Below are 54,705 nucleotides of genomic sequence, written 5' to 3' on the forward strand. Positions count from 1 at the left end.
ACCGGGGGCCAACCATGGGCAAACTGTTTTCCTACCGCAACCGGCCTGTGCATCTGGGGCCCTATCCAATGGAAACCCTGACGCGCCAGGCGGCGCCCGCGGACCTGAACGCGCTCCCGGCGCCGGCCCAGATCAGCTTCCGCCGCCCCGATGCGCCGCTGTCCCTCGTTAATGCGATGCGCGACTATCAGGCGGTGCTGGACGCCACCCGCGAAGGGCTGGTCAAGAAAGAACGCGCAGAGATCCCTGCCAGCCCGCAGGAGCGCACCGACCACCTGAAGGCCTTCGGCTATTTCTGCGACGCCTCCCTGGCGGGCGCCTGCGCAGTACCTTCCGGCGCCTGGCTGGAGACGCCGCTGGTGAACGCGGATGTGGCGGCGCTGGCCGAAACCCTGCGCACCAAACAGACCAAGACCTTTGCCTCCGGCATCGACGTGGTAATGGCAAACCTGCGCGAGGCGATGCAGGCCCCGCCCGCGGACTGCCGCCACCACAGCCACGCGCTGGTCTATGTCTACGAATTCCCCCGCGACCCCGAAGCAGGGGAAGACGGCACCGACTGGCTGGCGGGCGCGCAGGAGCAGCGCGCCTGCCTGCGGGCAGCGGAGACGGTGGTGACGCTGGCCAATTACATCCGGCTGCTGGGATGGGAGGCCCGCGCCCATACCGGTGCCGCCACCGATGTGCATCTGGGCCGGCTGGCGGTGCAGGCGGGCCTTGCCACCTATGAAGACGGCGTCCTCATCAATCCTTTCCTGGGCAGCCGCTTTGGCATCGCTGCCGTCACCACCACGCTGGAACTGGCCGCCGATCTGCCGCTGGCGCCGGGCCAGGCACCGGGCCTGAAATACCGTCTGGGCCTTGGCGCCCACGCCAAAAGCGCCGCCAGCCGCGATCCCTACGCCAAGCGCCGTTTCATGGACGGCCCGCATCCGTTCGAGACGCTGAAACGGGTGGAGGATCCCACCACCTATATCGACGAGGTGAACGTTGCGCGCGTCCCGAAACGCGCCGACATGTTCGCGCGCTCCCTGTTCGGCGACCTCGGCAAAGGCCCGCAGGAGGCCGCCAAGAACGGCAACTACGTCCGCAAATCCTCCTCCGCCTTTGCCTTCCGGTCTTCGCTTGCCGCCTTCGTGCTGCTGCAGGACGGCGAGCCCGCGCCGCAAGTGGACCCCAGCACCGCTGACGCCGCCCGCAATGCCGCGAATATCAAGGCCGCGGCCTATTTCCTCGGCTGCGACGCGGTCGGCATTTCGCGCTGCCCGGACTGGGCATATTACTCCCACGATGCGGCGGGCGACCCCTTGGCGCCTTACCATGAAAACGCCATCAGCGTCATCATCGACCAGGGCCACGAAACGATGGAGGGCGCCTCCGGCGACGACTGGATCGCCTGCGCCCAGTCGATGCGCGCCTACCTCCGGTTCTCGCTCCTCGGCGGGGTGATTGCGCAGCAGATCCGAAATCTCGGCTATACCGCCCGGGTGCATTCGGTGATGGACGGCGAGGTGCTGCAGCCGCCCCTGCTGCTGCTCTCCGGCCTGGGCGAGGTTTCCCGCATCGGCGAGGTGATCCTCAACCCCTTCCTCGGACCCCGGCTGAAGTCCGGCGCAGTCACCACCAACCTGCCGATGACCCGCGACAAGCCGGTCGACTTCGGCTTGCAGCGCTTCTGCGAGGCCTGCAACAAATGCGCCCGCGAATGCCCCTCCGGCGCCATCACCGCCGGACCCAAGCTGATGTTCAACGGCTACGAGATCTGGAAATCCGACAGCCAGAAATGCACCACCTACCGCGTCACCGTCCCCGGCGGCGCCATGTGCGGCCGCTGCATGAAGACCTGCCCCTGGAACCTTGAAGGGCTCTTTGCCGAGGCGCCGTTCCGCTGGGCCGCGATGAACCTGCCGGGCAGCGCGCCGCTCTTGGCGAAACTCGACGACGCGCTGGGCCATGGCGAGGTCAATACAGCCAAGAAATGGTGGTGGGATCTGGAGATGGCGGAGGAGGGGCCCTATGCCCCTTCACGGCATCCCGTCAACGCCCGCAAGCTGTCCAAGGATCTGGACCTGAAGTACGAGGATCAGACCCTGGCCGTCTACCCGGCGCCGCTGGCGCCGCCGCCCTACACCTGGCCCGCGCCGATGGACCGGGAGGCTGGGATCACCGCCTATCAGGCAATGATCCCCGCGGCTGAACACAAACGCCGCCGCGCCCAGGGCCTGCCGCCGGAGCATGTCTATACCGCCGACAAGGGCAACGCACCTGTCATGCGGGTGCGCCTGTCGAAGGTCGAACATATGACGGATGCCGTCACCAAGTACGAGTTCTCCCTGCCGGACGGCTCGCCCTTGCCCGCAGCCACCGCAGGCGCCCATATCGACGTGGTGGTCGTGCCGGAGTTCTTCCGCCAGTACTCGCTGTCCGGCGACCCGGCGGACCGCTCGAAATACCAGATCGCGGTGCTGCGCGAGGACGCGGGCCGCGGCGGCTCCAAGCTGATGCACCGGATATTTGAGGAAGGCCGGATGGTGTTCATCTCCAAACCTATCAACCACTTCCCGCTGCAGGAGGATGCCGCCAAATCCTACCTGATGGGCGGCGGCATCGGGGTGACGCCGATGATCGCCATGGCCCACCGCTTGCACGCCCTGGGCCGGGAGTTCGAGTTCCGCTATTCCTGTTCAAGAAAGGCAAAGGCCGGGTTTCTGGACGACCTGAAACACGTTCCCTGGGCAGACAAGGTGCATCTGCATTTCTCTGATCAGGGCACCCGTGCAGACCTGAATGACGTTTTGAAGTTCGCCCCGGGCAGCCACGTCTACACCTGCGGGCCGGAGGCTTATATGCAAGCGGTGCTGGCGGCGGCTGAGGCCAACGGCTTCCCCGAAGACACCCGCCATATGGAATACTTCTCGGTTCCTGAACAGCCCGAATACGAAAACCATCCCTTCACCTTGCGGCTGACGAAATCGGGCCGCGACATTCTGGTGCCGGCAGAAAAATCCGCCACCGAGGCGCTGGCCGAGAGCGGCATCCATGTGGATGTGAAATGCTCTGACGGGATCTGCGGCGTTTGCAAATGCGGGCTGGTTTCAGGCGCCGCCGAACACCGCGATTTCGTGCTGTCGAACAAGCAGCGCGAAGGCGCGATCATCCTCTGCCAGTCCCGTGCGCAAGCGCCGGGCGGGGTGCTGGAAATCGACCTTTAGGCAGGCCGCTCAGGCGGCCGGGCTGAGGGCGGCACAATTTTCTTGAACAAGAAAATTGCCAAAAGCTTTTTTTGAAAACTTTTGCGCGCGGGGCGGCGGCAGCGTTTGGTCCAGTTGCCGTCGCAGCCGGATCGGCACAGGCTCCCGCTAACCGCGGGCGTTCCGGATTCTGCCCTCAGGCGGTTTTCTCCTCTGCCCCCGCCGCGGCATCAAACTCTGCCCGCGCTGCGTCAATCGCCGGCAGATGCTCCAGCGCCCACAGCCCCAGCGCCCGAACCGGCTCGCGGAATGACTCGCCCAGCGGCGTCAGCGCATATTCCACCTTGGGCGGAATTGTCGGGTGATAGGTGCGGCTCACCAGCCCGTCCCGCTCCAGCTCGCGCAGGGTCAGGCTCAGCATCCGCTGGGAGATGCCCAGATGCCGCTTCAGCTCATTGAATCGCAGCACACCGTACTGCGCCAGCGAGATCACGATCAGCACGCTCCAGCGGTCACCGACCCGCGACAGCACCTCGTTGATGCGGCCGCATTCCGGGCATTGTCCTTCTGCCATTGAGGTTTCCTCCGTGTAACCGGGGCTCAGAAATGTGCCTTCTTGCGCCCTTTCCGGTGCCGCTTATATATCGGGTTACAAATTTATACCACCCTATGCAAAAGACCCCGAAAGGACAGGACATGAGCAAGAGCACCCTGATCGAGAAGCTGAACTGGCGCTATGCGACCAAGAAGATGGACCCCGCCAAATCCGTGCCGCAGGAAAAGGTCGACCAGATCATCGAGGCGATCCGCATGGCGCCGACCTCGTCCGGCACCCAGCCCTTTGAAGTCTTTGTCATCACCAACCCGGAAATCCGCGCGCAGATCCGTCCGCACGCCTGGGACCAGGCCCAGATCACCGACGGCTCGCACCTGCTGGTCTTCGCCGCCTGGGACAACTACTCCGAAGACCGCATCGACTCGGTCACCCGCCAGATGACCGAAGAACGCGGCGAAATCCCGATGCTGAATCAGTATTACGACAATCTGAAGGCCACCTACCTGCCGCGCGAGGCGCGCACCAACCACGACCACGCCGCCCGCCAGGCCTATATCGCACTGGGCTTTGCACTGGCCGCCGCCGCCGAGCTTGAGGTCGACAGCACCCCGATGGAAGGCTTCACGCCCGAGAAGATCGACGAAATCCTGGGCCTCAAGGACAAGGGCCTGCGCTCTGTCCTGCTGTTGCCGCTGGGCTACCGCGCCGAAGAAGGCGACTGGCTCTTGCCGATGAAGAAAGTCCGCAAGTCCCGCGACACCATCGTGACCGAAATCGCCTGAGAGGGCTGATCCCCCGGCAGCAGGCGGCTCTTGCCGCGTCCGCTGCCGGGGTCTCCGCAGGTAAAATCTGCCTGCGGAGGCTATTCATGTATTCCATCTGCATTATACTGGCCGGCAGGCACCCTTTTCGGCCACGGGGCATATCCGCTGGGCCTGGTGCTGTCAGTTGAGATTTTGCAAGGGGTGCCAGTTTCCATGTTTACCGCTGATTTTTCCGCGAGTGACCTGGATCCCGCTTTGAAACCCGTTCTTATGCTTTGGCAGAACGCCTCGGAGGCGGGTGCTTTCCCGCGGCTCGCCGAACTGAGCCTGCCGTATTTCAGCACAACGGCCAATATCCTGGCGGTCTTTGAAATCGAGCGGACCGGGAGCGGGGAGCTGTCTGATTTCAAGGCGCTTTATGTGCGCAGCAAGATCATCAATACCCTGAGCGCCAAAGTCGCCGGCACCCGCCTGTCTGAACGTCCGGGCTTCGGGCCCGGGTCCATGATCTGGACCTGTTTTGCGGAAGTGGCCGCCAATCCCCGGCCGCTGCTGGTCTCGCTGCCCTATGTCGGCCCGCTGCCGGAATACCGCAGCTCCACCGAAATCATGCTCCCCCTGCTGGGAGAGGGATCGTCGGTCGACTATGTGATGACGGGCGTTGTTCTGCTGGAGCAGGAATACCTGCGCCCGGATCAGGCCTGAAGCGGTCCCGGCGCGCGAACGGCGGGGCAGGGGGCTGCACAAATGGCGTCTTCGCCTTGCCCAGCAGGGCTTTCCCCTTGCACAGACCGGGGAATCCGCCTATACGCGCGCTGTCAATACAAGGGCGGTCAACGTCCGGGTGGCATATCTGAGCAGGGCTGAGGAACACCTCGGCCCTTTGTGTTTGTTTGATCAGATGTGCTCCGGACCACGTTCTGTAGGGCTAACCAAGACCGGCGGAGACAACCGCCCGGCCAGAAAACCGTTAGTAAAGGAAACCTGAGACCTCATGGCTCAAAACGCATCTATGGAGGAATTCGAAGCCCTCCTGAACGAAAGCTTCGAAATGGACACCCCGGACGAAGGTTCGGTTGTCAAAGGCAAAGTGCTGGCAATCGAAGCCGGCCAGGCCATCATCGACGTCGGCTACAAGATGGAAGGCCGCGTTGATCTGAAAGAATTCGCAAACCCCGGCGAAGCTCCCGAAATCTCCGTTGGCGACGAAGTCGAAGTCTACCTGCGCTCGGCCGAGAACGCCCGTGGCGAAGCCGTCATCTCCCGCGAGATGGCCCGCCGCGAAGAAGCCTGGGACCGCCTGGAAAAAGCCTACGCAGACGATCAGCGCGTCGAAGGCGCGATCTTCGGCCGCGTCAAGGGCGGCTTCACTGTCGACCTGGGCGGCGCTGTTGCGTTCCTGCCCGGCTCGCAGGTTGACGTGCGCCCCGTGCGCGACGCAGGCCCGCTGATGGGTCTGAAGCAGCCGTTCCAGATCCTGAAGATGGACCGCCGCCGCGGCAACATCGTGGTTTCGCGCCGTGCGATCCTCGAAGAGTCCCGCGCCGAGCAGCGTGCCGAAGTCATCGGCAACCTGTCCGAAGGCCAGGCAGTCGACGGTGTCGTCAAGAACATCACCGAATACGGTGCGTTTGTTGACCTGGGCGGCGTGGACGGCCTGCTGCACGTCACCGACATGGCATGGCGCCGTGTGAACCACCCCTCCGAGATCCTGTCGATCGGCGAAACCGTCAAGGTTCAGGTCATCAAGATCAACAAAGAGACCCACCGCATCTCCCTGGGCATGAAGCAGCTGCAGGAAGATCCGTGGGATCTGGTTGGCGCCAAGTACCCGCTGAACTCCGTTCACAAGGGCCGCGTCACCAACATTACCGATTACGGTGCATTTGTTGAGCTTGAGCCGGGCGTCGAAGGTCTGGTTCACGTTTCCGAAATGTCCTGGACCAAGAAAAATGTCCACCCGGGCAAAATCGTCTCCACTTCCCAGGAAGTCGACGTCATGGTTCTGGAAATCGACGGTGCCAAGCGCCGCGTGTCCCTGGGCCTCAAGCAGACCATGCGCAACCCGTGGGAAGTCTTTGCCGAGACTCACCCGGAAGGCACCCAGGTCGAAGGCGAAGTCAAGAACATCACCGAATTCGGTCTGTTCATTGGCCTCGACGGCGACATCGACGGCATGGTTCACCTCTCCGACCTGTCCTGGGACGAGCGCGGTGAAGACGCGATCCAGAACTACCGCAAAGGCGACGTGGTTCAGGCCGTTGTCTCCGAAGTGGACGTCGACAAAGAGCGTATCTCGCTGTCGATCAAAGCTCTGGGCGGCGACAAGTTCGCCGAAGCCGTGGGCGGCGTGAAGCGCGGCTCCGTGATCACCGTCGAAGTGACCGCGATCGAAGACGGCGGCATCGAAGTGGAATACGAAGGCATGAAGTCCTTCATCCGCCGCTCCGACCTGGCCCGCGACCGTGCCGACCAGCGCCCCGAGCGTTTCTCGGTTGGCGACAAGGTCGACGTGCGCGTCACCAACGTCGATTCCAAGACCCGCCGCCTGGGCCTGTCCATCAAGGCGCGCGAGATCGCGGAAGAGAAAGAAGCAGTGGAACAGTATGGCTCCTCGGATTCCGGCGCATCGCTGGGCGACATCCTGGGCGCCGCACTGAAGTCGGGCGACTAAGACCCGGCCTCACGGCTCTGAACTGGAAAGCCCCGCAGGCAACTGCGGGGCTTTTTCCGTTCCGGCACCTGCCGCTTCAACGCCTGACCGGCCCTTGGCGCCGGCCCTGGCGGCCGGGGCAAAACCGCACCGGCGCGGCATCTCCGCACCGGCCCTTCCTTCCCTTCATCATTTGTTAGAGGCGCATGATGATTATGCAAACCAATGGCATTTGCATCAAATCGGGAAGACTAAAAGTTGACTGAAAGACACTCGGCTGAACCTGCGCAAAATTTTCACGGCGACGGCGCCCAGAACGCGGACACATTGGTCCAGCTCGCAAAAAACCAAAACCTGGACGATGGCGGTCTCCGGACCTCGCAGATCCTTGGCGACGCCCTCGCACTGGACCCGCAGCACCACGAGGCGCAGGTGCTGCAGGAGCGGCTGCACCAGATGTTCGTGCCCCGCTGGCATTTCCCGATGCTTGCCGACACCGCGCGCAACCGTGCCTACGCCCAGGCCATCGCGGCCAAGGTGCAGCCGGGGGATGTGGTGCTGGACATCGGCTGCGGTGCCGGTCTGACGGCCATGCTGGCGGCACGCGCCGGCGCGAAACACGTCTACACCTGCGAACAGCAGCCGCTGATCGCCCAGGCCGCAACCCGTGTCATCGCGGAAAACGGTCTCAGCGACCGGATCACCGTGATCCCGAAATGGTCGCACGAAATCACCGTGGGCACGGATATTCCGGAACGGGCGGACGTGGTGATCTCTGAAATTGTCGACACCGTCCTGCTGGGCGAGGGCGCGCTTGCGACGCTTACCCATGCCATGTCGGCGCTGGCCAAGCCAAACGCGCGCGCGGTGCCGGAATGGGGAACACTGAAAGCGCAGCTGGTGGAAAGCAGCGGCCTGCTGGACCAGTGGCGCCCGCACCAGGCGGAAGGCTTCGACCTGAGCGCCTTCCATCGCTTTGCCCGCGTCGCGCAGCTGACGCCGGGCGAATTTGCGGCCTGCGGCCTGCGGTCCCTGGGCCCGGCGGCAGAGCTGTTCCAGTTCGACTTCACCAGGCCGGACCTGACCCCGGAGCGCACCGCAACGGACCTTACGTGTGCCGCTGCGGGCACCATCCATGCGGTCCTCGTCAGTTTTGAACTGCAGCTGGCGCCCGGTATCCAGGTGGCAAACGGAATGGACGCCGGCGGGCATTGGGGGCGAACGGCGTTCCTGCTGGACCGTGCCGAGGCCGCAGCGCCGGGGGACCGCCTTCCGGTCACCGCGCAGCATGACACCTCGCATCTGAGCGTCTCCGCAAACGGCCCGCTGATCCCTGCCGGGGAGGCCGCTGCTGCCACCGTGTGGCTGAACCCGGCGTGGCGCCTGCGCCGCCCGGTCCGGGACGGCGGCGACCGGACAGCCCCGCCCCCCGCCGCATGGAGCCCCGCAGACACCGGCGGCGCAGGCCTTCCGGGCCAGCCCTGCCACTAGGCCGCCTCCGGGGCGGGCTGAGCGGCCCCGAATCATCCACGGCTGCGGCGGCATCCGGACCACGGATGCCGCATTGCAGCGCCGCGCGGCGGTGCCTGATCCGGCCCCGGCAGGCTGAAAAGCGGGTGAACTCTTGCCGGATTTCCCGTCCCGCATGCGTCATTTTGTTCCCCCACGCGGGAATTTTTCCTATACTCTCAGAACAATAGCCAAAACATTACGGCATCCTGGGAGGAAAAAAGATCATGATCCGCTCTGAGTTGATTCAGAAGATTGCAGACGAAAACCCGCACCTGTATCAGCGGGATGTGGAGAGGATCGTGAACACGGTGTTTGAGGAAGTGACCAACGCGATGGCCCGCGGCGACCGGGTGGAGCTGCGCGGTTTCGGCGCGTTCTCGGTCAAGAAGCGGGACTCGCGGGTCGGCCGCAATCCCCGCACCGGTGAGACCGTCCATGTCGAGGAAAAACATGTGCCGTTCTTCAAGACGGGTAAGCTCTTGAGGGACCGCCTGAACGGGAAAGCCTGATGCGTTACATTCGCTATGCGATTCTGGGGTCTCTGGCCGTCGTGCTGGTGTCGGTGAGCCTTGCAAACCGGAGTTTTGTTGAGCTTAAACTGATGCCCGAGGCGCTGGGTGAGCTGTTCGGCTTCAACCCCGGCATCTCGCTGCCGCTGTTCGCGGTGGTTCTGGGCGGAGTCGGCGCCGGTCTGGTGCTTGGCTTCTTGTGGGAATGGATCCGCGAGCACAAGCACCGGCGCGAGGCGGCTGAAAAGGCCCGCGAAGCCCGCAAGCTGAACCGCGAAGTGAAACGGCTGAAAAAGCAGAAGCACGAAGGCAAGGACGAAGTCCTGGCGCTTCTCGAAGACGCAAGCTGAGCCAGTCATGACGGACATCCGGGTCAAGATCTGCGGGCTCAGCACCCCGCAGGATGTGGCTGCCGCTGCCGCGGCGGGCGCAGCCTATGCCGGGTTTGTGTTTTTCCCCAAGTCGCCCCGCAACGTCAGCATCGAACAGGCCGCTGCGCTGGCCGTCGAGGTGCCCGTTGGACTGTGCAAGGTGGCGCTGACGGTGAATGCTACTGACGCCGAACTGGACGCCATAACTGCGGCAGTGCCGCTCGACATGCTTCAGCTGCACGGCAAGGAAAGCCCGGAGCGGGTGGCTGAGGTGCGCGCCCGCTACGGCCTGCCGGTGATGAAGGCGGTGGGCATCGCCGATGCCTCCGACCTGCCGCAGATTGCTGAGTATGAGCAGGTGGCGGACCAGCTGCTGATCGACGCCAAGCCGCCCAAGGAGGCTGAGCTGCCCGGCGGCAACGGCCTCGCCTTCGACTGGCGCCTGCTGGCGGGGCGCAAATACTGGCAGAAACCCTGGATGCTGGCCGGCGGCCTCACGCCGGACAACGTGGCTGAGGCGATCCGCATGACCGGCGCCCGGCAGGTCGATGTCTCCTCGGGCGTCGAAAGCGCACCGGGTGAAAAGGATGCCCCGCTGATCGAAAGCTTTACCAGTGCCGCCCGCGCCGCCCGCGGCTGACGGCCCGCGCCGCCGCGGCTTTTGCGGGGGCTGCAAGGGCGGATATTGAGTATTTAGGGAAAGATGAAACACCGGGCCCGCGGCTTCATCTTTCCTGAAATACTCACTGCGCAACCGCTGCCCGGCAGCGCACCGTTCAGGGTGTTGCACCCTCTGCGGACGCCGTCCTCACGTGATCTTAGGCGTCAGATGCCATGATCCCTCCTGATCGCGGTCACCGCCGGGCCTGACACCCCCGGCACTTTGGAACAGGGCCCTTTGGCAAGGGCACGCAGAGACAACGTTCAGCGTGCGGGAGGAACCTCCCGTCCCGCCTCCGCCTCTTGGCGGCGCCGCCATCCCTAACCTGTTGACCAGCAGGACCGGCAGCAAACCACAGCAATACACAGCTAAGACCGGCAGGGCAGGGCCCTAAGCCGGACCAAGCGGCTTGCGCAGAGCCCCCTTTACCAAGGCCCCGCCGCGCTATAGTCATTGCGGGCGCTGCGAAAGTGAGGGAACACCTATGGCCGACGATCTTTTCAACAGCTTCATGAACGGTCCGGACGAAAACGGCCGTTTTGGCATCTTTGGCGGGCGGTTTGTGTCCGAAACCCTGATGCCGCTGATCCTGAGCCTTGAGGAAGAATACAACAAGGCCAAGGACGATCCCTCCTTCTGGGCCGAGATGGACGATCTGTGGAAGCATTATGTGGGCCGCCCCAGCCCGCTGTACCATGCCGAGCGTCTGACCGAGGAACTGGGCGGCGCCAAGATCTATATGAAGCGCGACGAGCTGAACCACACCGGCGCGCATAAGGTGAACAACGTGCTGGGCCAGATCCTGCTGGCGCGGCGCATGGGCAAGACCCGCATCATCGCCGAAACCGGCGCGGGCCAGCATGGCGTGGCCACCGCCACCGTCTGCGCCAAGTTCGGGCTGAAATGCATCGTCTACATGGGCGCCCACGACGTGAAACGCCAGGCGCCGAACGTGTTCCGGATGCGTCTGCTGGGCGCCGAAGTGGTGCCGGTCACCTCCGGCCGCGGCACCCTGAAGGACGCGATGAACGACGCGCTGCGCGATTGGGTGACCAATGTGCGCGACACCTTCTACTGCATCGGCACTGCGGCCGGCCCGCACCCCTACCCGGCGATGGTGCGCGATTTCCAGTCGATCATCGGCAAGGAAGTCCGCTGGCAGCTGGCCGAGCAGGAAGGCGAAGGCCGCCTGCCGGACACCGTGATTGCCGCAATCGGCGGCGGCTCCAATGCAATCGGCCTGTTCTACCCGTTCCTCGACGATTCGTCGGTGAACATCATTGGGGTCGAAGCAGGCGGCAAAGGCGTGGATGACCGGATTCAGCACTGCGCCTCACTGACCGGCGGCCGTCCCGGCGTGCTGCACGGCAACCGCACCTATCTGTTGCAGGACGCTGACGGCCAGATCCAGGAAGGCTATTCCATCTCCGCGGGCCTGGATTACCCGGGCATCGGGCCGGAGCATTCCTGGCTGCATGAGTCGGGGCGCGCGCAGTATGTCTCGATCACCGACAAGGAAGCGCTGGAGGCGTTCCAGCTCAGCTGCCGCACCGAGGGCATCATCCCGGCGCTGGAGCCCTCCCACGCGCTCGCCCATGTGACCAAGATCGCACCGGACCTGCCCAAGGACCACATCATCGTGATGAACATGTGCGGCCGCGGCGACAAGGACGTGTTCACCGTCGCCAAGCACCTTGGCTTTGACATGTCTGACACCGAAGAGGGGCGCACCTTCGAGGAATAATGCAGGCGCCGCACCGCCTGTGCATCAATCAGATGGGCTCCGGGATTTCCGGGGCCTTTCATTTTTCAGGGGCTACCGCAGCGAGCGCAGCACCTGATTGCGTTGCAGGGTTTCTTGCTCCATGCAGGACCAATAGAACATCGGCGCCGCGCTGCCGCCGGAAGCTTGCTCCGGCCCGCAGGTGGCGTCGCGCCGTTTCAGCCAGGTGCGCTGTTCGGCCAGCAGGGCCGGGCCGGTGCCGCGGGCATCTGCCGCCGGTTTTACCTGGTTCCACAGCCGGTTCAGCTCCCGGTCGGCGATCTCCCATTTCTCCATGGCACAGAAATTGGCGTCGATCTGGGTCTGCCCGTTGCAGTGGGGCTGGGCGGTTGCTGCGGCGGGGCTGAGCGCAGCCAGCAGGATCAGTATGCGCTTCATCGCGGCCTCCTTTGACGGGCGGGGCGGTTTCAGGCCGGGTCGGCGGCGTAGCTTTGCAGAATGCTCAGCGGCACGATTTCCAGCGCCCGCATATGGGTGGCTTCCAGGTGCACCTTGGGGGCGCAGCCCTCGTCCGCGGCCTGCAGGAAACGGGCCGCGCACAGGCACCAGCGGTCGCCCGGCTGCAGCCCCGCAAATCCGAACTCCGGCCGCGGGGTGGACAGGTCATTGCCGACATATTTGGAAAAGGCGAGGAACTCTGCCGTGGTCACCACGCAAACGGTGTGGCTGCCTTGGTCCTCGGCGCAGGTGTTGCAATGGCCGTCGCGGAAAAAGCCGGTCACCGGCGCGGTGGAGCAGGGCGCAAGCGGTCCGCCCAGAACGTTGATACTGTCGTCTTTTTCCATGGATCACCCGCCCTCGCTGCGTGCACATGTAACTGTAGTGCGATTGCGCCGCCCGTCCCGGGATTTCCGGCGGCAGCGGTCCCGCTTGCACAGCCTTGCCGCAGGCGGCTGCAAAAAGCAAACCGCCCGCCAGCAGGGCTGACGGGCGGTTGAAATTCCAGCGGACGCTGCAGATCAGGTGTTGAACAGGAAATGCAGCACGTCGCCGTCCTTGACGATATAGCTCTTGCCCTCGGCCCGCATCTTGCCGGCTTCCTTGGCGCCCTGCTCGCCGCCCATGGCGACAAAGTCGTCATAGGCGATGGTTTCGGCGCGGATGAAACCCTTTTCGAAATCGCCGTGAATGACGCCCGCCGCCTGCGGCGCCGCGGTGCCGGTGCGGATGGTCCAGGCGCGTGCCTCCTTGGGGCCGACGGTGAAATAGGTCTCAAGGTGCAACAGCTCGTAGCCTGCGCGGATCAGCCGGTCCAGGCCGGCCTCTTCCAGGCCCATTTCCTCCAGGAACATCTGGGCCTCATCGGCGTCCAGCTGGCTGATTTCCTCTTCGATCTGGGCCGAGATGATCACATGGCTGTTGCCCTGCGCCGCAGCCATTTCAGCCACCTTGGCGGAGTGCTCGTTGCCCTCGACCGATTCCGACTCGCCCACGTTGCAGACATAAAGCACCGGCTTGGTGGTCAAAAGCTGCAGCATCTTCCAGGCCTTGGCGTCCTCAGCGTCGACCTCGACCAGGCGGGCGGGCTTACCGTCTTCCAGCATCGCCTGCGCGGCAGCCAGCAGGCGGTCCTGCTGCTGGGCTTCCTTGTCGTTGCCCTTCAGCTTGCGCACCAGGTTGGCGCGGCGCTTCTCGATGCTTTCGAGGTCCGCCAGCATCAGCTCGGTCTCGATCACCTCGGCATCGGCCACCGGATCGACACGGCCGTCCACATGGGTCACGTCGCCGTCTTCAAAGCAGCGCAGCACATGGGCGATGGCGTCGGTTTCGCGGATGTTGGCCAGAAACTGGTTGCCCAGGCCCTCCCCCTTCGACGCGCCCTTCACCAGGCCTGCGATGTCGACAAAGGTCATCCGGGTCGGGATGATCTGTTTCGACTTGGCGATTGCCGCCAGCTTGTCCAGCCGCGCGTCCGGCACCGCCACTTCGCCCACGTTGGGTTCGATGGTGCAGAACGGAAAGTTGGCCGCCTGCGCCGAGGCGGTTTTGGTCAGCGCGTTGAACAGTGTCGACTTACCCACATTCGGCAGGCCGACGATTCCCATTTTAAAGCCCATTCCGGCCTCCTGATGCCACTTGGGAGCTGCTTCTAGGCAGCATTGGACGTGCGCGCAAGCCAAGTATGGCTGGCAAAAGCGCCACAATCGCCTTCTGTGCGGCTTTGCACAGCGGGCCCTCATATTGCTTTTTCGTGAGGTGGCTTGGAAAACCACAGCAATAAAATATCTTTAAGCAAAATAAATAATTCTGCGAGGGGCTAGAAATGAAACAGACAGCTTTGCTGGCGGCGGCACTGTCGGCTGCGGTGGCCTTGCCCGCGGCTGCCCAAGAGGTGACGCTGGGGCTGGGGTATTCCGACTATCACCGGGATGCGGCGGAAGACAGCGCGGTGTTCGCGGTGGATTACCTGCACGCGCCGTTCCACGAGCGCGGGCGGCTGTCGGCCCGCTTTGGCGCCGCGCTGGAAGTGCAGGAGGCGGGCGACGTGTTTGCCGGTGTCGGCATCAGCGGCGTGATTGATCTGAACAATGACTGGTTCATCGAGACCAGCGTGATGCCCGGAGCCTATCACGAAAGCTCTGCGGCCAACGACCTGGGGTCCACCTTTGAAATCCGCAGCCTGGTGGCGGTGGGCAAGCGGTTCCGCAACGGCAGGGCAGTGTCTCTGGCGTTCAGCCACAAATCCAACGCCTCGACCGCGGATGATAACCCCGGGGTGAATTCGCTGACCCTGCGCTGGCACATCCCGCTGGGCGGCTGAGGCACAGCGGCTGCCCGGCCGGACGGGGCCGGCGCGCGGCGCGGGATTGATTTCCCGCGCAACATTCGGCACACCGGGGCGGAAACCTGAAAGCAAGGCCCGCCCATGACCCGCATTGATGCCAAATTCGCTGAATTGAACGCCGCCGGAAAGAAAGCCTTTGTCACCTATGTGATGGCAGGGGACCCGGACTATGAGACCTCGCTGGAGGTGGTGAAGGGGCTGCCGGGCGCCGGTGTGGACATCATCGAGCTGGGCCTGCCGTTCACCGATCCGATGGCGGACGGCCCGACCATTCAGCTGGCCGGCCAGCGGGCGCTGGATGGCGGCATGACGCTGGAAAAGACGCTGCAGCTGGCGGCCGACTTCCGCAAGGAAGACGACACCACCCCGATCGTGCTGATGGGGTATTACAACCCGATCTACAACCGCGGCGTGGACAAATTCCTGGAAGACGCCAAGGCCGCGGGCATCGACGGGCTGATCGTGGTGGACCTGCCGCCGGAAGAGGACGAAGAGCTGTGCATCCCGGCGCAGAAGGCGGGGCTGAACTTTATCCGCCTGGCGACCCCGACCACCGATGATGCACGCCTGCCCAAGGTGCTGCAGAACACCTCCGGCTTTGTCTATTACGTCTCGATAACCGGCATCACCGGCGCGGCAGAGGCTGAGGCCGGCGACGTCGGCCCGGAGGTCGCCCGCATCAAGGCGGCGACCGACCTGCCGATCATCGTGGGCTTTGGCATCAACACGCCCGAGAAAGCGCAAAACATTGCCTCGATCTCTGATGGCGCGGTGGTGGGCAGTGCCATCGTCAGCCAGATCGCGTCGGGCAAGTCGCCGGAGGAGGTGCTGGCGTTTGTGAAGTCCCTCGCGGACGGCGCGCATAAGGGCTGAGTTTCAAAACACTTCGGGCGGCACCCTCTCGTGGGGAGGGCCGGGCGGTCCGAGTGCAAGATGCGGCAATAGTTGAGGAAACCGCGCCTTCGGGTGCGGTTTTTTGCATTTTTAGGGGTGCGGCAAAGGCAGCGTTGCTTTTGCCGGGCCGGATTGGTAAAAAAACTTTACCAAACGAAAGCGGGAGACAGTCCGGTGCCGGTGATCACCAATATCAACGACCTCAAGCGCATCTATGAACGCCGCGTGCCGCGGATGTTCTATGACTATGCCGAAAGCGGCAGCTGGACAGAACAGACTTTCCGCGAGAACACCTCGGACTTTGAGCAGATCCGCCTGCGTCAGCGGGTGGCGGTGGATATGACCGGACGCACCACCGCGTCCCAAATGATCGGCCAGGATGTGGCGATGCCGGTGGCGCTGGCGCCGGTGGGGCTGACGGGGATGCAGCACGCCGACGGCGAGATCAAGGCGGCCAAGGCGGCTGAGGAATTCGGGGTGCCGTTCACGCTCTCCACCATGTCGATCAACTCGATCGAGGAAGTGGCGGAGGCGACCTCCAAACCCTTCTGGTTCCAGCTTTATACGATGAAGGATGAGGATTATATCCGCCGCCTGATCCAGCGCGCCAAGGATGCCAAATGCTCCGCCCTGGTGATCACGCTGGATTTGCAGATCCTGGGCCAGCGCCACAAGGATCTGAAGAACGGCCTGTCGGCGCCGCCGAAGCTGACGCCCAGAACCATTGCCAACCTGATGACCAAATGGGCCTGGGGTATCGAGATGCTGGGCGCCAAGCGGCGTAATTTCGGCAATATCGTGGGCCACGTGCAGGGGGTCTCCGACACCTCGCAGCTGGGGGTCTGGACGGCAGAGCAGTTCGACCCGGCGCTGGACTGGGGCAAGGTCGAAAAGCTGATGGAGATGTGGGGCGGCAAGGTGATCCTGAAGGGAATCCTGGACGCCGAAGATGCCAGGATGGCGGCCAAGCTGGGGGCTGATGCCATCGTGGTCTCCAACCACGGCGGGCGGCAGCTGGACGGGGCGCTGAGCTCAATCCGGATGCTGCCGGAGATCATGGATGCCGTCGGCAATGACGTCGAGGTGCATCTGGACAGCGGTATCCGTTCCGGCCAGGACGTGCTGAAGGCGCTGGCGCTGGGGGCCAAAGGCACCATGATCGGGCGTGCCTTTGTCTATGGCCTGGGGGCCATGGGGCAGCAGGGCGTGACCGCTGCGCTGGACGTGATTCGCAAGGAGCTGGACACCACCATGGCGCTGTGCGGCGAACGCTCTGTCGATGGCCTGGGCCGCCATAATCTGTTGATCCCCGAGGATTTCGGCGGCCGCTGGCAGGAATAACGTGGTTGGACACCCGGGCAGGGGGCGTTCCGCGGGCTTTGCCCCCTTCCCAAACAGCGGCATCCGGTTTATAGGCACGGCTTCACGCGGGGTGACAGCCTTGGAGGCACCCCGATAGTCATATTGGAGAATTAAGATGGCAAAAGAGATTCCTGATCTCGTAGCCCAGGAACGTGCGGGGACAGGCAAGGGCGCCGCTCGCGCTGCGCGCCGCGCAGGCATGGTTCCGGGTGTGGTTTATGGCGGTGACGTGGATCCGGTCGCGATCCAGATCCCGTTCAACGAACTGCTGAAAAAGCTGAAAGCCGGCCAGTTCAAGTCCACTCTGTGGAACCTGAAAGTGGACGGCCACGACGACGTGCGCGTGATCTGCCGCGACGTGCAGCGCGATGTGGTCAAGGACCTGCCGACCCACTTCGACCTGATGCGCCTGCGCCGCACCTCGAAGATCAACCTGTTCATCCCGGTTGAGTTCATCAACGAGGACGAAGCGCCCGGCATCAAGAAGGGCGGCATGCTGAACGTGACGCGTCCCGAGGTTGAGCTGGTTGTGACCGCCGGCGACATCCCCGAGAAGCTGGTTGTCGACATGGCTGGCCTGAACATCGGCGACGTTGTCACCATCTCGTCGATCGAGCTGCCGAAAGGCACCAAGCCGACCATCGACCGCGACTTCGTGATCGCCAACATCGCATCCCCGGGCGGCCTGGCCGCTGCTGATGAGGACGGCGAAGAGGGCGAAGAAGTCGAAGCGACTGAAGTCGAACAATAAGAACCGCACCCAGTCGGGTATCGGTTTCGCGGGCTCCCATCCGGGGGCCCGTTTTCTTTTGTGCGGCGCGCGGTCCGCAAGTGATTGACTTTCCCAGGCGCCGCTGCCCCATTTCGGTTTGAAGAAACGGGAGCAGGGCATGGCCGATTACGATATTGCCATTGCAGGCGCAGGCGCAGTGGGCATGAGCTGCGCGCTGTGGGCGCAGATGCGCGGGCACCGGGTGCTGCTGGCGGATCCCAATCCGCCGGGGTCGGGTGCCAGCTATGGCAATGCCTGCACGCTTGCGACCTATGCCTGCCTGCCGGTGAACAGCCCCTCAGTGCTGACGGGCCTGCCCGGCCTGATGTTTTCCAAGGACAGCCCGCTGTCGCTGTCGTATGCCCATGCGCTGCGCAATCCGCGCTGGATGCTGGCCTTTCTGGCCAATTGCCGCAGCGGCCCCTCGCGCCGGATTGCAGGCCATCTGGCGGATCTGATGGCCCATGCCGATGCCGGGATCAACCCGCTGATCGAGGCCGCGGGGGCCCAGGATCTGGTGGTGGAGCGCGGCCAGCTGTCCGTCTGGTCCACGGCATCGGCGGCGGAGGCGGCCACGGCGGATCTGAAACAGCGCCGCGCGCTGGGGGTGCCCTGGCGCGAGGTCGGTCCGGACGAAGCGCTGGAGATGGAGCCGGGCCTGCGCCTGCCGGTGAAACGTGCGGTGCATTTCCATGCCGCCCGGCATTTGCGCGACCCGCTTGAGTTCATCACCCGGATGCACCGGGCCTTTACGGAGCTGGGCGGCACAACACTGCAGGCGCCGGTGGAGGCGGTGCGGGCCTCCGCTAACGGGGTCGAAGTGCGGGCAGAGGGCCAAACCCTGACGGCGGGCCGGGCGGTGATTGCCGGCGGGGCCTTCTCGAAACGCATCAAGGGGGCGGGCACGGACAAGCTGCCGCTGGGCACTGAGCGCGGCTATCACCTGATGTATGAAGGCGAGGCGCACCGGGTGACGCGGCCTGTCGGCTGGGGCGAGGCGGGATTTTACGCGGTGCCCCACGCGCAGGGCCTGCGCCTGACCGGCACGGTGGAGATTGCATCGCTGGAGGCGCCTGCGAACCGGCGCCGGCTGGCCTATATCGCCCGCAAGGGGGCAGAGATGCTGGGGCCGCTGCCTCCGCCCGGCAGCGAATGGCTGGGCTACCGCCCGACCTTGCCCGACTCGCTGCCTGTGATCGGGCCCAGCCCGCACACGGACCGGGTGCTGTATGCCTTTGGCCACCAGCACATCGGACTGACCCTGAGCGGCATCACCGGGCGGCTGATCGCGGATCTGGCGGAAGGCCGCCAGCCCAATGTCGATCTGGCGCCGTTTGCGGCAGACCGGGCCTTTGCCTGAGGGCGCGGGCCTCTGGATTCCGCGGCCCAAATAGGGCATCACTCGGTTTCCCTGAAACGCAGATTGAGCACCGCCCATGAAACTTTTTGTCGGCCTTGGCAATCCTGGCCCGAAATATGAGCGCAACCGCCATAACATCGGATTCATGGCGCTGGATCAGATTGCTGCGGACCATGGGTTCAGTCCCTGGAAGTCCAAGTTTCAGGCGCTGATCAGCGAAGGGGTCCTGGGCGGCGAAAAGGTGCTGCTCTTGAAGCCGCAGACCTTCATGAACCTGTCTGGCCAGTCGGTGGGGGAGGCGATGCGGTTCTACAAGCTGACGCCCGCCGATGTGGTTGTGCTGCATGACGAGCTGGACCTGGCGCCGGGCAAGGCGCGCATGAAGCAGGGCGGCGGCCATGCGGGCCACAACGGCCTGCGCTCCATCCATTCGCACATCGGCGCGGATTACGCGCGGGTGCGGCTGGGGATCGGCCATCCGGGCCACAAGGACGCGGTCGCGGGCTATGTGCTGCGCGACTTCCCCAAGGCGGACGAGGGCTGGCTGGATGACCTGATGCGCGGCATTTCCGACGGCGCGGCAGAGCTGGCGAAGGGCGATGGCGGCAAGTTCATGAATGCGGTTGCCCTGCGCGTGGCGCCGCCGCGCAGCTCCGCCACCAAGCCCAAGGCAGAGGCAAAGGCGGAGAAGGCAGCCAGCGAAGAGGTGGCGCCGGACACCCGCTCGCCGCTGGAAAAACTGATGGACAAGTTCAAGTAAGCCGGGAGACAGGCAGATGGTGAAACTGATTATCGACACCGACCCGGGCATCGACGATGCCATGGCGATCTTCTATGCCGCCGCGGCGCCGGACATTGACCTCTTGGGCCTGACCACGATCTTCGGCAATGTGACCACCGCGACAGCCACCCGCAACGCGCTGCGCCTCCTGGAAGCGGCCGGGCTGGATGTGCCGGTGGCCTCTGGCGCCACCGCGCCCCTGGTGCTGCCGCCATTCAAACCGTCCTCCCATGTACACGGGGACGAGGGCTTTGGCGACATCCCGGCGGCAGAGCCCAAGGGCAAACCGCTGGAGGAGGACGCCGCGGATTTCCTGTGCCGCATGGCGCGCGAGCACAAGGGGGAGCTGGTGGTCTGCCCGATCGGCCCGCTGACCAACATCGCCCTGGCCATGCAGCGCGACCCGGAATTCATTGAAAACGTCAAATCCATCGTGGTGATGGGAGGCTCGCTGGAGGAGGGCGGCAATATCACGCCCCATGCCGAGGCCAATATCTATCACGATCCGCACGCCGCGGATGTGGTCTGCCAAGGCGGGGAAAAAGTGGTGTTTGTCGGCCTGGACGTCACCCACCGCATCCTGTGCACGGCAGAGGACTTCGAGGCGATTGCGGCCAAGTCGCCTGAGCTGGGCGGCATGCTGCAGGAGATGTCGTATTTCTATCTCAAGTTCTACTTGGAGGTCGCGGGCAAGAACGGCTGCTCGCTGCATGACCCGGCGGCGGTGATCGCCTGCACCCATCCTGAGCTGTTCGGGATGCGCGATGTGCCGCTTGAAGTCTCCTGCGGGGGCGAGACCTCCGGCGCTACGCTGGCCGCGCCGGACAGCGGGCGCGACCCGGTGAAAGTCTGCATGACGGTAGAAGCTGACAGGGTGAAATCGCTGTTCCTGAAGCGGTTGACGCTGCTGCCGTAAAGCGATGACCGCAATCCCGGCTCTGCGCTTGGGGGCGTTTTTCTGCAGGTAAGCCGGTTCGGCCGTGCTCCCCGGCTGGCGGGCTGGTGCCGCGGGGATTGGAAATTGCTGCTCCCTCCACCGGGGCGGCCGGCGGCCATGCGGTGGAAGCGGCCCCGGATGCGGCCCTAGGCGCCGTTGCCGCGCGGTTTGCCGGGGAAGGCGGCTTCGGTTGACAGAAGCCTGCTGAGCGTTTCCAGAGAGCCGTCAGTGGCCAGCGAAGCGACAAGGTCCGCAACCCGCGCTTGTGTCTTGCCGATGGCATCGGCGGCGGCGTCAAGCTCATCCAGGTGCTGGCCGGCAAAGCTGCTGTCCTGGCGGCGCGAACGCTCCAGCCCTTCGGAGGCAGCATCAAAGGCTTCACGTGCTTGGGCGTAGTCCTGGGCTGCGGCGATCACGGCCCGGATGCGTTCCGTCTGCGTTTCAGGGAGGGGCGCACTGCTGGCGTTCATTTGAGCAAATCTCCAAGCGTCATCAGATAAGGCAGGGCGGCGTTACCAAGCTGCTGCCGGCGGGGCCGACGGGCCTGTTCAGGAAACCTGCGCGGCGCAGCCTGCTCCGTTGAGTGTTTGAGGTTCTGCGTGTCATCGCGGTCTCCGGCATATCGGCGCGATAGAAATATAGTTCTATCAACAAGCAGGTGTAAATCGGATTCTGAGGGCTGTATTCCAAATTGCTGCACCTCATCCTTTCGTATATCGACTTATAATTCTATTTGCAGGAACTATAGTTCTGTGTATGCTTCTGGGCATGAGTGAAAACGGTGGAAAAACACATCTGGGTGCAGATGGCGGCATTGAGCTTTGGAGGCAGCGGCTGCGTCAGGCGCTGGACATCCGGGGGCTTGACTATGACGAGGTTTCTGAAGCTGCGGGCAACAATCCGGAGTACGTCAGCAAAGTTCTGAACGGCCGCTTTAATCCTACAGTGGCCCGGATCATCCGGATCTGTGAAGTTGCCAATATCGATATGGCTTATCTGTTTTCGGATGAGCCGAATGCGGATGACCGCAGCGTGTTGGACAAGGCTGCAGACCTGACCGAAGATGACGCAAAACTAGTTAACCGTCTCATCAGCAGCGCCCGCGCGCGCTGATTCTATCCTTTCTACAATACGCTCAAACAGGTGGGTTCCTTGGCGGGGCCTTTCCTGGTTGGCCTTGGCAACCGTGCGCAACAGCACTTCGAGGGTCGCCGCGGTGATCTTCTCTCTTTGCATAGTCCAGCCCAGGTTTAAAATTTATCATTTGTGATAATCGCTTTTTGCGGTATCGTAATATTTGGTTGCATACTATGCGTGTGGATTACAATATGAGAAGTGATATTCGCGGCATTCTTTTAAGGTCATTGGATGAAATTTCCGAGAGCGGGTATTCCATCGGTGTGGGCTTCGACGGGGTCGAACCGGTCTTTGTCCACAGCACCTACGCGCAGCGCTGGGTGGACCGGTATGTCGACCAGGCCTACCTGCTGGCCGACCCGACCATTCAGTTCGGATTGAGCAGCACGGGCTGGGTCACCTGGAAGGAGCTGGAGCGGCTGTTTCCGTCTTCAAGGACGTTTTTCGAAGATGCCGCGAATTACGGGCTGGTGCACGGCAACACCCTGGCGATCAGCGCTGACGGGCGGGTGTCCGTGCTCAGCTGTTCCGGCCCGGAATGGAACAACGAGGAGCTGCGGATCGCCCGGGCAGCCCTCTATGCTTTGCACGCACTGGAATATGAGCCGTCGAATTCAATCACCCTCACGGCTCCCGTTAAAGATGTTCTGAGGATGATGTGCAACGGCTGCAAAGATCAGGAAATCGCGGAGAATTTGGGCGTCAAACTGGAAACGGTCAGAGCACGGCGGCGGACGGCGATGCAAGCGCTGGAGGCTAAAACAAGCGCTCAGCTCATATCACAAGTAATAAAATTCGGACTGATCTGACAGTTCAGGATTCCAAACGGCTGGGAGCCTTCGATCATGGCGCTGCAAAAAGGAGAGCGTCATGCATCTACATATTTTTTCTTACGAGCAGCGGTCCGGTTTCAAGGCGGCGTATCAGGGCTTTCTTGCCCTGCGCAAGCAGAAGCTGGTGGATGAACTGGGCTGGGGCCTGGACCACGACGGAACCTTCGAGCAGGACCAGTACGACCGCCCGGGAGCCGTCTATTCAATTGTCACGCAGGGCAGCCGGATCATTGCCGGGGCGCGTGCCGCGTCCTGCGGCGGCAGCGACGGCTATTGGAGCTATATGCTGAAGGATGCCAGGGACGGCAAAATCCAGGGCATACCGGGCGGCCTGCTGAGCGAGTACCCGGAGACCGGGCGGACATGGGAATGCACCCGGTTCGTCATGGACGAAACCCGGGCCGACGCCGCGCAGCCGTCCATCGAAACCAAGCTGGTGGTTGCCGGCCTGTGCCAGGCGGCCGCCAGCCTTGGTGCGTCTGAGATGATGTCGCTGTCGCCGCGCAGCCTGGGGCTGCTGCTGCGGCGGTTCGGCTACGCTGTCCGCAGGGAGGCGGCCCGCTATGTCTGCGATGACGACGGGCGGGAGTACCGGCCGTTTCTGATGGCCTGCGACCCTGCGGTGAACCAGGACCTGGCAGCCTTCTACGTTTCGCCTGTTTCCAGCTTCGGTCCGGAGCCTGCGCTGCAAGGGGCTGCGTAACGGGGCCGTCCGGAACAGGCGGCCTTGAACACAATCGGCACTGCCGGGCAAATCCCTTGTCCGGCAGCGCCGCCTTGTCCTGCCTGCCCGCCCGCGCTGCCGGGGCAGGCAGGGGCAATCCCGGCAGGGATCAGTCCGCGTCGGCGGCGCCTCCGGCCCGCAGCCGGGCGCGCCGGGCGCGGTAGCTGGGCAGAACCACCAGGATCAGGGCCAGGCCCAGCAGGCCAAGGGTCATCGGCCGCTCCAGGATGAAACCCAGCCCGTCATAGAGCTGCATCGAGCGGGCAAAGTTGTCCTCCAGCATCCGCCCCAGGATGAAGCCGATCAGCAGCGGTGCCAGCGGATAGTCCGCAAACCGCAGCACCGTTGCGCAGATGCCGAGGCCGACCAGGATCAGCAGTTCAGTGGCGTTGTTCTGGCCGATGTAGGCCCCCATCAGGGTGAAGAACAGGATGAAGGGGATCAGGTAGTTGCGCGGCACCGCCAGGACCTTGGCGATATAGGGGATCAGCGGCAGGTTCAGGATCAGCAGGATCAGGTTGCCCAAGTACATCGAGATGATTACCGCCCAGAAGATCTGCGGCTCATCCACCATCAGCCGCGGCCCGGGCGAGACGTTGAGCGCGATCAGCGCCCCCAGCAGGATCGCAGTGGTGCCGGAGCCGGGAATGCCCAGCGTCAGCAGTGGCACAAACGAGCCAGTGCAGGCGGCATTGTTGGCGCTTTCCGGTGCGGCGAGCCCTTTGACAGAGCCCTTGCCGAACTGTTCCTGCTCCTCCTTGGGGGCGATGTTGCGCTCTACCGCATAGCCGAGGAAGGAGGCGATGGTGGCACCCGCGCCCGGCAGCACGCCGATCAGGAAGCCCTGGATCGACTGGCGCCCGATCACCGGTGCGATCGCCTTGGCCTCGTCCCGGGTGATGCGCAGGTCCTTGATCTCGCTGCTGCCGCTGCCGGAGTTTGAGCGGGAGGGGTCCAGCACCAGATACATTGCCTCGGGCAGGGCGAACATCGCCATTGCCAAGGTGATGAAGCCGAAGCCCGACTGCAGGTCCATGATGCCCATGGTGAAGCGCGGCATGTTGAACAGCGCGCCTTCGCCCACTGTGGCCATGATCAGCCCCAGGAGCGTCATCAGAAGCGCCTTGCCGACCTGGCCGGAGCCGGCAAAGGCGGCAATCGCCGACAGGCCCACCACCATCAGAGCGAAGTATTCGGCCGAATGGAACAGCAGCGCCACGGTTGCCAGCGCCGGGGCGAAGATCATCAGCAGGATTGCCCCGATGGTGCCGCCCGAGAAGGACGCGATGGCCGCCACCGTCAGCGCCTTGCCGGCCTTGCCCTGGCGGGCCAGGGGGTAACCGTCGAAACTGGTCGCCACGGTGGAGGCGACGCCGGGCGCGTTGATCAGGATCGAGGAGGTGGAGCCGCCGAAGATCGCGCCGTAATAAACTCCGGCCAGCAGGATCAGCGCGGCCGAGGGGTCGCCGATGGAGATCGCCACCGGGATCATGATGGCGATGATCGACATCGGCCCCAGCCCCGGCAGCATGCCAATAAAGGTGCCGATCAGGCAGCCGCCGATGACCATCAGAAGATTGGTGAGCGAAAAGGCCGTTCCCAGCCCGACCATGATGCCTTCGAGCATGTCAGCCTCCGTTTGTCAGAATTGCGGGCCAGGGGCTCAGGAAGATGCCGAGCACTTCCTGCACCAGGTACCAGACGACGCCCGCCGCCCCGGCCGCCACCGGCAGCAGGATGTGCAGCTTGCGCTCGCCCAGCACCCAGGCGCCGGCCACCAGAAAGACTACGGTGGCTGGCAGGAAGCCCGCGGGCCGCAGCAGCAGCGCGTAGGCCGCCATCAGCCCCAAGAGCGCCAGCGCCTGGCCCAGCTTGTACTCCGTCAGGCGGCGGTAGTTGATGTCCATCGGTTTCGGGTCGTCAGCGCCCTTTTCAAAGCCCAGCAGCACGTACATGGCCGCCAGGATGGCCATCACCGACAGCACCTTGGGAAAGGTGCTGGGCCAGACCGGGTTGCGTTTCATGAAGGGCGGCAGGGCGGCATCCATGGTGAAGAAGGCCGCATAGCCGTAGGCAAGGCAGATCATCAGAATGACCAGGGCAATCCAGCGGTCGAGTGCCATGTTCTCCTCCGGTATTGTGAAAGTATTATGGGACAGGAAGGGGGCGCTGCCCCCGCCGCGCGCTGCGCGGCTCCCCCAGGATATTTGCGGCCAGAAGAAGGGCTAAAGTCCGCGCTCTGAACACGTATTGCTGCGCCGCCGGGCGCGGTAGGCAATCAGTTGACGGCTGTTTTGGGGCGGGTTTCTTCTGGCCGCAAATATCCTGGGGGTGCGGGGGCAAAGCCCCCGCGGTTGCCCAGGAATCAGAGAAAGCCGAGCTTTTTCATCAGATCGCCGATGGCCTGTTCCTGGTTCTCCAAGAAGGCGCGGAAATCATCGCCGCTGTTATGGATGTTGACCCAGCCGTTGCGGGCGCGGACCTCTTCCCATTCCGGGGTATCGTACATCTTGGCCAGTGCCTCCTGATAGGCGGACAGCTTGTCCTCGGGCAGGCCGGGGGCGGCGAAGAAGCCGCGCCAGTTGACGAAAGTGGTGTCGAGCCCCTGTTCCTTCATCGTCGGCGCGTCCGGGTAGCTGTCCACACGCTCCTCCGAGGTTACCCCGATGATCTTGACTTCGCCCGCATTGGCCAGGTCGATGGCTTCGGAGAAGCCGGTGCTGAGCGCAGCGATCTCACCGGACAGCAGCGCCGCCATGGCCTTGCCGCCGGCGTCATAGGGGATGTATTTCACCGCTGTCGGGTCCTCGCCTGCGGCCTCCATCACCATCGCCGCAACCAGGTGGTCCATGCCGCCCGGAACCGAGCCGCCGCCAACCGCGGTGCCGCGGGGGTCGGCCTTGTAGGCGGCCAGCAGATCCTCCATCGAATTGACCGGGCTGTCCTTGCCCACCACGATGGCCGCATAGTCGCCGATGGTGCCCGCCACCAGCGTCAGATCGCGGAAGTTCTGCGGAAACACACCAGTCAGCGAACGGATCACGATCGGGGTGGAGTTCACCATCAGCGTGCCGTGGTTGCTGGCGGCGTTTTCGATCAGGTAGCCGATCGCCTTGCCGCCGCCGCCGCCGGACATGTTTTCATAAGACGCCTTGCCCACCAGCCCGGCTTCGGTCAGCGCTTCGCCGGTGCCGCGGGCGGTGCCGTCCCAGCCGCCGCCTGCGCCGCCGGGGATCAGGAAGTGGATGCCGTCGACCACCTGCTCTTCGGCCCAGGACGGGGTGGCAAACGCCAGTGCTGCCGCTGTTGCCGCCAGCGCTGCGCGGCGGGTCAGGGTCCATTTGTTCATGTTGTCCTCCCATTTGACAAATCGCGGTCAAGCCGCTCATGACTGAAAGGGAGCACAGCAAGCTGACACAAACCTGTCACGGGACCGCGGGGGACCGTTTCGAAAGGAGCCGCGCCGATGCGCTTCCTGCTGGTTGAGGACAACGAAAGCCTGGCAAAGGCCATTCTGGACCGTCTGCGGCTGGATGGGCATGTTGTGGATCATGCGCCGGATGTGAGCACCGCCTCGGCGTTTTCCGGCACGACGGATTACGATTTGATATTACTGGATATTATGCTGCCGGACGGGGACGGGCGCAGCTTCCTCAAGAGCCATCGGGAGAACCGGAAGGAGACCCCGGTGATTGTTCTGACGGCCCGCTCCGAGGTGTCTGACCGGGTCGGGATGCTGGACCTTGGCGCCGACGATTACATCACCAAGCCGTTCGATTTTTCCGAGCTTGAGGCGCGCTGCCGGGCGGTGCTGCGGCGGCGCGGCGGCGGCAGTTCCAACCTGAGGCGATTCGGAAACCTGCAGTTTGACCCGATGGCGGGAACGCTGTCCGCCGGCGGCAGGACCATCACGCTGCGCAACCGGGAACTGCGGCTGCTGGAGGTGTTTCTGAATGCGCCGGACCGGATTTTTTCCAAACCGAACCTGGTCGACCGGCTGTTTTCCTATGATGAGGAGGTTTCGGAAAACGCGATCGAGGTCTATGTGGCCCGGCTGCGCAAGCATCTGGCCGGGTCCGGGGTGCAGATCACCACGGTGCGCGGCCTGGGCTACCGGCTGAGCCTGGAATGAGCGCGGCGGTCAATGTCAGCGGCTCGCTGCGCCGCCGCCTGCTGTTGCAGCTTTTGGGCAGTGCTGCGCTGCTGGCGGCGGTCCTGTTTTTCGCGGTGCTGGGGTTTGTCCGCAATGTTGCCGTGGAAAGCCACGACAGGATCCTGCTGGCCTCGGCAACCTCGATACTGGACTCCGTTTCGGTGCAATCTGGGGAGCTCACGGCCGACATCCCCTATGCCGCCCTGTCGATGCTGGGCAATGTCAGCGACGACCGGGTGTTCTACCGGATCGCAAGCCCCGCAGGGGTGCTGACCGGGTACGCTGATCTGCCTGCAGGCGGCCAGCCGGCCCAGCCGCGGCAGCCGTTGTTCGAGACCGCTGAATACAAGGACGAGACGATCCGGGCGGTGACGGTATCGCGCCGCCTGTCGGCGCAGGGCGCGCCGGTGGCGGTGCAGGTGACGGTTGCGCAGACCCGCGCCGGCCAGGCGGCCTTGCTGGCGCAGCTGTTCCGCTCCGCGCTTTTTCTGGGGGTGGGGTTCTTTGTGCTGGCCTCGGGCCTGGCGGTCTGGACCGCGCAGTCCAGCATCACCCCGCTGCGGTCGCTGACCGAAGCGATCTCGCGGCGCGGCCCCAAGGATCTGCGCCCCGTGACCCGTCCGGTGCCGGCCGAAATGTCGCCGCTGGTGTCCTCGCTCAACAGCTTCATCCGACGCCTGCAGGCCTCGCTGACCCGGTCCGAGGACTTTATCGCCGAAGCCGCGCACCGGGTGCGCACGCCGCTGGCGACGGTGCGCACCCAGGCGGAGGTCACCCTGATGCGGGTGGAGAAAGAAGACAACCGGGCCAGCCTGCGCGAAATGATCCGCGCCATTGACGAAAGCTCCCGCGCGGCCGGGCAGCTCTTGGATCATGCCATGGTGTCGTTCCGCACCGACAGCCTGGAGCAGGAAGAGGTCAACCTGACCGCGCTGGCGCGCGACCTGGCCGAGCGGCTGCAGCCGGTGGCGGAGCTTAAGGATATCGCCCTGCATTTCCAAAGCGATGGTGATGCCACCATCAAGGGCGACGCGATCCTGCTGCAAAACGCGGTCCGCAATGTTCTGGACAATGCCATCAAATACTCGGGACGGGAACGGGATGTATGGATCCGCACGGTCAGCGCTGGCAAGGAGGCCTGTATCGAAGTGGAGGATGAGGCGGGCGGCTTTGGCGGTGAAGACACCGAAGCCCTGACCCGCCGCTTCGTCCGGGGCGCCAATGCCGGGGAGACCATCGGTTCGGGGCTGGGGCTGACCATCGCCCGCGAGGTGGCGGAGGCCCACGGCGGCCGCCTGATTATCGAAAACAGCCAGACAGGAGCAGGCGCGTGCGTTACACTTTGTTTTCCGCTTTCCTGACTAGTCTGATCTTTGCCGCGGCAGCGGCCACCGGGTTCGAGGTGGAGGAACGGCACTGGATCGGCCCTGAGGACGGCACCGTCCTGCGGGTGATTTCCACCACGGACACGGCCATTCTGGCGCCTTTGATCGGCAGCTTTCTGGAAGACCGTCCGGGGGTGGCGATCGAGTACACTGTCGCCAACAGCAGCGAGGTGATGAAGGCGGTTCTGGAGGGGGAGGAGCCCTTTGACGTTGCTTTGTCCTCGGCCATGGATCTGCAGACCAAGCTGGCCAATGACGGTTTCACCCGGCCGCATCAGTCCGCATCGACCGCGCTGATCCCGGATTGGGGCGAGTGGCGCGGCCATGTGTTTGCCTTTTCCCTGGAGCCCGCGTCCATCGTCGTGTCGGCGGCAGCCTTTTCCGGCGGGGAGGTCCTGCGCACACGGCAGGACCTGATTTCGCTGCTGCGGGCGCAGCCGGAACGGTTCCGCGGCAAGGTGGGCACGTATGATGTGTCCCTCAGCGGGCTGGGGTATCTGTTTGCGACCCAGGATGCGCGCACATCGGAAACCTACTGGCGGCTTATGGAAGTCATCGGCGGTTTGGATCCGAAGCTGTTCTGCTGTTCTTCCAGCATGATCGAAAGTGTCGCGTCGGGGGAGATCCTGGTGGCCTATAACGTCCTGGGCAGCTATGCGCGGGCCCGGCGGGATCTGGCGGACAAGATCATTGTGATCGACCCGGAGGATTACACCCATCTGATGATGCGCTCTGCCGTGCTGCTGAGGGGCGGACGGCAGCCAGGGCTGGCACGGAGCTTTGCCGACCATCTGGCAACCGCGGCCTGGTTGCAGCCGCCGGCGGAAAACTACCCCTTCAGGCAGCCGCCGGTCGCCTTTGTGGACAGCGCCAGCCCGAAACGGCCGATTCAGCTGGGCCCGGGCCTGCTAGTCTATCTGGACGCCGAAAAACGCCGCCGCTTCATGGCGGAATGGTTCAGTGCGGTGCGGAAGCAATGACGCTGCTGCAGTGCCCGAGGCCAATACGGCCGTCCGGCACGGCTGTCCTGGCGTCTGGTTTCAAAGCTGGTCCAGCACCTTGCGGGCGCTGTCCAGGTATTCCTCCTGCCGCGGCTCCGGCATCCTGTCCCAGGTGCTGTAGGCCCGCTTGAGGCGCGGGTTGTTGCGCAGCTTGTCCCGGTTGCGCACCAGGAAATCCCAGTAAAGCGGGTTGAACGGGCAGGCGTCTTCGCCGGTTTTCTTTGTCACGCTGTAGCGGCAGCCTGCGCAGTGGTCGGACATCTTGTTGATGTAATTGCCGCTGGCGGCATAGGGTTTCGACCCCAGCAGGCCGCCATCGGCATACTGGCTCATGCCGATCACGTTGGGCGCCTCCACCCATTCATAGGCGTCGGCGTAGACCGCCAGATACCATTCGTGCACCTGATGCGGGTCGATGCCCGCCAGCATGGCGAAGTTTCCCGTCACCATCAGCCGCTGGATGTGATGCGCATAAGCCTCGTCGCGGGTTTGGCGGACCGCGGCCGCCACGCAGGCCATGTCCGTGTCAGCGGTCCAGTAGAAGCCGGGCAGGGGGCGGGTGGCCTCCAAGAAGTTCTGTTCGGTATAGCCCGGCATGTTGCGCCAGTAGATCCCGCGCACGTATTCGCGCCAGCCGATGATCTGGCGGATGAACCCCTCAGCCGCGTTGAGCGGGGCATCCCCCTCGTAATACGCCCGCTCCACCCGGCGGCAGACCTCCAGCGGCTCCAACAGGCCGGCATTGATATAGTGCGACAGGACGGAGTGATAGAGGAACCGTTCCCCCTCCAGCATTGCATCCTGGTAGTCGCCGAAATTCGGCAGCGCCTCCGCGGCGAAGCGCTCCAGCGCCGCCAGCGCCTCCTCGCGGGTCACCGCAAACCAGAACGGGCGCAGGGTGCCGAAGTGGTCGCCGAACTGCGCCTCCACCAGATCCAGAACCTCCTCTGTGATCTCATCCGGGCTGGTTTGCGGCGGCTCCGGCAGCGTCAGGCCGTCCTCTGCCGGCTTGCGGTTCTCGTGATCGAAGTTCCATTTGCCGCCTTCCGGCTCATCGCCGTCCATCAGCAGCCCGGTTTCGCGGCGCATCTCGCGGTAGAAATACTCCATCCGCAGCTGCTTGCGCCCCTCGGCCCATTCGCCAAACCGCTCGTGGGAGCAGAGAAACCGGCTGTCTTGCAGCATGTCCAGGGGAACATCCGACGCCTCCGCCCAGTCCTGAAGAGCCGATTTCAGCCGGTATTCGCCGGGCTCGGTCACAACCACGCGGGCCACCGGATGCGCCGCGCGCAGACGGTCGATTTCACCGGTCAGGCTGCCGGAGTTATCCGGGTCGTCCAGGCGCACGTAATGCACCTGCCAGCCGTCCTCCTTTAGCTCTTTGGCAAAGTGGCGCATTGCCGAAAACAGAAACGCGATCTTCTTCTTGTGGTGCTGGACGTAACCGGCTTCCTCCGCAACTTCCGCCATCAGGACGATGTCGCGGTCAGGGTCTGCGCGCTTGAGCGCGGCGATGTTGCGGCTGAGCTGATCGCCCAGAATGAGGATGAGGCTGCGCTCACCGGTCTGATCGTCAGAGGAGGTCATCGGGTATCACCGTCAGGGGTCAGTTGGCAGGCCGCATGGTGGCGACCAGTTCCGCAACCTTGAGGCCGAATTTGCGCATTTCGGACTTGTTCATGATCACCCCGTCAGCTGTGAGATACAGCCAGTCGGTGGCTTTAAGGGTGTGACCGCCTGCGCTTTCGGGCAGGATGATCTCGTAGCTCAGCTGCACGGTGGAGCCGGACACGATGCCCTTGGCCTCTCCGGCCAGGTCATCGGCTGTGGCGGTGAAGGTGTTGTCGGGCCCGAGGGTCAGGAACCATTTCCGGCTTTGGGTGACGCCGTTGGAATAGGTGAACTCTTCGCTCAGTGTGCCGGTATCGCCGTCCCATTCGCCCACCATTTTGGCGGTGAAGCTGTTGGCCATCTTGCCAGTTGGGCCGAAAATCACCCCCTCCGACAGGATCTCGCCGGACAGGTGCTGGGTCAGGATGAACTGCGGGCCGGTGTCCGCATAATCCTGCGGCGACTGGAAGCGGAAGCTTAACAAATAGGTTTTTGCGATCATCACAAGCACGATGATGGCAAGGGCAAGGGTCAGGAGTTTCATGCGGTTGCTCTCTCTGATGGCAGGGTCAGGGCAAAGGCGAAGGCGGCGGTTTTCAGAACGCAGGGCAGCACGGCATAGGCCAGGGCCAGCGCGCTGAGCGCCCGGGCGCTGTTGTCCGCCCCGGGCTGGAAGCCCTGCTGCTCCAGCAGCGGCAGCGCCAGGGCGGCGGCAAGGGCCAGCGCCAGCTTGCCGGCAAAGGACCAGATGCCAAAGGCGGCGGAGGCGTTGAGGCCCGCGCGGGTCAGCGCGATGCTGAACATGGCGGGCAGCAGCACCATGTCGGCGCCCAGGGTGGCGCCCGACACCGCGCAGATCACCGCAAACCCCAGCAGGCTGCCCGGTCCCAGAAAGGCTGCGCCGGCAAAGCTGGCAATGGCCAGCGGCATGGCGATAAGCAGCGTCTGTTTCGCCCCGATCCGCTGGCTGAGGCGCGCCCACAGCGGCACGCTGAGGCCGGCGCAGAGGAAAAACAGCACCAGCAGCGGCCCTGCATAGGCGGGAAGGTTCAGCCGGTCCTCGACAAAGAACAGGAACAGGGTTGAGGTCAGCGCCACCGGCAGGCTGTTGAGCACAGCCAGCGCCAGCAGGCGTACCGCGCCGGCCTGGGTCAGGGCCATCGCCGATAGCGGCTGGCCGGTGACAGCCGGGCGCTTCCACATGGGGCGGGTGGCCGCAGCGGTGAACAGGGCAAAGCCGCCGAGGGTCAGGCCAAAGGCGGCATAGCCCTGGCCCGCGGCTCCGAGCGCCACCAGAACCGCCGGCGCGATGGCGGCAAAGATCACGCCGCTGAGCATGCCCGCCTCGCGGAAGGCGGCCAGCGTCATCAGCTCGCGCGGGGTGGATTGCTTGGCCAGCGTGGCGCTGCGGCCATAGAGCAGGATCATGCCCAGGCTGTAGGCCGAAAACAGCAGCAGCAGGACCAAGACCAGCTTAGGCACCACCAGCGGGCCTGCCGTCAGGCCGAACAGCAGCGGAAATCCGACCGCCAGACCGCCCGCCGCCGCCAGCGCGAACCAAAGCTGCGCCCTGGGCCAGCGGTCGATAGCCCAGCCGATCAGCGGGTCCTGAACCAGATCGAACAGCCGGATCACCAGCAGGATGCCGCCAAGCGCCCCCAGGCCGATCCCCAAATTCACCGAGGCAAACTGCGGCAGGTGGATATAAAGCGGGATCCCCGCCGAGGCGAGCATCATCGCATAGAGGCTGACGCGCGGATACAACATCATCAGCCCAGCAGCGCGCGGGTGAACCGGGCGGAGCGGGTGTTTGTGCCGACAAAGATCGACATGAAGCCGCGCTTGATACCGGGCTGGCTCAGTGTGCAGGCGGTGCGACCATTGCGCAGGAACTTCACCCGGTCAGGCCCCTGGCTGACGGCCAGATACCGGTCGCCGGGGGAGACGGCCTGGAAACAGGCCTCAAACCGGGTGCGGGCCGGGGCGGGCTGCCCCAGCCGCCGCATTTCGCGCAGGGTGGCCTCGACCAGATCCTTCTGGCTCAGCCGGCGCTGATAGGTCAGCTCAATGCCGAAATCCTGCGACCAGTCCAAGGGTGCGGCGCCCCTGGTGAACAACCGGGCCTGATAGACCGGAAAACCAAGGAACCGGAATGTCGCAGCGCCGCGCTGTTCGGCCCCCGGCAGCAGCGACTGCACCGGGGAGGCAGCGCCTGCCGCCGGAACCGCCAGCAGGCAAAGGGCCAGCAGCAGCCTACGCATGGGCCAGCTCCACCTGCACAACATTGGTGTGGCCGATGGCAAAGGAGGCGGCACAGATCTCCAGATAGTACTGCCAGTTGCGGAAGAACGCCTCGCCATAGCCCAGTTCAGCGATCCGGCGCTTCTGCGCCGCCAGGCGCTGGGCCCAGATCCGGCAGGTGCGGGCATAATCCTGGCCGAAGGCAAAACTGTCCGCGACCTGCAGCCCGGCGGATTTTGCCTGCTGCGCGATCACTTGGTCTGACAGCAGCATACCGCCGGGAAAGACATACTGGCGGATGTAGTCGGAGGAGGTCCGGTAGGTCGGAAAGAAGTCATCCCGCACGGTGATCGCCTGCAGCAACACCCGGCCGCCCTCGGCCAGGCTGTTTTTGAGCTTGGCGAAATAGCTGGGCCAATACCGCTCGCCCACGGCCTCGATCATCTCGATGGAGACGATGCTGCTGAATTTGCCCTCGATATCGCGGTAGTCGCGCAGCTGGATGTCGGCGCGCCCGTCCAGGCGGCTTTCGGCATAGCTGTGCTGGTTGCGGGATATGGTAACACCGGTCACATCGCGGCCCTCGGCGCTGGCCTGTTCGGCAAAGCCGCCCCAGCCGCAGCCGATCTCCAGCACCTGTTCGCCATCCCCCAGCCGCGACAGGATGCGGGCGTTCTTTCGGGTCTGCGCCTGCGCCAGGTCATCGCCCTCTGTCCCGAACAGGCCGGAGGAATAGGTCATGCCGTCGTCCAGCCACAGCTGGTAGAACTCATTGCCGACATCGTAATGGGCGCGGATGTTCTTGCGCGCGCCGCGTTTGGAATTGGCCCGCAGCAGGGTGTCGACGATACGGAACTTGGCGCGGTTCAGCGGGCTGGCCTGATCGTAGCTGCCCAGGTGGTCCCGGTTGCGCATCGCCAGCTGCATCAGGGCATCGACCGACGGGGTGTCCCACAGGCCCTGCACATAGGCCTCGCCCAGTCCGACCTGGCCGTGCGCCGCCATTGCGGAAACCGCGGCCCAGTCGTTGATCTGCATTTCGGCCTCGGGGCCGCTGTCGCCGAATTCATAGCGTGCGCCATCCGGTGTGCGCAGCGTCAGCCGGCCCTCACGCAGTCGCGCGCAGGTGTCCAGGAATTCCGACTGAAGGGCTTTGTCCGTGAATGCCATGATCTGTTCCTTTGACCGGGGAGGGGGTGAGAGAATTCATCATGCGGACAATCCGCATGGCGCTGGCGATACCGTCTTCGTGAAAGCCGTGGCGGTTGTAGGCACCGGCAAACCAGGTCCGGTTCTGCCCTTGCATCGCCCGGATCTGCTGCTGCGCACGCAGCGCCGCCTTGTCGAAGACCGGGTGCGAGAATTCCACCGTGTCGTAAATCTTGTCTGCTGCAATGGGTCGGGTTGGGTTCAGGGTTACAAACAGCGGATCGCATTCGGGGATGCTTTGCAGGCGGTTCATCCAGTAGGTGACGCCGACGCCGCCGTCCTGGCTGCGGTAGGCCCAGCTGGACCAGCAGCTGCGCCGCTTGGGCATCTGGCCTTCGTCGCAATGCAGAACCGCCGTGTTCGGCTGATAGCGGATTGACCCCAGCGCTGCCGCCTCTTCCGGTGTGGCATCAGCCCCCAGAATGGCCAGCGCCTGATCGGAATGGCAGGCAAGGATGATCTCGTCGAACAGGTGCGGGTCTGCGCCCTCTGCCTGCACCGAAACACCGCCCGCCTGCCGGGTGACGTTCCGGATCGGGCTGCCGGTGCGGATCTCGCAGCCCCGCGCAACCAGCGCCGTCTCAAGCCGGCGGACATATTCGATGCTGCCGCCCTTGACGGTCCACCACTGGTGCTTGCCGGTGCCCGCCAGCAGCGCGTGGTTGCGGAAGAAGCGAACCAGCGATTTCGCCGGAAAGGCGTCGACATCGGTGACCGGGGTCGACCAGATCGCACCGCACATCGGCATCAGGTAATGGTTGCGGAACCAGCTGCCCAGGCCCAGCTCCTCCACCAGCTCGCCGATGGTTTTGTCGTCATCGGTGGCGGCGGCCTCGGCCCGTTTGCCGAAGCGCACAATGTCCGCGACCATCTTGTGAAACTGCGGCCGCACCAGGTTGCGCTTTTGCGCGGCCAGCATCCGCAGGCTGTTCAGCCCGTATTCCAGGCGGCCGTCGTCGATGCTGGCGCAAAAGCTCATCTCGCTTCTGATCACCGGCACATCCAGCTCGCGGAACAGCCGGGTAAGGTAAGGGTAGGTGGCATAGTTGAACACGATAAAACCGGTATCGACCGGCTGATCGCCGTTCTTTCCCGCCAGAACGGTGCGCGCGTGGCCGCCCAGCCGGGGGGCGGCCTCAAACAAGGTAACGTCATGTCTTTCAGACAGGTAATATGCCGCGGCCAGCCCGGAAATACCGCCTCCTACGATGGCAATCTTGCGCCGTGGCCCCTGAGTTTGATCCAGCATGCGTCGGTTTTCCCTTGCTGTTGTTTAGACCGGATACGCCGCAGGCAAGAAAGCGGATCACCGCATTCGCGATAAAACTGTGTTTGCGGGTGATCCGGGGCGGCGGCGCCTGCGTATCCGGTGCATGATTGAGCATGTTTCAGCACAGACTTTTCATGCCCGCCGCGGGCGGCTGAAGAACGCCTTCCGCTATGGCGTGGACTACATCTTGACCGATATGACCCTCGGCGCGCCGCCGCTGCTGTCGCGCAACCGCTTCAACCTGTTTTCGGTCCACGACCGCCGCCACGGCGGCCCGCGCGGCTGCGGCCGTGGCACCCTGTGGTTCCGGGAGGAGCTGGAGCGGCGCGGTTTCCCTTTGGAGGGCGCTCAGCTGCTGCTGCTGACCCAGCCGAGCTTCCTGTGGTTTCATTTCAACCCGGTGAGCTTCTGGATTGCGGTCAGGGACGGCAGCCCGCGGGCCTTTATCGCGGAGGTCAACAACACCTTCGGCCACCGCCACTGCTATTTCGCGGCGCACCCGGACTTCGGCCCGATCCGGCACAGCGATGTGATCGAGGCGGAAAAGCTGATGCATGTCTCGCCGTTTCAGCAGGTGGCCGGGCGCTACCGGTTCAATTTCGGGATGACGGACCAGGCGTTCAACATCCGGATTTCCTACACCAATGGGACTGAGGGCGTGCTGGCCACGCTGGAGGGCGTGCGCCGCCCGGTGACATCCGGCGGGTTGCTGCGGGCTGCGCTGCGCAGGCCGTTCGGGGCGGCCCGTGTCGTTGCGCTGATCTATTGGCAGGCGCTCAAGCTCTGGATCAAGCGCGCGCCGTTTTTGCGTAAGCCGCCACCGCCGGAGCCGCTGATTTCCGACAGTTCGACGTTTTCAGGAGGCGGAGCATGACAGATTTTGCAGGCAAGACCATCTGGATGGTCGGGGCCAGCCACGGGCTGGGGCGCGAGGTGGCGCGGAAGCTGGACCGGGCGGGCGCCCGGCTGGTTTTGTCGGCACGCTCCGAAGACGCGCTGGAGGAGCTGGCAAGCGAGCTGAAACAGGCGCAGGCGGTGCCGCTGGATGTGACCGATGCGGAATCTGTCGCAGAGGCTTTCCGTCGGGCCGGGCCAGTTGACGCGCTCCTTTATAACGCCGGCGCCTATGAGCCGATGCGGACCCAGGACTGGGATGCGGAGGCCGTGCTGGCGATGAGCGACGTGAACTTCACCGGAGCGCTGCGGGTTCTGGGGCATGTTGTCCCCGGGTTTGTCGAGGCGGGCCGGGGCGATATCACGCTGGTCGGATCTTTGGCCGGCTACCGGGGGCTGCCCGCCTCCATTGGCTATGGCGCCAGCAAGGCCGCGCTGATCAGCCTGGCGGAAACCATGCGGCATGATCTGAAGGACAGCGGTGTTACTGTCCGCGTGGTCAACCCGGGCTTTATCAAAACCCGGCTGACCGACAAGAACAGCTTTAAGATGCCGCAGCTGATGGAGCCTGAGGAGGCCGCCGGGCATGTGGTTTCTGCCATGCAGTCGCGCCGGTTCCGGACGGATTTCCCCCGTCCTTTCTCCTATGCGATCAAGGCGTTTGACATGCTGCCCGACTGGCTGGCCTATCGCGGGAAATAAACGAAGCTGCCGCAAGGCGGCCCCGCTTTTTATCGGCCCGCGTCAAATCCGGAACAGCGGCTGCAGCAGGCGCGGCATCAGCGCCTTGAACCGCAGCGGCGCGTCGGTGGCGGCCAGGCAGATGCAGGGATCGCCCGCATCTGCGACCGGCGTGTGCTCCAGATCTTCATCGCCGATTTCGACATCACCGACACTAAACCGCCCGGTCTCGTCGCTGAAACTGCCCTGCAGCACCAGGGTCAGCTCCAGCCCGTTGTGGCTGTGATCGGGCACAGCTTGACCGGCCGGGATGAACAGCAGCCGGGCAGAGCCGTGCTTGTCCTCGAACAGGATGTCCTGTTTCACCCCCATGCCCAGCGTCTTCCAGCGCGGCGGCCGCCCTTTCAGCGACTGCATCACTGCGCCCGGGTAAATGCCCTTGGCGTCATAAACCGGGTCCGGCACGGCAGGCGCATCCAATTCCGCCAGAACCTTGGACTTCAGCGCGGGCTCCAGCGCCACGCACTCCGCTTCCTCAAGAAGCGCACCGCCCGCGGCCTGATGCGCGCCAAGCGCGGCCTGGCAATCGCGGCAATAGGACAGGTGGCTGGCCACAACCATCGAAAAGGCATGCGGCAGGCTGCCCGAGGCATAGGCCGCGATCATCGGGTCGGGGATGTGATGTGTGATTGCAGGCATTCAACGCAATCCTTTTAGTTCCTTGCGCAGCCGCCCCAGGCCAAGGCGGATGCGCGACTTTACTGTTCCCAGAGGCAAGCCGGTCTGGGTGCTGATCTCCTGATGGGTCAAATCCCCGATATAGGCCTTTTCGATCATCTCCTTCTGATCGGGGTGCAGCTGCTGGATCGCCTGCTTCAGGTGCAAGGACTCCTGCTCCAGGGCCAGGATCTGGCTGGCGTCGGGCTCGGTTCCGGGATCCTCGCCCAGCTCATCCGGGACGGGCCGGTTTTCCTTGCGCACGATATCTATGTGGCGGTTGCGGGCGATCTGATAGATCCAGGCTGACGCCTGCGCCTTGTGCGGATCAAACATCGCCGCCTTGCGCCAGATCGTCAGCATGACGTCCTGAACGATCTCCTCGGCCAGTGCAGGCCGCGCGCCGCAACGGATGATGAACCCCTTCAGGCGCGGGGCCAGGTGATCAAACATGTCGCCGAATGCCGCGCGGTCCCGGTGGTCGCGCACAGCCAGAAGCCAGACAGTCAGCTGCGAATAGGTTTTGTCTTTTGACACTACTGCTTTGCCCTCAGGGGATGCCCGAAGCATAGCGGTATTCCCGGGCGACCTATCCAAGTTTAGTGTCAGCATAATCAGGTTACGCAGCGGTGGGAAAGTTGGATCATAGGCTGCCGCAATTTTTTGCGCGGGGCAGATGCGGCAGCGCAGGCAAGCTGATCCGTTCGACGTGCGGGCGCGTAACAGCTGCAAACAGCGTTCAGGAAAGTGACTGCTTATGCACAATATTGTTGTCAGCGGCGGGTCCGGGGCGATCGGGTCGGCCTTTGTTGACGAACTGGTCCGAAAATACCCGCACGCCCGCATCCACAGCCTGTCCCGCAGCCCGGACACCCGCGTTCCGGAGGGCGTGCAGTGGCTGCAGGTGGATTATCTGGATGAGGACAGCCTGCACGCCGCGGCGGAACAGGTCGCCAAGGAGGGCGCGGTTGATCTGATGATCGTGGCGGGAGGAATTCTGCATCAGGGGGATATGATGCCGGAGAAGTCCCTGAGAGACCTCAGCGCCGAGAAGCTGCTGGCGCTCTTTTCCGCAAATACGGTTGCCCCGGCCCTGACTGCAAAGCACTTCCTGCCTTTGCTGCCGCGTGACCGGCGGGGCGTGTTCGCGGCCCTGTCCGCACGGGTTGGCAGCATCTCCGACAACCATTTGGGCGGCTGGTACTCCTACCGGGCGTCCAAAGCTGCCCTGAACATGTTCATCCGCACTGCCGCGATAGAAATCCGCCGCCGCAACCCGCAGGCCATTGCCGCCGGGCTGCATCCCGGAACGGTGGAAAGCGGCCTGTCCCAGCCGTTCCTGCGGAACGTCGCCCCGGACAAGCGCTTCCCGCCGCAGTATGCGGTGTCCCGGATGATGGACGTGATCGCCACCCTGACACCCGCCGACAGCGGCCAGTGTTATGCCTGGGACGGCAGCCTGATCGACCCCTGATCCGCCGCAAGCGCCACAGCCGCGCCGCGGTCCGGAAAGGCCTGTTCCATGGCCTGGAACGGGGCGTGCGCTGTCAGCCCGGCCGTCAATTCGTGAAAGCTGCGCCCAAATTTCTGGCACGTAAACGCCCTCCGCCTGGCCATATGCGGCATGCGCTGGCGCAAATGCGCACTCTGGGTAAAAAACATTTCCGGAAAATAAAAAATGTCTTTGTGATGCGCCTTCTTCCCCGCATCATTCCGGTGAGACCAGATGAGTCCGCACGCCGGCTCTTATCTGGTGCGCTTGACACCGGCATGCCCCGTCTGACGCGGCTGCGCACGCCGGAAGAAAAACCGAGGCAACATACTCGGCAAAAATGGCAATGAACCGGGAGGATAATTCAAATGTCATTGGACGTGAGCACAATATTTGCTCAGCAAGTCACACTGAACTCGCTGGTGCAGAACATTCTGTACGCATCGGGGATCGTCGGGGCAATCCTGGTGGTTGTCGGGCTTCTGCTGATCGACGCAGGCACCGCGCGCCGCAGGAACCTGTTCAACTCGACCATCGAAAAGACGCTCGGCTTCTTCCTGGGGTTTGCCACCTACTATGTCATCGGGTTCGGCCTGTGGGCCGGGCAGTATTACATCATGGAAGGTGCGACCATGATGGATTCCATCAATGACTGGTGGCTGGGCGGCGCCATGACCAACGCTATGGCGCATCACACCGATCCGGGGATCTTCCCCGGTCTGAACACCTTTCAGATCTTCATCTTTTTCCTTGCGGTGTTTGCCGGGATCATCAACATCCTGCTGCACTTCGCGGTGTCGGAGCGGATGAAGGCCCCGGCCTATTTCATCACCTGCATCGTGGCCGCGGTTGTGTCCTCAGCGCTGAGCTGGGCGACCTGGGGCTCGGTCGGGCCGCTGACCAATGCCGGTTTCCACGACTTCTTTGGCGTTGGTTTCGTGTACCTGTTCCCTGCCGGCATGGCGCTGGTGTTCACGCCGAAACTGGGCGCACGCCCGGGCATGATGGAACCGCACCCGCGGATCTCGGCCTATCTGGCGCCCAGCATCGGTCTGTGCGCACCGGGCCTGCTGCTGATCTTTGCGGGCCTGCCGATGGTGATCCTGTCCTGCCTGTTCTTCTTTGACCCCGAGGCGCTGGCAGTCAGCGTCACCATGGCCGACACCAGCGTCGGCATCGCGATCAACAACTACGCCATGGTCTGGGCCGGCGGCGCGGTCACCGGCCTGCTGATTGCCTATTCAACGGGCAAATACGCCTATACCCTGCTTGGCCCGCTGGCTGGCTATGTCGCAGGGGCATCGGGCTTTGATGTCTACCTGCCCTGGCAGGCCTTCATCATCGGCCTCGCAGCGCCCTTCGTGGCCTACGCCGTCTATGAGTTCACGCTTAAGCGCGGCATCGACGAGCATAAGCTGTTCCCGCTGTTCCTGGGCTCCGGCGTCTTTGGCATGGTCATGCTGGGGCTGTTCAAGGCCGGCACCCCGCGCGGCGGCTACTTCGGGATCGAGGAAGGCGCCTATGCGTTCCAGCACGGGGAAATCTCGCTGATGATGCAGCTGGCGGGCACCGCCGTCTGCATCGGCACCGGGGTGGTCACGGCGCTGGTCCTGTCTTTCATCCTGGAGCGGACCGTGGGGCTGCGGGTGCATGAGGATGACCAGATCGAGGGCCTGGACGGCAAGATTTGGGATCTGGAGCCCGACGTGCTCACCCATGCGGACAGCGCCCAGAACGCCTGATCCCGCCTGCAACCGCAAAGGCTCCGGCATCTGCCGGGGCCTTTTTCACGGCCGGATCAGGTCGCGCCGGGCATCACAGGTGCGTCGTCAGCTTGTACCCCGGCGCAAAGTACAGTTTGGCCAGCGTGACCGGGCTGCCGCGCAGCCAGGTGATCCGTTCCGCGGTGAACACCGGGTCGCCGGCGGGCGCATCCAGAAACTCCGCCACTGCCTGATCCGCCTTGGTCGCCATGAAACTCAGTTCCAGATTGGTGAACGGCACTTTCTGCACCAGCCAATCATTCGGCCCCGACTGCGAGAAATCCGCCTCCAGGATCTCCGGCACGCTGTCCGGGATCACCCAGCGGACTTCGTACTGAAAGGGCGCATTGTCCGCATAATGCATGCATCTGATATGCAGCACTTCCTGGCCTTGGGGCAGGTCGAGCCTGGCGGACAGCCAGTCCGGCGCCGCCTTCACGCTGCGCTCGACCAGGGAATACCGGTAGCCCGCGCCGGTCCCGGCAATCTCATCCCGGACCAGGGGGATTGAGAACTGCGCCTTGCGCACCGGAGAGTTCAGCACCCGTGTGCCCGCCTTGCGCTTGCGCTCCAAAAAGCCTTCCTCGGCCAGCTCCCGCAGCGCCCGGTTCACGGTGGTGCGGGTGCTGGAAAATTCCTCCGCCAGGTCGGTCTCGCTCGGCAGCAGGCTGTCGGGCGCCCAGATCCGGTTCTGGATGCGGTCAAGAACGACCTGCTTGATATCCCGGTAGCTCATGTTCCGGCGCGGTGCTGCCATGGTGCCTCTCAAGGGTCATAAGGAAATTTAACGCCTATAAGAATACACATAATCCGCGGGCAGGAAAGCGGCATCCGGTCCCGGCGGCTTTGATACCGGGGGCCGGGCGGCGTGCTAGGCGTCAGCCGCTCAGAACCACTGCCCGGGTTCCATCAGCCCCAGATCCAGCAGCTGGCGCGAGTGCCACTCGAAAGGCGCGGAATTGTGCCAGCGGAAGGTTTGGATGTCGAAGGTGGAGCCCGGGTTGCGCTTCAGCGCCTTGGCGGTGCGGAAGGAGCAGACGGCGGCGGTCAGGTTATGATGCCAGGGGCAGGCATAGGTGTTGTATTCCTGATCGTTGAACGTGTGATCCGGCTGCAGCTTCAACCCCGGCTTGGCGCGGAACAGCGAGATCCGGTCGATCTTGCGGCTGGCCGGGGGGATATGCTCCTCGAACCGCCAGCGCACGCCGCCGAAAAAGTCCAGCTGCCGCTCGCGCGGGGCGCCGGTTGCCGGGTCCTTGCGCGCCTGGGCATAATAGCCGGACTTGTCCAGATAGGTATCGTCCAGCGACACCGCGCCGGGGCAGGCGTCCAGATCGCCCGCATACAGGTCAATCACATAGCTGAGCATCGCATCGCGCCGCTCCTCTGTGTGAAAGGCCAGCATCTCGCCGATGCTGCGGGTCTCGCAGAACGGGTAGAACAGGTATTCCGCATTGTAGCAGTAATAGAGCCAGCAGCCCGGCTGCGCCGCCGCAATGGCTGCGTTGACGGCGGCGGTCACCGCGCCCTCCGGCCCGCAGTCGAACGGCACCCGGTGCACCTTGGCGCGCACATCCTGCGGCAGGTCGAAGGCATCGGGCATCAGCGCCGCAACCGCTGTGAAGCCGCATTGCAGGTGATGGCGCAGGGTGGTGGCAATCTCTACCTCATCCTCGATGAAGACCAGCGCAACCGGGCCTTTAGCCAGCAGCACCTTGCCCTGCTTCAGGAAATCCTCCAGCGAAGAATGCATCATGCCCGTCTGCCCCTGCCTTTCTGGCCTTTGCGGCCAAAATCGGGTAATTCCCGCGTCATTGCAAGCGGCGGCATTTGCCTGTATGGCAGGCCGCTGACCCCGGATCAGGCTAAAAGGCTGAGACTCATGAGCGCCCCGAAAAAGCTGTTTATCAAGACCTATGGCTGTCAGATGAATGTCTACGACAGCGAACGCATGGCCGAAGCGCTGGGCGGCGAGGGCTATGTCGAGACCAAGTCGGCCGATGATGCCGACATGATCCTTCTGAACACCTGCCATATCCGGGAAAAGGCGGCGGAGAAGGTCTATTCCGAACTGGGCCGCTTCAAGGGGCTGAAAGCTGAGAAGCCGGATCTCAAGATCGGCGTCGCGGGCTGCGTCGCCCAGGCCGAGGGCGAGGAGATCATGCGCCGCCAGCCGCTGGTCGATCTGGTGGTCGGCCCGCAAAGCTATCACCGCCTGCCGGAGATGGAAGCCAAGGCGCGCGAGGGGGAGAAGGTGCTGGACACCGATTTCCCCGAGGAAGACAAGTTCGAGAAACTGAAAAACCGCCCCAAGGCCAAACGCGGCCCGACCGCGTTCCTGACCGTGCAGGAAGGCTGCGACAAGTTCTGCGCTTTCTGCGTGGTGCCCTATACCCGCGGTGCCGAGGTTTCGCGCCCGGCGGACCGCATCCTGCGCGAGGCACAGGACCTGGTGGAACGCGGCGTGCGCGAGATCACCCTGTTGGGGCAGAATGTGAATGCCTACCACGGCGCTGGTCCCAACGGCGACCTGACCCTGGCGCAGCTCATTTGGGAGCTGGACAAGATCGACGGGCTGGAGCGCATCCGCTTTACCACTTCGCACCCCAACGACATGCAGGACGACCTGATCGAGGCGCATGGCACCTGTGCCAAGCTGATGCCCTATCTGCACCTGCCGGTGCAGGCGGGCTCCGACAAGATCCTCAAGCGGATGAACCGCGCACACACCGCCGAAAGCTATATCCGCCTGATCGAGCGCATCCGTGCGGCGCGGCCCGACATCCTGATTTCCGGCGATTTCATAGTCGGCTTCCCGGAAGAGACCGAGGAGGACTTCCAAGCCACCATGGATCTGGTGGAAGAGGTCAAATACGGCACCGCCTATTCCTTCAAATACTCCACCCGCCCCGGCACCCCGGCAGCAGAGCGCGCGCAGGTCGACCCCGCCGCGGCGGACGACCGGCTGCAGCGGCTGCAGGCTCTGCTGACCAAACAGCAGCGCGAGGTGCAGGACAGCATGGTCGGCCGCGAGGTTGGCGTGCTGTTTGAGAAAACCGGCCGCCTGCCGGGCCAGATGGTGGGCAAGTCCGACTACCTCCACGCCGTCCACGTCGCCGATTGCAGCCGCGAGGTTGGAGAGCTGGCGCGGGTGCGGATTGTCTCCTCGGGCGCAAACTCCCTGGCGGGCGAGCTGATCGGCTAAGGCCGCTAGCACAACAGCGAATCTTTTGTGGCGGGCCGGTTTTGAAGGCCCGCCGCGGCCCTCCTGGCGCGGGCCGGGCGAATCCCTATTGCACGTCCTCCGGCAACAATCCTCTCCGCGCGCGTTCAGTGTCCGTGGCGCACAATCAACGCGCGTCAAAAAAAGAGAAATTTAACAGGTACACCGTATCAATTTCAGATAGTTCTGCTGCCATGCCTGAGCGGTGGGCACCAATGCGGCTAACACCCTGGGAAACTTAGGTGAAGGAAATCTGGTTGTGTCGAAAATCAATTTGAACAAGGTGATCGCGCTGGCTGCCGCTGCCACGGCCGCGCTCAGCATCGCCGCCGCGCCTGCCAGCGCGCAATCCCAGCAGCGGACAATAAAGGGCGAACGCTACGTGCCCACCATCTGGGTCGACCCGGACGGCTGCGAGCATTGGGTGATGGACGATGGCGCCGAGGGCTTCATGACGCCGCATGTCACCCCGGACGGCAAACCGGTCTGCCGCCGCGGCAGCATCTGCGGCGTGATGCCGACCGACCAGTTCTTCGCCACCAACAAGCATCACATCAATGCCGCAGGCCGCAAGCGCCTGGCCGAATTCTTCCGGCAGGCCAAGTCCAACGGTGCGCGGTCATTTGTGATCGCCGGCCATACCGACAGCCGCGCCTCGGACGAATACAACATCCGCCTGTCGCAGCGCCGCGCCAATGCGGTGGCACAGGTGGCGCGCTCTGCGGGCGCACGGGTCAACGACATCCGCGCCTACGGCGAGCGCGAGCCGCAGGTGCCCAACACCAGCGCCGCCAACATGGCAAAGAACCGCCGTGTCGAAATCTATTGCCTGCGCTGAGGAGAGAGTGACGATGACAGCAGTAAAAACGGCCATCCTCCTTGCCGCCGCCGCAGCAGTTTCAGCCTGTGCTACGGGCTCCGACAAAGGCACCGACGGGCATTTCGGCGATGGCAGCTCCGAGACCCTGTCCAACATGACCGCAGGCATCTGGGTTGATCCCAATGGCTGCGAGCATTGGATCATTGATGATGGCCTGGAAGGGTATGCCGACCTGCGCCGCACGCCCGATGGCAAGCCGGTCTGCAACAGCAACCTGCCGCGCAATGTGGCAACCGGGCCGTTCAAAAACGGCTCGACCCTATGGGATCCGATCTGACCGCGGCAGACATGCGCCGCCTGCAGCCGTCCCTCCCGGGGCGGCTGTTTTGTTTCAATTGAGTGAATTTCCGCTGCTCATGCTTGCGCAAACGGAACAGGGGCGGCAAACTGGAGGGGCAACGCCAGATTGAGGAGATCAGCTTGGCCATCGGTGCCCTGAATGACGCGCAAAACCAGACCGCAACCCATGAAGTGCTTCTGGAATTCCCCGACAACCGCTTGCTGATCGACCTGTGCGGCGAATATGACCGCAACCTGGCTGACATCGAACAAAAACTGGGCGTGCAGATCGTCCGCCGCGGCAACCAGCTGTCGGTGATGGGCGAAGATTCGGCCCGCGAACAGGCGGCCGGCGTGCTGACCGCCCTTTACGACCGGCTGGAAACCGGCCGCAGCGTCGAAAGCGGCGACATCGACCGCGAATTGCGCATGGGCCAGGAGGCTGACGAGGCCGAACCCGACGGCCAGCTGCAGATGTTCCGCGGCGGCCGGGTGGAGATCAAGACCCGCAAGAAACTGGTGGAGCCGCGCACCGAGGCGCAGAAGGCCTATGTGCATTCGCTGTTCGAAAACGAACTGGCCTTCGGCATCGGCCCGGCCGGCACCGGCAAGACCTATCTGGCGGTGGCGGTGGGTGTGTCCATGTTCATCACCGGCCATGTCGACCGCATCATCCTGTCCCGCCCGGCGGTGGAGGCGGGCGAGAAGCTCGGCTATCTGCCCGGCGACATGAAGGACAAGGTCGATCCCTACATGCAGCCACTCTACGACGCGCTGAACGACTTTCTGCCGGGCAAGCAACTCGCCAAGCTGATTGAGGAAAAGCGCATCGAGATTGCGCCGCTCGCCTTCATGCGCGGCCGCACGCTCTCCAACGCCTTTGTGGTGCTGGACGAGGCGCAGAACGCCACCACAATGCAGATGAAGATGTTCCTCACCCGCCTGGGCGAGGGCTCGCGCATGGTGATCACCGGCGACCGCAGCCAGGTCGACCTGCCGCGGGGCGTGCAGTCCGGGCTGGCCGACGCGGAGCGGCTGCTGAAATCCATCCCCAAGATCAGCTTCAACTACTTCACGGCCCGCGACGTGGTGCGCCACCCCCTTGTGGCGGCCATCATTGAGGCCTATGACGCAGACGCTATGCCGGCCTGATCCCGCTTTCCATTTGCCTGAAGTACCCCGGGGGCGCGGGGCCGGCCCCCGCTTCCGGATGTGATCCATGACGCTCGACATTACCATCGAAGACAGCCGCTGGCAGGACGCCGGGCTTGCGGCGCTGGCCGAAGAGGCCGTTGCAGCCGTGCTGGCCCATTTCGCGCTGGATCCGGAGATGTGCGAAATCTCGCTGCTGGCCTGCGATGACGCCGAAATCGCCGGGCTGAATGCCGAGTTCCGCGAAAAACCCGCACCGACCAACGTGCTGAGCTGGCCCGCTGAGGAGCGGGCCGCAGAGGAGGACGGCGGCACGCCGCTGCCGCCGGAGCCTGATTTCACTGGTGAAATCCCGCTGGGCGATATCGCCATTTCCTATGGCACCTGCGCCCGCGAGGCCGCAGAGGCAGGCAAGCCGCTGGCCGACCATACCCGCCATCTGATTGTTCACGGAATGTTGCATCTTTTGGGCTATGATCACATTCGTGACCGCGATGCCGCATTAATGGAAGGGATTGAGGTGCTGATACTTGGCAAAATGGGGATTGCGAACCCATATATGACTGAGGACGCCCCTTAGGCGGGGCTTTTGGATAGGACAGATGGGCGACATAGAAGGCAGTTCTAACGCGGCGCAGGGCGCGCTGCAGAACGTGAACGGCACGGCAGCAGAAGCGCCGGCCACTGAGAAAACCAGTTTCTGGGCACGGCTTTTCAGCGTGTTCAGCCCGGAGCCGCAGGCCGAAGACGAACCTGGCAGCGACCAGCCGGCCGCTGGTTCCGGGGCGCATGGCATGATCAACCTGCGCAGGCTGCGGGTGGAAGACGTCGCCATCCCCTCTGCCGAGATCGCTGCCGTGCCGGTCACCATCGGCAAGGACGATCTGGTCGGCATCTTCCGGCAAAGCGGTTTTACCCGGATCCCGGTGTACGAGGGCACGCTGGACACGCCCCTGGGCTTTGTCCACCTCAAGGATTTTTCGCTCACCCACGGCTTCAATGGCGGCAGCTCGGACTTCGACCTGCCGCGGATGCTGCGGCCGCTGCTGTTTGTGCCGCCGTCGATGCCGATCGGGGTGCTGCTGACCAAGATGCAGGCCGAACGCCGCCACATGGCGCTGGTGATCGACGAATACGGCGGCGTCGACGGGCTGGTGACCATCGAGGATCTGATCGAACAGGTGGTTGGCGAGATCGAAGATGAGCACGACGCCGATGAACTGCAGACCTGGTATCAGGAGAAGCCCGGCAGCTACATCGCCCTGGCCCGAACGCCCCTGCCGGAATTCGAGAGCGAGATCGGTCAGTCGCTGACCAGCCATGACGCGGTCGATGAAGAGGAAATCGACACCCTGGGCGGTCTGGTCTTCATGCTGTCGGGGCGGGTGCCTGCCCGCGGCGAGGTGATCGAACATCCCGAGGGCGCCGAGTTCGAGGTGATCGACGCCGACCCGCGCCGGATCAAACGGCTGCGCGTGCGGCTGCCGGACGCCGCCGCATGATCTCACTCGGGCTGCGCCGGGCTGCCCGCCAGCTCCGGCTGGCGCCGGCGGCGCTGGCTGTTGGCGGCGGCGCGCTGCTGTCGCTGTCGCTCGCACCCTGGCAACTCCTGTTCGGGCTGCCGGTGGCGCTGGCTGCTGCGGGCTGGCTGATTCTGCAAGCTGCCCCGGCCCGCACGGCGGCGCTGGCGGGCTGGCTGTTCGGGCTGGGGTATTTTGCCTTTGGCCTGTCGTGGATCATCGAACCCTTCCAAATCGACCCGGAGCGCCACGCTTGGATGGCGCCTTTTGCGCTGGTGTTCCTGGCCGCGGGCCTTGCCCTGTTCTGGGGTGCGGCCTTTGGCCTGACCGCCCGGTTCAGCCGCGGTGCCTGGCGGGTGCCGGTGCTGGTAGCCGTGTGGACGCTGGCGGAGTTCGCCCGGGCCTATCTGCTGACCGGGTTCCCCTGGGCAGCCTTCGGCCAGTTCTGGATTGATACGCCAGCCGCAAACCTGCTGCCCTGGATCGGGCCGCAGGGGCTGGGGCTGCTGACGCTGGCGGCGTTCCTGCCGCTGGCTCTGATCCGGCAAAACCCGCTTGCCGCTGCCGCGCCGCTTGCCCTGTGCGCTGCCGCGGTTTTTGCCGTTCCGGCCCCGCCGCAGGCCGCGGACACGGGCAAGACGGTGCGAATCGTGCAGCCCAACGCGCCGCAGAATCTGAAATGGCACCCGGATCACCGCTGGGAATTTGTCCGCCGCTCCGTTGCGTTTTCGGCAGGGGAGCCGCGCCCAGATCTGATCGTCTGGCCGGAAACCGCGGTGCCGCAGCTGTTGAACTACGCTGAGGACACTTTGCGGGTCATCTCCGAAAGCGCGGGCGGCGTGCCGGTTCTGCTGGGCATCCAGCGGGAGGAGGCAGGCGCCTATTACAATTCCGCGGTGCTGCTGGACGCCGACGGCATGGCCACGGCCACCTATGACAAGGCGCATCTGGTCCCGTTCGGGGAATATGTGCCGTTCGGCGACCTCATGGCTCGCTTTGGCATCTACGGCTTTGCCTCCCAGGCGGGCGCGGGCTATGCCGCCGGGCCGGGCGCGGACGTGATGGATCTGCCGGTTGGCAGCGCCCTGCCGCTGATCTGCTATGAGGCTGTTTTTCCTCAGGATGTGAACGCTGCCCGAACCCGGCCGCAGATGCTGGTGCAGATCACCAATGACGCCTGGTTCGGCACCCGGTCCGGCCCGTACCAGCATCTGGTGCAGGCCCGGATGCGGGCGCTGGAGCAGGGGCTGCCGATGATCCGCGCCGCCAACACCGGCGTCTCCGCCATGATCGCGCCGGACGGGTCGATGCTGGACAGCCTGCCGCTGGGCGATGCCGGATATATCGACGCAAGCCTGCCGGCAGCGCTGCCGCCGACGCTTTACAGCCGTACCGGCGACTGGCCGGTCCTGCTGCTGTGTCTTTTGAGCGCAGTTGCCGCAATCTTCCGCCACAGGCCCCTTGCGCTGCGGTCATAGCTGATTAACTCTATCCGAATATAGATTGACCCGCGCGGTCTTGCCGCGTAATGCGGCCCGATACCTGCCACAACGGCTTCCTGGCGTGGCGGGCTGAACCTCAATGGAGCACTCTTTCATGACCCGTATGAACTACACCTTCACTTCGGAATCGGTTTCCGAAGGCCACCCGGACAAGGTCTGCGACCGCATTTCCGATGCGGTGCTGGACGCTTTTCTGGCGGAAGAGCCCGAAGCACGTGTGGCAGCTGAGACCTTTGCCACCACGAACCGTGTTGTCATCGGGGGCGAAGTTGGCCTGTCCGATCAGGACAAGCTGCACGATTACATGGGCAAAATCGACGAGATCGCCCGCGCCTGCATCAAGGACATCGGCTACGAGCAGGAGAAATTCCACCACGAGACCGTGGAAGTGACCAACCTGCTGCACGAGCAGTCCGCCCATATCGCGCAGGGCGTCGATGCATCCGCCGGCAAGGACGAAGGCGCCGGCGACCAGGGCATCATGTTCGGGTTTGCCACCAATGAAACCGACGCGCTGATGCCGGCACCGATCCAGTATTCGCACGCGATCCTGCGCCGCCTGGCCGAGGTGCGCAAGAACGGCACCGAGCCGACGCTGGGACCTGATGCGAAATCGCAGCTGTCGGTGGTCTATGAAGGCGGCAAGCCGGTGGGCATCAGCTCTCTGGTGCTGTCGACCCAGCACCTCGACGAATCGCTGACCTCGAATGACATCCGCGCCATCGTCGAGCCCTACATCCGCGAAACCCTGCCCGAAGGCTGGCTGACCGGTGACACCGTCTGGCACGTGAACCCGACCGGCAAATTCGTGATCGGCGGCCCGGATGGCGACGCGGGCCTCACCGGCCGCAAGATCATCGTCGACACCTATGGCGGCGCAGCCCCGCACGGCGGCGGCGCGTTTTCCGGCAAGGATCCGACCAAGGTGGACCGTTCGGCCGCCTATGCCGCGCGCTATCTTGCCAAGAACGTGGTGGCCGCGGGCATGGCTGACAAATGCACCATCCAGCTGTCCTATGCGATCGGCGTGTCCAAGCCGCTGTCGATCTATGCCGACACCCACGGCACCGGCGAAGTCGAGCCCGCGGCGATCGAAAAGGCAATTGATCAGGTGATGGACCTGACCCCGCGCGGCATCCGCTCGCACCTGGGGCTGAACAAGCCGATCTTCCAGCGCACCGCAGCCTATGGCCACTTCGGCCGTGAGCCGGAGACCGATGGCGGCTTCAGCTGGGAGCGCACTGATCTGGCCGAGGCGCTGAAGAAAGCGGTCTGAGGCCAAGAGGCAGCAACAGGGGAGCGGGCCGAAGGGTCCGCTCTTTTTTCATGTCCGGGGGGCTCCCGCCCGGACCGGCGCATTCCGGGAATGCACCTCTCCCGTTGGGCCCGGCGCCGCGCGGCGGCGCGGCGCACCCTGGAGGACGAACCGCGGTCCTGTTGAGGCTGGAGCCGGACGCCGGGCTGCGCCATAGTGGCCGGGTGGAATTCATCAGCTGCCGGGGCCGCGATGCTGCGATTGACGACTGCTTTTCTTTGCCTGGTGCTGCCGGCGGCTGCGGCTGCAAAGGAGGCGCTGCCGCAGAAGTTCAGCCTGCGGGGGCAAACGCTTGTCTATGACACCGAAACGGATGTGGAAGGCGAGCCGGCTGAGATCACCGACGAGGACATTGATAAGCTTCAGGGTATTCTGGCGCAGACCCCGGAAATTACCGAATTGCAGCTCAACAGCATCGGCGGCAGCGTCTATGCCGGCGAGGAGCTTGCCGCGCTGGTGCTGGAATACGGGCTCGACACCGTGATCGACGGCGAATGCATCAGCGCCTGCGTGGATGTCTTCCTGGCGGGCAAACGGCGGCGGATGACGCTTGGCTCCCGCATCGGGTTCCATCAGCGCAACTGGCCGGCGCCTGCTGTGCATAAATTTTACCGCAGCGAGCGGCGGGTGCAGCGCTGGTCGACGCCGTTTGAGTTCGGCTCGTGGATCTATGAGGATACCCAGCGCGAAATCTATGATCACCTCAGCTATATGGTGGCGCGCGGTGTCGACCCGGGCTTTGCCATCGAAACGCTGCGCACCGATCCGGACGGAGAGTGGTATCCCAGCCGGTTGCGCCTGATCGCTGCCGGGGTTTTGCGGGAGGTTCTGCCCGGGCAGCCGCGCCAGCCGCGCTGACGCCGGCTTGACCCTGAGGCCCGGTTGCGGCAGAGGAGCGGCCAGCCTTTCAAATACTGCCTCGAACAGGAGCCCAGACGCATGTCCGGCGACCAGAAGCCCCGCGACGACCAGTCCAAGGATGCCCAGCCCGCCGCCGCCAATGCGGCAGAGAAACACGCCAGCGGCGCGCCCTGGCGCAATTTCTATGGCCGCTTCAAGGGCAAGACGCTGAAGGACAGCCAGAAGCGCTATCTGGACGAGGATCTGGCCAAGCTCAGCCCCGGCGCCGTCGGCTGGGAGGAAAACCCGGAGCGCACGCCGCTGGACCTGGACGCGCTGTTCGGCGGCAAGGATGTCTGGTTGGAGGTCGGCTTTGGCGGCGGCGAGCATCTGGTGCATCAGGCCGTCAGCAATCCGGATGTCGGCATCATCGGTGCCGAACCCTTTATCAACGGCGTGGCGATGCTGCTGGGCAAGATCCGCAACGCAGGCGCGGACAATATCGCCATCCACCCGGGCGATGCCCGCGATCTGATGGATGTGCTGCCCGCGGGGTCCATTTCGCGCGCTTTCCTGCTGTACCCGGACCCCTGGCCGAAGAAGCGCCACCACCGCCGCCGCTTTGTGACGCAGGAGCATCTGGAGCCGCTGGCCCGCTGCCTGAAGCCAGGCGCGATCTTCCGGGTGGCGACCGATATTCCGGATTACGTGCGCCAAACCCTGGAGGAGGTGCCGAAGGCGGGATTCGAATGGCTGGCCGAAGGTCCGACCGACTGGCGCCAGCCCTGGGACGACTGGATTTCCACCCGCTATGAGCAGAAAGCCCTGCGCGAGGGCCGCACCCCGCATTACCTGACCTTCCGCCGCCTGGAGCAGGGCCAATAGCGCTGGACCGGCCAGATCCAATCCGGTACCGATAGCGCAAACGAACAGACGAACGACCGACAGACGAAGGAAGCCCCATGTCCGGACACGGCACGCCCATCCCGATGACCTCGCACCGCTCTGGCCCGCTGACCGGCGTGGCAGAGGTGCCCGGCGACAAGTCGATTTCGCACCGGTCGCTGATCCTGGGCGCGCTGTCGGTGGGGGAGACCAAGATCTCCGGCCTGCTGGAAGGCGAAGACGTGCTGGACACCGCCAAGGCGATGCAGGCCTTTGGCGCCGAGGTGGTGAACCACGGCGGCGGCAACTGGTCGGTGTTCGGCGTTGGCGTCGGGGGCTTTGCCGAGCCGGACAATGTGATCGACTGCGGCAACTCCGGCACCGGGGTGCGGCTGATCATGGGGGTGATGGCGACCTCTCCGATTACTGCGACCTTCACCGGCGATGCCTCGCTGAACAAGCGCCCGATGGCGCGTGTGACCGACCCGCTGGCATTGTTCGGGACCCAGTCCGTGGGCCGCTCCGGCGGGCGGCTGCCGATGACCATCGTTGGCGCGGCGGACCCGGTGCCGGTCCGCTATGAGGTGCCCGTGCCGTCGGCGCAGGTGAAGTCGGCGGTGCTGTTTGCTGGCCTCAACGCGCCCGGCAAGACCGTGGTGATCGAGAAGGAAGCCACCCGCGACCATACTGAGCGGATGCTGGCAGGCTTCGGCGCCGAGATCACCACCGAGCAGACCGAGGAGGGCCGCGTCATCACCCTGACCGGCCGCCCGGAGCTGAAGCCGCAAGTGATCGCGGTGCCGCGCGACCCGTCCTCCGCCGCCTTTCCGGTCTGTGCCGCGCTGATCACACCCGGCTCCGACGTGCTGGTGCCGAACATCGGCCTCAACCCGACCCGCGCGGGCCTCTACTACACCCTGCAGGACATGGGGGCCGACCTGACGTTTGAGAACATGCGCGAGGAGGGCGGCGAGCCGGTGGCCGATCTGCGCGCCAAGTACTCGCCCGGCATGAAGGGTATCGAAGTACCGCCGGAGCGCGCGGCCTCGATGATCGACGAATACCCGGTGCTGTCGGTTGTGGCCGCCTTTGCCGAAGGCAAGACCA

At 64.2% G+C, this 54,705-nt stretch carries 56 protein-coding genes and 1 riboswitch (1 of these 57 cut by a window edge); of the genes, 38 read left to right on the forward strand and 18 right to left on the reverse strand.

What is annotated here, in order from left to right:
• Window positions 1–14: 14 nt before the first annotated feature.
• A complete protein-coding gene (locus tag CAER_RS0115945) occupies window positions 15–3,212 on the forward strand; it encodes a 2Fe-2S iron-sulfur cluster-binding protein (protein ID WP_027236303.1) in 3,198 nt (1,065 codons plus the stop codon).
• A 175-nt stretch (window positions 3,213–3,387) separates the two neighbouring features.
• Here CAER_RS0115945 and CAER_RS0115950 read toward each other — a convergent pair whose 3' ends face one another.
• The gene (locus CAER_RS0115950; protein ID WP_027236304.1) at window positions 3,388–3,765 is read right to left on the reverse strand and encodes a winged helix-turn-helix transcriptional regulator; all 378 of its coding nucleotides are present in this window, start codon (window positions 3,763–3,765) and stop codon (window positions 3,388–3,390) included.
• 122 nt (window positions 3,766–3,887) lie between these two features.
• On the opposite strand from CAER_RS0115950, the gene CAER_RS0115955 reads away from it, so the two are divergent.
• The 8 genes from CAER_RS0115955 to trpB all read left to right on the forward strand — a co-directional run bounded on the left by CAER_RS0115955 (window position 3,888) and on the right by trpB (window position 11,961).
• The gene (locus CAER_RS0115955) at window positions 3,888–4,529 is read left to right on the forward strand and encodes an NAD(P)H-dependent oxidoreductase (protein WP_027236305.1); all 642 of its coding nucleotides are present in this window, start codon (window positions 3,888–3,890) and stop codon (window positions 4,527–4,529) included.
• Window positions 4,530–4,781: 252 nt separating this feature from the next.
• Window positions 4,782–5,216, forward strand: coding sequence for a hypothetical protein (locus CAER_RS0115960; protein WP_245597371.1), 435 nt, complete (start codon window positions 4,782–4,784; stop codon window positions 5,214–5,216).
• Between the two features lie 289 nt (window positions 5,217–5,505).
• Complete coding sequence (gene rpsA, locus CAER_RS0115965; RefSeq protein WP_027236307.1) at window positions 5,506–7,185, forward strand: 30S ribosomal protein S1; 1,680 nt, start codon at window positions 5,506–5,508, stop codon at window positions 7,183–7,185.
• A gap of 237 nt (window positions 7,186–7,422) precedes the next feature.
• Window positions 7,423–8,655 carry a 50S ribosomal protein L11 methyltransferase gene (locus CAER_RS0115970; RefSeq protein ID WP_027236308.1) on the forward strand — a complete coding sequence of 411 codons (1,233 nt, stop codon included), beginning with the start codon at window positions 7,423–7,425 and terminating at the stop codon, window positions 8,653–8,655.
• A gap of 245 nt (window positions 8,656–8,900) precedes the next feature.
• Window positions 8,901–9,185: an integration host factor subunit beta gene (gene ihfB / locus CAER_RS0115975; RefSeq protein ID WP_008557618.1), complete on the forward strand. Its 285-nt coding sequence runs from the start codon at window positions 8,901–8,903 to the stop codon at window positions 9,183–9,185.
• On the forward strand, window positions 9,185–9,535 hold the full coding sequence (locus CAER_RS0115980; protein ID WP_027236309.1) for a lipopolysaccharide assembly protein LapA domain-containing protein: 351 nt from the start codon (window positions 9,185–9,187) through the stop codon (window positions 9,533–9,535). Before ihfB ends, CAER_RS0115980 begins: the two co-directional genes overlap by 1 nt.
• 7 nt (window positions 9,536–9,542) lie before the next feature.
• Window positions 9,543–10,196, forward strand: coding sequence for a phosphoribosylanthranilate isomerase (locus CAER_RS0115985; RefSeq protein ID WP_027236310.1), 654 nt, complete (start codon window positions 9,543–9,545; stop codon window positions 10,194–10,196).
• Window positions 10,197–10,701: 505 nt separating this feature from the next.
• Entirely contained in the window at window positions 10,702–11,961 is a 1,260-nt protein-coding gene (trpB, locus tag CAER_RS0115990) for a tryptophan synthase subunit beta (protein WP_027236311.1), read from the forward strand.
• 72 nt (window positions 11,962–12,033) lie between these two features.
• Here trpB and CAER_RS28085 read toward each other — a convergent pair whose 3' ends face one another.
• The 3 genes from CAER_RS28085 to ychF form a co-directional block, all read right to left on the reverse strand.
• On the reverse strand, window positions 12,034–12,378 hold the full coding sequence (locus CAER_RS28085) for a lysozyme inhibitor LprI family protein (RefSeq protein ID WP_051357790.1): 345 nt from the start codon (window positions 12,376–12,378) through the stop codon (window positions 12,034–12,036).
• 29 nt (window positions 12,379–12,407) lie between these two features.
• The gene (locus tag CAER_RS0116000; protein WP_027236312.1) at window positions 12,408–12,785 is read right to left on the reverse strand and encodes a DUF2237 family protein; all 378 of its coding nucleotides are present in this window, start codon (window positions 12,783–12,785) and stop codon (window positions 12,408–12,410) included.
• A gap of 174 nt (window positions 12,786–12,959) precedes the next feature.
• The gene (gene ychF / locus CAER_RS0116005; protein WP_027236313.1) at window positions 12,960–14,057 is read right to left on the reverse strand and encodes a redox-regulated ATPase YchF; all 1,098 of its coding nucleotides are present in this window, start codon (window positions 14,055–14,057) and stop codon (window positions 12,960–12,962) included.
• 206 nt (window positions 14,058–14,263) lie between these two features.
• Between ychF and CAER_RS0116010 the strand changes: the two genes are divergently transcribed.
• The 7 genes from CAER_RS0116010 (at window position 14,264) to CAER_RS0116040 (ending at window position 20,870) form a co-directional block, all read left to right on the forward strand.
• Window positions 14,264–14,761 carry an acyloxyacyl hydrolase gene (locus tag CAER_RS0116010; protein ID WP_027236314.1) on the forward strand — a complete coding sequence of 166 codons (498 nt, stop codon included), beginning with the start codon at window positions 14,264–14,266 and terminating at the stop codon, window positions 14,759–14,761.
• A gap of 105 nt (window positions 14,762–14,866) precedes the next feature.
• Window positions 14,867–15,658 (forward strand): tryptophan synthase subunit alpha, encoded by a 792-nt coding sequence (gene trpA, locus CAER_RS0116015; protein WP_027236315.1) that lies wholly within the window; start codon window positions 14,867–14,869, stop codon window positions 15,656–15,658.
• 195 nt (window positions 15,659–15,853) lie between these two features.
• A complete protein-coding gene (locus CAER_RS0116020) occupies window positions 15,854–17,020 on the forward strand; it encodes an alpha-hydroxy acid oxidase (RefSeq protein ID WP_027236316.1) in 1,167 nt (388 codons plus the stop codon).
• A gap of 136 nt (window positions 17,021–17,156) precedes the next feature.
• Window positions 17,157–17,792, forward strand: a complete 636-nt coding sequence (locus tag CAER_RS0116025; RefSeq protein WP_027236317.1) for a 50S ribosomal protein L25/general stress protein Ctc — start codon at window positions 17,157–17,159, stop codon at window positions 17,790–17,792.
• A gap of 139 nt (window positions 17,793–17,931) precedes the next feature.
• A complete protein-coding gene (locus CAER_RS0116030; protein WP_027236318.1) occupies window positions 17,932–19,173 on the forward strand; it encodes an NAD(P)/FAD-dependent oxidoreductase in 1,242 nt (413 codons plus the stop codon).
• Between the two features lie 76 nt (window positions 19,174–19,249).
• Window positions 19,250–19,933 carry an aminoacyl-tRNA hydrolase gene (gene pth, locus CAER_RS0116035; protein WP_027236319.1) on the forward strand — a complete coding sequence of 228 codons (684 nt, stop codon included), beginning with the start codon at window positions 19,250–19,252 and terminating at the stop codon, window positions 19,931–19,933.
• A 16-nt stretch (window positions 19,934–19,949) separates the two neighbouring features.
• Window positions 19,950–20,870: a nucleoside hydrolase gene (locus tag CAER_RS0116040; protein ID WP_027236320.1), complete on the forward strand. Its 921-nt coding sequence runs from the start codon at window positions 19,950–19,952 to the stop codon at window positions 20,868–20,870.
• A 167-nt stretch (window positions 20,871–21,037) separates the two neighbouring features.
• On the opposite strand, the gene CAER_RS0116045 is transcribed toward CAER_RS0116040, so the two are convergent.
• Window positions 21,038–21,361, reverse strand: coding sequence for a hypothetical protein (locus CAER_RS0116045; RefSeq protein ID WP_027236321.1), 324 nt, complete (start codon window positions 21,359–21,361; stop codon window positions 21,038–21,040).
• Between the two features lie 286 nt (window positions 21,362–21,647).
• Here CAER_RS0116045 and CAER_RS0116050 point away from each other — a divergent pair, with 286 nt between their 5' ends.
• The 3 genes from CAER_RS0116050 to CAER_RS0116060 all read left to right on the forward strand — a co-directional run bounded on the left by CAER_RS0116050 (window position 21,648) and on the right by CAER_RS0116060 (window position 23,564).
• Window positions 21,648–22,004 carry a helix-turn-helix domain-containing protein gene (locus tag CAER_RS0116050; protein ID WP_245597372.1) on the forward strand — a complete coding sequence of 119 codons (357 nt, stop codon included), beginning with the start codon at window positions 21,648–21,650 and terminating at the stop codon, window positions 22,002–22,004.
• Window positions 22,005–22,201: 197 nt separating this feature from the next.
• Entirely contained in the window at window positions 22,202–22,837 is a 636-nt protein-coding gene (locus tag CAER_RS0116055; RefSeq protein ID WP_084299561.1) for a helix-turn-helix transcriptional regulator, read from the forward strand.
• Window positions 22,838–22,898: 61 nt separating this feature from the next.
• Window positions 22,899–23,564 (forward strand): acyl-homoserine-lactone synthase, encoded by a 666-nt coding sequence (locus CAER_RS0116060; protein ID WP_027236324.1) that lies wholly within the window; start codon window positions 22,899–22,901, stop codon window positions 23,562–23,564.
• A 130-nt stretch (window positions 23,565–23,694) separates the two neighbouring features.
• Here CAER_RS0116060 and CAER_RS0116065 read toward each other — a convergent pair whose 3' ends face one another.
• The 3 genes from CAER_RS0116065 to CAER_RS0116075 form a co-directional block, all read right to left on the reverse strand.
• On the reverse strand, window positions 23,695–25,212 hold the full coding sequence (locus tag CAER_RS0116065) for a tripartite tricarboxylate transporter permease (protein WP_027236325.1): 1,518 nt from the start codon (window positions 25,210–25,212) through the stop codon (window positions 23,695–23,697).
• Window position 25,213: 1 nt separating this feature from the next.
• Entirely contained in the window at window positions 25,214–25,708 is a 495-nt protein-coding gene (locus CAER_RS0116070; RefSeq protein WP_027236326.1) for a tripartite tricarboxylate transporter TctB family protein, read from the reverse strand.
• A gap of 242 nt (window positions 25,709–25,950) precedes the next feature.
• Complete coding sequence (locus CAER_RS0116075; RefSeq protein ID WP_027236327.1) at window positions 25,951–26,934, reverse strand: tripartite tricarboxylate transporter substrate binding protein; 984 nt, start codon at window positions 26,932–26,934, stop codon at window positions 25,951–25,953.
• A 117-nt stretch (window positions 26,935–27,051) separates the two neighbouring features.
• Here CAER_RS0116075 and CAER_RS0116080 point away from each other — a divergent pair, with 117 nt between their 5' ends.
• The 3 genes from CAER_RS0116080 to CAER_RS0116090 are packed head-to-tail and all read left to right on the forward strand — an operon-like array spanning window position 27,052 to window position 30,103.
• On the forward strand, window positions 27,052–27,717 hold the full coding sequence (locus CAER_RS0116080) for a response regulator transcription factor (protein ID WP_027236328.1): 666 nt from the start codon (window positions 27,052–27,054) through the stop codon (window positions 27,715–27,717).
• Window positions 27,714–29,099 carry a sensor histidine kinase gene (locus tag CAER_RS0116085; protein WP_027236329.1) on the forward strand — a complete coding sequence of 462 codons (1,386 nt, stop codon included), beginning with the start codon at window positions 27,714–27,716 and terminating at the stop codon, window positions 29,097–29,099. The genes CAER_RS0116080 and CAER_RS0116085 overlap by 4 nt, the downstream gene beginning before the upstream one ends.
• Complete coding sequence (locus tag CAER_RS0116090) at window positions 29,069–30,103, forward strand: ABC transporter substrate-binding protein (protein ID WP_027236330.1); 1,035 nt, start codon at window positions 29,069–29,071, stop codon at window positions 30,101–30,103. Before CAER_RS0116085 ends, CAER_RS0116090 begins: the two co-directional genes overlap by 31 nt.
• A 60-nt stretch (window positions 30,104–30,163) precedes the next feature.
• Here the strand turns inward: CAER_RS0116090 and CAER_RS0116095 are convergent, their stop codons facing one another.
• The 6 genes from CAER_RS0116095 to CAER_RS0116120 are packed head-to-tail and all read right to left on the reverse strand — an operon-like array spanning window position 30,164 to window position 36,434.
• Window positions 30,164–31,711 (reverse strand): cryptochrome/photolyase family protein, encoded by a 1,548-nt coding sequence (locus tag CAER_RS0116095; RefSeq protein WP_027236331.1) that lies wholly within the window; start codon window positions 31,709–31,711, stop codon window positions 30,164–30,166.
• Between the two features lie 19 nt (window positions 31,712–31,730).
• Complete coding sequence (locus CAER_RS0116100; protein WP_027236332.1) at window positions 31,731–32,279, reverse strand: DUF3833 domain-containing protein; 549 nt, start codon at window positions 32,277–32,279, stop codon at window positions 31,731–31,733.
• Complete coding sequence (locus CAER_RS0116105; protein ID WP_027236333.1) at window positions 32,276–33,502, reverse strand: MFS transporter; 1,227 nt, start codon at window positions 33,500–33,502, stop codon at window positions 32,276–32,278. Before CAER_RS0116105 ends, CAER_RS0116100 begins: the two co-directional genes overlap by 4 nt.
• Window positions 33,503–33,504: 2 nt before the next feature.
• Window positions 33,505–33,996, reverse strand: coding sequence for a hypothetical protein (locus CAER_RS0116110; protein ID WP_027236334.1), 492 nt, complete (start codon window positions 33,994–33,996; stop codon window positions 33,505–33,507).
• Window positions 33,989–35,146 carry an SAM-dependent methyltransferase gene (locus CAER_RS0116115; protein WP_027236335.1) on the reverse strand — a complete coding sequence of 386 codons (1,158 nt, stop codon included), beginning with the start codon at window positions 35,144–35,146 and terminating at the stop codon, window positions 33,989–33,991. Before CAER_RS0116115 ends, CAER_RS0116110 begins: the two co-directional genes overlap by 8 nt.
• The gene (locus tag CAER_RS0116120; protein WP_027236336.1) at window positions 35,085–36,434 is read right to left on the reverse strand and encodes an NAD(P)/FAD-dependent oxidoreductase; all 1,350 of its coding nucleotides are present in this window, start codon (window positions 36,432–36,434) and stop codon (window positions 35,085–35,087) included. Before CAER_RS0116120 ends, CAER_RS0116115 begins: the two co-directional genes overlap by 62 nt.
• Window positions 36,435–36,558: 124 nt before the next feature.
• Between CAER_RS0116120 and CAER_RS0116125 the strand changes: the two genes are divergently transcribed.
• Window positions 36,559–37,329, forward strand: a complete 771-nt coding sequence (locus tag CAER_RS0116125) for a DUF1365 domain-containing protein (protein ID WP_027236337.1) — start codon at window positions 36,559–36,561, stop codon at window positions 37,327–37,329.
• Window positions 37,326–38,051 (forward strand): SDR family NAD(P)-dependent oxidoreductase, encoded by a 726-nt coding sequence (locus CAER_RS0116130; protein ID WP_027236338.1) that lies wholly within the window; start codon window positions 37,326–37,328, stop codon window positions 38,049–38,051. Before CAER_RS0116125 ends, CAER_RS0116130 begins: the two co-directional genes overlap by 4 nt.
• Before the next feature lie 42 nt (window positions 38,052–38,093).
• Here the strand turns inward: CAER_RS0116130 and CAER_RS0116135 are convergent, their stop codons facing one another.
• The gene (locus CAER_RS0116135) at window positions 38,094–38,729 is read right to left on the reverse strand and encodes a ChrR family anti-sigma-E factor (protein ID WP_027236339.1); all 636 of its coding nucleotides are present in this window, start codon (window positions 38,727–38,729) and stop codon (window positions 38,094–38,096) included.
• Window positions 38,730–39,317, reverse strand: a complete 588-nt coding sequence (locus CAER_RS0116140; protein WP_051357791.1) for a sigma-70 family RNA polymerase sigma factor — start codon at window positions 39,315–39,317, stop codon at window positions 38,730–38,732.
• Window positions 39,318–39,504: 187 nt separating this feature from the next.
• Here CAER_RS0116140 and CAER_RS0116145 point away from each other — a divergent pair, with 187 nt between their 5' ends.
• The 3 genes from CAER_RS0116145 (at window position 39,505) to CAER_RS0116150 (ending at window position 41,981) form a co-directional block, all read left to right on the forward strand.
• Entirely contained in the window at window positions 39,505–40,221 is a 717-nt protein-coding gene (locus CAER_RS0116145) for an SDR family NAD(P)-dependent oxidoreductase (RefSeq protein ID WP_027236341.1), read from the forward strand.
• 143 nt (window positions 40,222–40,364) lie between these two features.
• Window positions 40,365–40,589 (forward strand): hypothetical protein, encoded by a 225-nt coding sequence (locus CAER_RS29740; RefSeq protein WP_209320204.1) that lies wholly within the window; start codon window positions 40,365–40,367, stop codon window positions 40,587–40,589.
• An 18-nt stretch (window positions 40,590–40,607) separates the two neighbouring features.
• Window positions 40,608–41,981, forward strand: coding sequence for an ammonium transporter (locus CAER_RS0116150; RefSeq protein ID WP_027236342.1), 1,374 nt, complete (start codon window positions 40,608–40,610; stop codon window positions 41,979–41,981).
• Between the two features lie 73 nt (window positions 41,982–42,054).
• Here CAER_RS0116150 and CAER_RS0116155 read toward each other — a convergent pair whose 3' ends face one another.
• Both CAER_RS0116155 and CAER_RS0116160 read right to left on the reverse strand, forming a co-directional pair.
• Entirely contained in the window at window positions 42,055–42,738 is a 684-nt protein-coding gene (locus CAER_RS0116155) for a UTRA domain-containing protein (protein WP_051357866.1), read from the reverse strand.
• Window positions 42,739–42,888: 150 nt separating this feature from the next.
• Window positions 42,889–43,758 (reverse strand): hypothetical protein, encoded by an 870-nt coding sequence (locus CAER_RS0116160; RefSeq protein WP_027236344.1) that lies wholly within the window; start codon window positions 43,756–43,758, stop codon window positions 42,889–42,891.
• 126 nt (window positions 43,759–43,884) lie between these two features.
• Between CAER_RS0116160 and miaB the strand changes: the two genes are divergently transcribed.
• The 11 genes from miaB to aroA form a co-directional block, all read left to right on the forward strand.
• Complete coding sequence (gene miaB, locus CAER_RS0116165; protein ID WP_027236345.1) at window positions 43,885–45,207, forward strand: tRNA (N6-isopentenyl adenosine(37)-C2)-methylthiotransferase MiaB; 1,323 nt, start codon at window positions 43,885–43,887, stop codon at window positions 45,205–45,207.
• Between the two features lie 277 nt (window positions 45,208–45,484).
• On the forward strand, window positions 45,485–46,063 hold the full coding sequence (locus tag CAER_RS0116170; protein ID WP_154667783.1) for an OmpA family protein: 579 nt from the start codon (window positions 45,485–45,487) through the stop codon (window positions 46,061–46,063).
• Between the two features lie 13 nt (window positions 46,064–46,076).
• The gene (locus CAER_RS0116175) at window positions 46,077–46,382 is read left to right on the forward strand and encodes a lipoprotein (RefSeq protein WP_027236347.1); all 306 of its coding nucleotides are present in this window, start codon (window positions 46,077–46,079) and stop codon (window positions 46,380–46,382) included.
• Window positions 46,383–46,525: 143 nt separating this feature from the next.
• Window positions 46,526–47,536 (forward strand): PhoH family protein, encoded by a 1,011-nt coding sequence (locus tag CAER_RS0116180; RefSeq protein ID WP_027236348.1) that lies wholly within the window; start codon window positions 46,526–46,528, stop codon window positions 47,534–47,536.
• A gap of 67 nt (window positions 47,537–47,603) precedes the next feature.
• Complete coding sequence (ybeY, locus tag CAER_RS0116185) at window positions 47,604–48,116, forward strand: rRNA maturation RNase YbeY (RefSeq protein ID WP_027236349.1); 513 nt, start codon at window positions 47,604–47,606, stop codon at window positions 48,114–48,116.
• A gap of 22 nt (window positions 48,117–48,138) precedes the next feature.
• Window positions 48,139–49,038: a hemolysin family protein gene (locus tag CAER_RS0116190; RefSeq protein ID WP_027236350.1), complete on the forward strand. Its 900-nt coding sequence runs from the start codon at window positions 48,139–48,141 to the stop codon at window positions 49,036–49,038.
• A complete protein-coding gene (gene lnt / locus CAER_RS0116195) occupies window positions 49,035–50,534 on the forward strand; it encodes an apolipoprotein N-acyltransferase (protein ID WP_027236351.1) in 1,500 nt (499 codons plus the stop codon). Before CAER_RS0116190 ends, lnt begins: the two co-directional genes overlap by 4 nt.
• 61 nt (window positions 50,535–50,595) lie before the next feature.
• Window positions 50,596–50,645: riboswitch (SAM-SAH riboswitch) on the forward strand.
• A 7-nt stretch (window positions 50,646–50,652) separates the two neighbouring features.
• On the forward strand, window positions 50,653–51,834 hold the full coding sequence (gene metK, locus CAER_RS0116200) for a methionine adenosyltransferase (protein ID WP_027236352.1): 1,182 nt from the start codon (window positions 50,653–50,655) through the stop codon (window positions 51,832–51,834).
• Between the two features lie 231 nt (window positions 51,835–52,065).
• Window positions 52,066–52,731, forward strand: coding sequence for a COG3904 family protein (locus tag CAER_RS0116205; protein WP_027236353.1), 666 nt, complete (start codon window positions 52,066–52,068; stop codon window positions 52,729–52,731).
• An 81-nt stretch (window positions 52,732–52,812) separates the two neighbouring features.
• Window positions 52,813–53,598, forward strand: coding sequence for a tRNA (guanine(46)-N(7))-methyltransferase TrmB (trmB, locus tag CAER_RS0116210; RefSeq protein ID WP_027236354.1), 786 nt, complete (start codon window positions 52,813–52,815; stop codon window positions 53,596–53,598).
• A 77-nt stretch (window positions 53,599–53,675) separates the two neighbouring features.
• Window positions 53,676–54,705 carry the 5' portion of a 3-phosphoshikimate 1-carboxyvinyltransferase gene (gene aroA, locus CAER_RS0116215; protein WP_027236355.1) on the forward strand. It continues 317 nt past the right edge of the window, so the window shows 1,030 of its 1,347 coding nt (coding positions 1–1,030); its start codon is at window positions 53,676–53,678; its stop codon lies beyond the right edge, outside the window.

This window comes from Leisingera caerulea DSM 24564 (assembly GCF_000473325.1).
Taxonomy (GTDB): domain Bacteria; phylum Pseudomonadota; class Alphaproteobacteria; order Rhodobacterales; family Rhodobacteraceae; genus Leisingera; species Leisingera caerulea.

What these genes read in the sequence shown, in the direction of transcription:
- CAER_RS0115945 (WP_027236303.1), top strand. Translation starts at nt 15, where the DNA reads ATGGGCAAACTGTTTTCCTACCGCAACCGGCCTGTGCATCTGGGGCCC.
- CAER_RS0115950 (WP_027236304.1), bottom strand. Translation starts at nt 3,765, where the DNA reads ATGGCAGAAGGACAATGCCCGGAATGCGGCCGCATCAACGAGGTGCTG.
- CAER_RS0115955 (WP_027236305.1), top strand. Translation starts at nt 3,888, where the DNA reads ATGAGCAAGAGCACCCTGATCGAGAAGCTGAACTGGCGCTATGCGACC.
- CAER_RS0115960 (WP_245597371.1), top strand. Translation starts at nt 4,782, where the DNA reads ATGCTTTGGCAGAACGCCTCGGAGGCGGGTGCTTTCCCGCGGCTCGCC.
- rpsA (WP_027236307.1), top strand. Translation starts at nt 5,506, where the DNA reads ATGGCTCAAAACGCATCTATGGAGGAATTCGAAGCCCTCCTGAACGAA.
- ihfB (WP_008557618.1), top strand. Translation starts at nt 8,901, where the DNA reads ATGATCCGCTCTGAGTTGATTCAGAAGATTGCAGACGAAAACCCGCAC.
- CAER_RS0115980 (WP_027236309.1), top strand. Translation starts at nt 9,185, where the DNA reads ATGCGTTACATTCGCTATGCGATTCTGGGGTCTCTGGCCGTCGTGCTG.
- CAER_RS0115985 (WP_027236310.1), top strand. Translation starts at nt 9,543, where the DNA reads ATGACGGACATCCGGGTCAAGATCTGCGGGCTCAGCACCCCGCAGGAT.
- trpB (WP_027236311.1), top strand. Translation starts at nt 10,702, where the DNA reads ATGGCCGACGATCTTTTCAACAGCTTCATGAACGGTCCGGACGAAAAC.
- CAER_RS28085 (WP_051357790.1), bottom strand. Translation starts at nt 12,378, where the DNA reads ATGAAGCGCATACTGATCCTGCTGGCTGCGCTCAGCCCCGCCGCAGCA.
- CAER_RS0116000 (WP_027236312.1), bottom strand. Translation starts at nt 12,785, where the DNA reads ATGGAAAAAGACGACAGTATCAACGTTCTGGGCGGACCGCTTGCGCCC.
- ychF (WP_027236313.1), bottom strand. Translation starts at nt 14,057, where the DNA reads ATGGGCTTTAAAATGGGAATCGTCGGCCTGCCGAATGTGGGTAAGTCG.
- CAER_RS0116010 (WP_027236314.1), top strand. Translation starts at nt 14,264, where the DNA reads ATGAAACAGACAGCTTTGCTGGCGGCGGCACTGTCGGCTGCGGTGGCC.
- trpA (WP_027236315.1), top strand. Translation starts at nt 14,867, where the DNA reads ATGACCCGCATTGATGCCAAATTCGCTGAATTGAACGCCGCCGGAAAG.
- CAER_RS0116025 (WP_027236317.1), top strand. Translation starts at nt 17,157, where the DNA reads ATGGCAAAAGAGATTCCTGATCTCGTAGCCCAGGAACGTGCGGGGACA.
- CAER_RS0116030 (WP_027236318.1), top strand. Translation starts at nt 17,932, where the DNA reads ATGGCCGATTACGATATTGCCATTGCAGGCGCAGGCGCAGTGGGCATG.
- pth (WP_027236319.1), top strand. Translation starts at nt 19,250, where the DNA reads ATGAAACTTTTTGTCGGCCTTGGCAATCCTGGCCCGAAATATGAGCGC.
- CAER_RS0116040 (WP_027236320.1), top strand. Translation starts at nt 19,950, where the DNA reads ATGGTGAAACTGATTATCGACACCGACCCGGGCATCGACGATGCCATG.
- CAER_RS0116045 (WP_027236321.1), bottom strand. Translation starts at nt 21,361, where the DNA reads ATGAACGCCAGCAGTGCGCCCCTCCCTGAAACGCAGACGGAACGCATC.
- CAER_RS0116050 (WP_245597372.1), top strand. Translation starts at nt 21,648, where the DNA reads ATGCTTCTGGGCATGAGTGAAAACGGTGGAAAAACACATCTGGGTGCA.
- CAER_RS0116055 (WP_084299561.1), top strand. Translation starts at nt 22,202, where the DNA reads ATGCGTGTGGATTACAATATGAGAAGTGATATTCGCGGCATTCTTTTA.
- CAER_RS0116060 (WP_027236324.1), top strand. Translation starts at nt 22,899, where the DNA reads ATGCATCTACATATTTTTTCTTACGAGCAGCGGTCCGGTTTCAAGGCG.
- CAER_RS0116065 (WP_027236325.1), bottom strand. Translation starts at nt 25,212, where the DNA reads ATGCTCGAAGGCATCATGGTCGGGCTGGGAACGGCCTTTTCGCTCACC.
- CAER_RS0116070 (WP_027236326.1), bottom strand. Translation starts at nt 25,708, where the DNA reads ATGGCACTCGACCGCTGGATTGCCCTGGTCATTCTGATGATCTGCCTT.
- CAER_RS0116075 (WP_027236327.1), bottom strand. Translation starts at nt 26,934, where the DNA reads ATGAACAAATGGACCCTGACCCGCCGCGCAGCGCTGGCGGCAACAGCG.
- CAER_RS0116080 (WP_027236328.1), top strand. Translation starts at nt 27,052, where the DNA reads ATGCGCTTCCTGCTGGTTGAGGACAACGAAAGCCTGGCAAAGGCCATT.
- CAER_RS0116085 (WP_027236329.1), top strand. Translation starts at nt 27,714, where the DNA reads ATGAGCGCGGCGGTCAATGTCAGCGGCTCGCTGCGCCGCCGCCTGCTG.
- CAER_RS0116095 (WP_027236331.1), bottom strand. Translation starts at nt 31,711, where the DNA reads ATGACCTCCTCTGACGATCAGACCGGTGAGCGCAGCCTCATCCTCATT.
- CAER_RS0116100 (WP_027236332.1), bottom strand. Translation starts at nt 32,279, where the DNA reads ATGAAACTCCTGACCCTTGCCCTTGCCATCATCGTGCTTGTGATGATC.
- CAER_RS0116105 (WP_027236333.1), bottom strand. Translation starts at nt 33,502, where the DNA reads ATGTTGTATCCGCGCGTCAGCCTCTATGCGATGATGCTCGCCTCGGCG.
- CAER_RS0116110 (WP_027236334.1), bottom strand. Translation starts at nt 33,996, where the DNA reads ATGCGTAGGCTGCTGCTGGCCCTTTGCCTGCTGGCGGTTCCGGCGGCA.
- CAER_RS0116115 (WP_027236335.1), bottom strand. Translation starts at nt 35,146, where the DNA reads ATGGCATTCACGGACAAAGCCCTTCAGTCGGAATTCCTGGACACCTGC.
- CAER_RS0116120 (WP_027236336.1), bottom strand. Translation starts at nt 36,434, where the DNA reads ATGCTGGATCAAACTCAGGGGCCACGGCGCAAGATTGCCATCGTAGGA.
- CAER_RS0116125 (WP_027236337.1), top strand. Translation starts at nt 36,559, where the DNA reads ATGATTGAGCATGTTTCAGCACAGACTTTTCATGCCCGCCGCGGGCGG.
- CAER_RS0116130 (WP_027236338.1), top strand. Translation starts at nt 37,326, where the DNA reads ATGACAGATTTTGCAGGCAAGACCATCTGGATGGTCGGGGCCAGCCAC.
- CAER_RS0116135 (WP_027236339.1), bottom strand. Translation starts at nt 38,729, where the DNA reads ATGCCTGCAATCACACATCACATCCCCGACCCGATGATCGCGGCCTAT.
- CAER_RS0116140 (WP_051357791.1), bottom strand. Translation starts at nt 39,317, where the DNA reads ATGCTTCGGGCATCCCCTGAGGGCAAAGCAGTAGTGTCAAAAGACAAA.
- CAER_RS0116145 (WP_027236341.1), top strand. Translation starts at nt 39,505, where the DNA reads ATGCACAATATTGTTGTCAGCGGCGGGTCCGGGGCGATCGGGTCGGCC.
- CAER_RS29740 (WP_209320204.1), top strand. Translation starts at nt 40,365, where the DNA reads ATGCGGCATGCGCTGGCGCAAATGCGCACTCTGGGTAAAAAACATTTC.
- CAER_RS0116150 (WP_027236342.1), top strand. Translation starts at nt 40,608, where the DNA reads ATGTCATTGGACGTGAGCACAATATTTGCTCAGCAAGTCACACTGAAC.
- CAER_RS0116155 (WP_051357866.1), bottom strand. Translation starts at nt 42,738, where the DNA reads ATGAGCTACCGGGATATCAAGCAGGTCGTTCTTGACCGCATCCAGAAC.
- CAER_RS0116160 (WP_027236344.1), bottom strand. Translation starts at nt 43,758, where the DNA reads ATGATGCATTCTTCGCTGGAGGATTTCCTGAAGCAGGGCAAGGTGCTG.
- miaB (WP_027236345.1), top strand. Translation starts at nt 43,885, where the DNA reads ATGAGCGCCCCGAAAAAGCTGTTTATCAAGACCTATGGCTGTCAGATG.
- CAER_RS0116175 (WP_027236347.1), top strand. Translation starts at nt 46,077, where the DNA reads ATGACAGCAGTAAAAACGGCCATCCTCCTTGCCGCCGCCGCAGCAGTT.
- ybeY (WP_027236349.1), top strand. Translation starts at nt 47,604, where the DNA reads ATGACGCTCGACATTACCATCGAAGACAGCCGCTGGCAGGACGCCGGG.
- CAER_RS0116190 (WP_027236350.1), top strand. Translation starts at nt 48,139, where the DNA reads ATGGGCGACATAGAAGGCAGTTCTAACGCGGCGCAGGGCGCGCTGCAG.
- lnt (WP_027236351.1), top strand. Translation starts at nt 49,035, where the DNA reads ATGATCTCACTCGGGCTGCGCCGGGCTGCCCGCCAGCTCCGGCTGGCG.
- metK (WP_027236352.1), top strand. Translation starts at nt 50,653, where the DNA reads ATGACCCGTATGAACTACACCTTCACTTCGGAATCGGTTTCCGAAGGC.
- CAER_RS0116205 (WP_027236353.1), top strand. Translation starts at nt 52,066, where the DNA reads ATGCTGCGATTGACGACTGCTTTTCTTTGCCTGGTGCTGCCGGCGGCT.
- trmB (WP_027236354.1), top strand. Translation starts at nt 52,813, where the DNA reads ATGTCCGGCGACCAGAAGCCCCGCGACGACCAGTCCAAGGATGCCCAG.